Source organism: Actinobacillus genomosp. 1, from assembly GCF_029774175.1.
GTDB lineage: Bacteria > Pseudomonadota > Gammaproteobacteria > Enterobacterales > Pasteurellaceae > Actinobacillus.
Genome location: NZ_CP103834.1, coordinates 418529 through 476199, shown reverse-complemented (window position 1 = coordinate 476199; position 57671 = coordinate 418529). Strand labels below are relative to the sequence as shown.

Sequence of the window (57671 nt, the reverse complement as noted above, 5' to 3'; positions counted from 1 at the left end):
GCCGTGTGAAATTAAAATACGCTCATCCGGGTGGTTACAACCCGCCAATTATCGTCATTCACGGTAACCAAGTCGAAAAATTAGCGGATTCTTATAAACGTTATTTAAGTAATTACTTCCGTAAGAGCTTGAAAATTATCGGTTCGCCGATCCGTATTCAGTTCCAAGAAGGGAATAACCCGTTTGCCGGTAAGAAAAATAAACTGACACCGAACCAATTACGTAAACGTAAACGTTTAATGAAGTTTATTAAGAAAAGTAAGAAATAATTAGACAATCTCTCCCTTATATTAACGGGGGTTATGACTGAACAAGGTTTAAGGCACTCGGCTGTAACGAGTGCCATCATTTAATTGAGAAATTAACTATGATGATGCAATACTCTCCGAAATTTAATAACGCAAAAGTGCTTGTACTTGGCGATGTAATGTTAGACCGTTATTGGTTTGGTGCAACCAACCGCATTTCGCCGGAAGCACCGGTGCCGGTGGTAAAAGTACAAGATATCGAAGAACGTGCCGGTGGTGCGGCGAATGTAGCAATGAACATTGCCAGCCTTGGGGTACCGGTCGCTCTACACGGTTTAATCGGGCAAGATGATGCCGGTCGTGCTTTAGATAAATTACTTAATTCACACAATATCCAAAACCATTGTGTTGCATTGGATTCACACCCGACTATCACCAAATTACGTATTCTGTCACGTCATCAACAATTATTACGTTTAGATTTCGAAGAAGGCTTTCATCATGTTGCAAGCGATTCTCTGCTTGCAAAACTTGAACAAGAAATTACCGTTTACGGTGCATTAATTTTATCGGATTACGGCAAAGGTACGCTTGAATCGGTACAACAAATGATTCAAGTGGCACGCAAAGCCGGCGTACCGACACTCATTGACCCAAAAGGTACCGATTTTGAACGTTATCGCGGTGCAACGCTCTTAACACCGAATATGTCTGAATTCGAAGCGGTAGTCGGTCACTGCAAAAATGACGATGAAATTGTAGAGAAAGGCTTAAAACTGATTGCTGACTTCGAATTAACCGCACTATTAGTTACTCGCTCGGAAAAAGGAATGACATTACTACGTCCAAACCAAGTTCCGTTCCATTTACCAACCCAAGCGAAAGAAGTTTATGACGTAACCGGTGCCGGTGACACGGTTATCAGTGTACTTGCTACAGCAATTGCCGACGGTCGTCCTTACGAAGAAGCGTGTTATTTAGCAAATGCGGCGGCTGGCGTGGTTGTGGGTAAATTAGGTACTTCAACCGTGACACCAACCGAATTAGAAAATGCGATTCATCATCGCGAAGAAACCGGTTTCGGTATCTTAGCGGAAGACGAATTAAAACGTGCGGTAGAACAGGCAAAACAACGCGGTGAGAAAATTGTGATGACCAACGGCTGTTTCGATATTCTGCACCCGGGACACGTTTCTTACTTAGAAAATGCACGTAAACTAGGCGATCGTTTAATTGTGGCGGTAAATACCGATGAGTCGGTGAAACGCTTAAAAGGTGAATCTCGCCCGATTAACGATTTAAATGCACGAATGGCGGTACTTGCCGGTTTAGCTTCCGTGGATTGGGTCGTGCCTTTTGCAGAAGATACGCCGCAACGTCTTATCGGTGAAATCTTACCTAACTTATTAGTTAAAGGCGGAGATTATAAACCTGAAGAGATTGCCGGTAGCCAAGAAGTTTGGGCAAACGGCGGTGAAGTTAAAGTATTAAATTTTGAGAACGGTTGTTCAACAACAAACGTAATCAAGAAAATTCAGGCGTCAAAATAGATTCTTAACCCTATAATGGAAAAAATTATTATTGATTCCGAGCAATTTCAGCGCACGATATCCCGAATTTCTCATCAAATTATCGAAAAGCATTCTTCTTTAGAGAATTTAGTGCTTGTCGGAATAAAACGTCGCGGTGCTGAAATTGCAGAAATGTTACAAAGCAGAATTGCCGAGCTTGCCCAAACGCAATTGCCGTTAATGGCTTTAGATATTACGTTTTATCGTGATGATCTTAATTTAGCCAATCAGGATCCGATTTATACCGGGGTTGAATCTCAAATTGATATTACCGGAAAAAATGTTATTCTGATCGATGATGTATTATTTACCGGACGTACTATTCGAGCCGCGCTAGATGCCCTCCTCGATTTTGGTCGGGCAATGCGTATAGAACTGGTTATATTAGTAGATAGAGGTCATCGCGAGCTTCCGATTCGAGCCGATTATGTCGGAAAAAATATACCGACGGCAAGAACGGAGCAAGTACAAGTACAAACGCAATCTTATGACGGAATAAATCAGGTCGTACTTATTCGGGCTAAAGACGAGTAAGTAAAAATCAGGAACCTTTTTTAGAAATGTAGCTCTAACGGCATTAGGGCTTATCTTTAACCTTTTAGTAGGAAATAATAAATGAAATTAATCTCTGCAAAATCATTATTAGTCGCATTGGTTACTGCAATCGGTATTTCTCAAACGGCAATTGCCGTTGAAGAACGTGTTGTGGCACTAGTCGATGGCGTACCGGTAATGGAAAGTCAAGTACAACGCGCATTAGGTAAAAAAGCAAATTCGGAAGCAAATCACAAAGCGGCGGTAGAACAAATTATTGATGACCTGCTAGTACAAAAAGCGGTCAAAGAAGCCGGCGTAAAAGTGAATTATGCGAAAGTTGATCAAGTAATTGAAGATATTGCGGCACGAAATGGCATTACCTACGGTCAATTACTCGATGCGTTGGATTATCAGGGTATTACGCTAGATCAATATCGTCAGCAAATTGCACAACAAATGGCAATGGAACAAGTAAGAAATATTAGCATCGGTAAATCAATCCAAGTTGATCCGAAAGATGTTCATGCTTATGCTAAAGAATTACTTGAAAAGGATAAAGCGAACGGTAAATTAAAAAATGTGACCGGAACTCAACATAGAGTAAGTCATATTTTAATTAAAACCACACCGGTACTAAATGACGCTCAAGCAAAAGCTAAATTGGCTCAAATTATCGCGGATATTAAAGCGGGTAAAACCACTTTTGAAGAAGCGGCAAAAGTAAATTCGGTCGATTATCTTTCGGCTGCGGACGGTGGTGATTTAGGTTATAATTTCTTAGATATTTATGATCCTGCTTTTGCTAAAGCGGCAAGTACGGCAAAACAAGATCAAATTACCGCACCGTTTAAATCCCAATTCGGCTGGCATATTCTTAAAGTTACCGGTACACAGCAAGGTGACCGTACCGAAGATGCTTATAACCAACGTGCCTATGAACAGCTAGTAGATAAACAAGCGCAAGAAGCTGCAAAAGACTGGGTGAAAGCACTTAGAAAAACGGCTGATGTTCAGTACGTTGGTAAATAAACATAATGCTTTATCTGAGAACCTCGCTATTAGCGGGGTTCTTTGCTTATTTAAAAAGGATAACAATGAGTAATCAAAATTCAAAAAAACATTTAGGTCATACCGCTCGTAAACGTTTCGGTCAAAACTTTTTACACGATATGAATGTTATTCATAACATTGTAGCGGCAATTAATCCCAAAAACGGTCAATTTTTACTTGAAATCGGCCCGGGTTTAGGCGCATTAACCGAACCGGTTGCCGAGCAAGTGGATAAACTCACGGTGGTTGAATTAGATCGAGATCTTGCCGAACGTTTACGTCATCACCCGTTCTTAAATCATAAATTAACGATTATTGAACAAGATGCGCTGCGTTTTAATTTCCGCGAATATTTTGAAAGTCTTGAGTTAAAAGAAGGTGAAGGCGTACGTGTATTCGGTAACTTACCGTATAACATTTCAACACCGTTGATGTTCCACTTATTCAAATTCCACGATTTAATTCAAGATATGCACTTTATGTTGCAAAAAGAAGTGGTAAAACGTTTATGTGCGGCACCAAATAGTAAAGCATACGGCCGCTTAACCATTATGGCGCAATATTATTGCCAAGTGATGCCTGTATTGGAAGTACCGCCAACCGCATTTAAACCGGCACCAAAAGTAGATTCGGCCGTAGTGCGCTTGATGCCGCATAAAGTGTTACCGCATCCGGTAAAAGACGTATATTGGTTAAATCGAGTAACCACACAGGCATTCAATCAACGTCGTAAAACATTACGTAATGCACTATCAACTTTATTTAGTCCTGAGCAATTAGAAGCACTGAATATCGATTTAAATGCTCGTGCAGAAAATTTAAGTATTGCGGACTATACTCGCTTAGCTAACTGGCTATATGACAATCCTCTGGCAGTCGATAGCAAAGAAGAAATCATTGATGAAGATATTTAGCCTTAAGCAAGCGGTTTAATTTGTAAAAAATTCTGCAAATCAGACCGCTTGTTAAAAGATAAAAAACTTTATAGATATAAAAAAACCTAAGATATTTTCTTAGGTTTTTTCTCTTTTATTTGGAATTATTTAGTACCGAAAATCTTATCGCCTGCATCACCAAGTCCTGGGACAATATAACCGTGTTCATTTAAATGGCTGTCAATTGAAGCGGTAAACAATTCTACATCCGGATGCGCCGCTTCTAATGCTTTGATCCCTTCCGGAGCAGCAACAAGCACAAGTACTTTAATTTGTTTACAACCCGCTTTTTTCAATAAATCAATGGTTGCAATCATTGAGCCGCCGGTTGCTAACATTGGATCAACGATAATCGCTAAGCGTTCTTCTACATCATTCGCTAATTTAGTGAAGTAAGGTACCGGCTCTAAGGTTTCTTCATTACGATAAATACCGACGACACTGATACGTGCGCTTGGGATATGTTCCAACACACCGTCCATCATACCTAAACCCGCACGTAAAATAGGCACAACCGTTACTTTTTTACCTTTAATACGCTCAACTTCAACCTTACCGCACCAGCCGTCAATTTCAACCGACTCGGTTTCTAAATCGGTTGTTGCTTCATAAGTTAATAAACTACCGACTTCCGTCGCTAACGCACGGAAATCTTTCGTATTAATATCAGCCGCACGCATTAAACCTAGTTTATGTTTAACCAAAGGATGTTTTACTTCTACAATTTTCATACATTGCTCCTAAGCATTTTTATATTATTTTTAAATAAGAAACGAATATCGATTCTCTGTGTACTAATTAATTCTGTTGCTCTTTTATTTTCGCTAATTCTTCATCTCTTAATATGCGACGGAGAATTTTACCTACATTACTTTTCGGCAATTCGTCACGAAACTCTATTTCTCTAGGAATTTTATAACCGGTTAAATATTGGCGGCAATAATTTCGCAATTCTTCTCGTGTAAGGCTCTCGTCTTTTTTTGTCACAAAAATTTTAATCGCTTCACCGGATGATTTACTCGGAATACCGATTGCGACGACTTCATTTACTTTCGGATTATGCGCAATGACATCTTCGATTTCATTCGGATACACATTAAAACCGGAAACAATGATCATATCTTTTTTGCGATCAACAATACGTAAATTAAGATCTTCCCCCATCACAACGATGTCACCGGTTGCCATCCATCCGTCTTTCAATACATCAGCGGTATCTTGCGGACGTTGCCAATAACCTTGCATCACTTGAGGACCTTTTACCCAAAGCTCTCCCCTCTCGCCTATCGCAACATCATTACCTTCATCATCCACAATACGAATATCGGTATTCGGTACCGGTACGCCGATAGAACCGGTATGTTCGGTAGAATCTGAACGTGTCGCCGCAATCAGCGGAGAACATTCCGTCATACCATAACCTTCAATAATATGGCTACCGGTTAATGCATGCCAACGTTTTGCAACGGCAGATTGAATTGCCGCACCGCCGCCGACACTCAATTTTAAATTGGAGAAATCAACTTCTTTAAAATTCTCATTATTTAATAACGCATTAAATAACGTATTTACCCCTGTCAGAGCCACAAAAGGATATTTTTTCAACTCTTTGACGAAGCCGGGAATATCTCGGGGATTAGTAATTAATAAGCCTGTTACCCCAAGCTCAATAAACAGTAAGCAATTTACTGAAAGTGCAAAAACATGGTAAAGCGGTAAAGGAATCACTGCAATACGTTCACGAGAGCATTTAAGCAATGGTTCAGCCACCCATTTTGCTTGTGCGACATTTGCAATCACGCTACCGTGGGTCAGCATAGCACCTTTTGCTACACCGGTCGTACCGCCGGTATATTGTAAAAAGGCAAGATCATCTTTATAAATAGTCGGTTTCACGTACTGGCGCTGTTTACCAATACTAAGGGCTTCACGAAAACTTACTGCGTGAGGCAACTTATATTTAGGCACAAGCTTTTTAATATATTTCACCACAAAATTAACCAATGTACGCTTACCGAATGAAAGTTGATCACCCATTCGGGTCAGAATGACATGTTTTATACTCGTTTCAAATACGATCTTTTCAAGTGTTGCGGCAAAATTTGACACCACAACGATCGCTTTTGCTCCACTATCGTTTAATTGGTGTTCTAATTCTCGAGGAGTATAAAGCGGATTAACATTTACAACCACCAAACCGGCGCGCAAAGCCCCGAACAATGCAATCGGATACTGCAATAAATTCGGCATCATCAATGCGATTCGATCACCTTTCTCCAGACGAAGTTCATTCTGTAAATAAGCGGCAAATGCACGACTTCTTTCTTCCAATTTACGGAAAGTAAGCACTTTCCCCATATTAATATAAGCGGGAATATCCGGGTGTTTACGTACAGCGGATTCAAACATTTCCAATAATGAATCGTAAGGGGTCACATTTATCGTTTTTGGTGAGCCTTCAGGATAATTCTGTAACCAAATCTTTTCCATATTGTCTCCTATTAAAGTCTTCTTAAAAATACAGGAGTGAACTCGCTTTCCCGTTTTTTATTCATTATTCTTTTGATGTTCCAAAAAGTCATACTTACACTGATCAACATAAAAAATGCGATCAATAACTCGTTCGTAAATAATCGAGAAAAAATGACCGCAGAGATAACTAATACAAACAATGGAACACAATAAATTAAAAATACGCTCAGCAGTAACGTTTGCTCGGGCAAGCCGATTTGGACTTTATCTCCTACTGCTAAAGGCATATCTACGGATAATTTAAATTGCGGAGCAAATTTCTCTCCGGTCAGTGCCGATAAAGATTTTGTGCCGCAACTATTTTGTGCCGCACAACCTCCGCAAGCACTTTTTGCACTACATTTTACCGTTGCAATACCGGACTGATAATTCACAACGGTTGCAGTTTCAATCATCATTGTATTTTCCTCACATATTTCGCGCTAGGATTACTCAAAAATAAGTAATCTATATTTTCCTTTTCATAACCTTAACTGGTCGCATATGAAGACAAATAAAAAAACGGTAAGATTGTAGCAAATTTTCTTAAAAAATTCGCTAAATCTTACCGCTTTCTTTACTCGTCGATTTAATTTATTACAACAACAAACCTATTCGGTTATTTTATAAACTCATTAATTCTTTTCTAACTCTGATTTTTTATCAGTTGCAGATGTCTGAGCCTTTTCCTTTTGTTCTTTTGCTTTGGACATATCCATCGCTTCAACATCAAGTTTACTTTGTAGTTGTTGAGCTTGTAATAATGCATTAATTTTATGTTGCTGACTTTCTAACTTTTCGAGAGTCGCCACATCTTTACTCGGCGCATTATAACTTACCGGCTGAACCGAATCACTGAACGGCTGAGTCTGTAATACAGGTTGGTTTGACTGTGCCAGCTCGTTTTTTTCATTCACCATATTTACACCGAGTACTGCGACCAAACATACTGATGCGGCAATACCCGCCTGCATAATCGGCATTCCCCAACGTTTCAATTTTAGTAATTTACCTTGAGGCACTACAGTAGCCGCTTTATCGGATGATTGAGACTCAATCTCTTCATTTTCCAGTAATGCTTCCATTTTTGCTGAAAAATCATTTCCAAGAATGACCTCGTCACCATGTAAAATACTGCTGACCGCATGATATCTTGCCCATTTTTGCTTTAATTCAGGACTGTCGCATAAATCATCGATGAACGCATCATCAACTTTTTGCCCGTCCATAAAAGCGGAAAGGGTTTCATTTTGTTGCATAATAAACTCCGATTGAATCTTAAATCTGTTGCATTAGCGGATTGACTTTCGCATCAATCGCTTCTCTTGCTCTAAAGATACGCGAACGAACCGTACCGACGGGACATTGCATGACTTCCGCAATTTCTTCATAACTTAAACCTTCCAACTCACGCAATGTAATTGCCGTTTTAAGTTCTTCAGGCAAGTTTTCAATGGTGTCAAAAACGACACGTTTTAATTCTTCGGATAACACCACATTCTCAGGTGTATCACTCTCACGAAGTTGAACCCCAACATCAAAGCTTTCCGCATCTTCCGCTAAAATATCTTCTTTAGGAGGACGTCTTCCTAAAGCGGTTAAGTGATTTTTAGCAGTATTTACTGCAATACGATAAAGCCACGTATAAAAGGCACTTTCTCCACGGAAAGACTCTAATGAACGATACGCTTTAATAAAAGATTCCTGCACAATATCCGGAATATCATCACGCGAAACATAGCGAGTTAATAAACCTGCCACTCTGTTCTGATAACGTACGACGAGTAAATTAAATGCTTTTTTATCACCTTTCTGTGCACGCTCAACCAATTCTTGATCGGCTACCTGCTCACTCATCTATTTGCGTTCTCCTAATCTATTTACGCATATTCTTTATGTTCTCATTCCGTACATCCTTTAGTGTGTAACAAAAATGAAAAGTTCATATAAAGAATAAATTACTCTATTATTTACAAATACTTTAATAACAAGACTAAGAATGCTACAAATATTTATAATTTTACTAAACTATTTATGGCTAAAAATTCAATCAGTGTTATATAAAACAATCGGTTAAAATATCATCACATCAGAATTTATCTTATTTAATGACTGAAAGCGGTCAGATTTTACTGGATTTTTACAAAATTTCCATTAAATCTGACCGCTTACATCATTTTATTCGAATACTTTATTTTTTAGCTTTTAAATCCGCTACTCTATGCGCGCGATAAATCGCATTAATCGCATGAATTAAGGCGCGAGCCGATGACTCAACAATATCGGTTGCCAAACCGACACCGTGGAAGCGGCGACCTTCGTGTTCAACGACAATATCCACTTGACCTAATGCTTCCGCACCTTCACCTTTTGCGGTAAGGTTATAATGTAACATTTTAATATCCATCCCCGTAATGGCTAGAATCGCATTAAAGACCGCATCGACTGGCCCGTTACCGCCACTGGAAACTTGGCTTAATTTTTCACCGTCCAATTCGACTTGAACAAATGCCGAAGCCGGTAAATGGCTAATCATTTGCGAAGTAATCACGTCTAAATGTAATCTGTCCTCATCACCTGCCTGCATATCAATAAAGGCAAGCGCTTCTAAATCGTAATCAAACACTTGACCTTTTTTATCAGCTAATTTTAAGAATGCGTCATAAAGTTTATCCAAATCATAATCGCTTTCTTGGTATCCCATTTCAGCCATATGATTTTTCACTGCCGCACGCCCCGAACGAGCGGTCAGATTTAATTTCTCTTTCTTCAAGCCGATTGTTTCAGGCGACATAATTTCATAGGTGTTTTTATTTTTTACCATACCGTCTTGGTGAATACCTGATGAATGGGCAAATGCGTTTGAACCGACAATCGCTTTATTCGGCTGAATCGGCATATTACATAATTGGCTGACCATTTGACTGACACGATGAATTTCTTGAGTGTTAATGCGAGTGCCTTTACCGTTGAACATATCTTGGCGCGTTTTGATCGCCATGACCACTTCTTCCAACGCCGTATTGCCCGCACGCTCACCGATACCGTTAATCGTACATTCAATTTGTCTTGCGCCGTTTAATACCGCCGTAAGCGAGTTTGCCGTCGCCATACCTAAATCGTTGTGACAATGCACCGAAACCACCGCTTTATCAATATTTGGTACGCGGTTCATCACATTCGCAATAATATCACCATACTGATATGGTAAGCAGTAACCGACCGTATCCGGAATATTCACCGTAGTTGCACCGGCATCAATTGCCGCCTCTACAATACGACAAATATTGTCAATACCGGTACGTCCAGCATCTTCACACGAAAACTCCACATCATCGGTATAACTTCTTGCACGTTTTACCGCATGCACCGCCATATCAACCACGTCATCAAATGAACGTTTTAATTTAGACTCAACGTGAATTGCCGAACTCGCGATAAAGGTATGAATACGGAACGCTTCCGCCACTTTTAATGCTTCCGCTGCAACATCAATATCTTTATCTACTGCTCGTGATAACGCACAAACACGGCTATTTTTAATATGCTGCGCAATGGTTTTTACCGATTCGAAATCCCCGGCGGATGAAACGGGAAAACCGACTTCCATCACATCAACACCTAAACGCTCCAGTGCCAAAGCAATTTGTAGTTTTTCTTTTACGGTTAAACTTGCTTTTAATGCTTGTTCGCCATCACGTAATGTCGTATCAAAAATAATAATATTGTTATTGCTCATGGGGCTCTCCATTAGTGTTAAAACACCGATTTAATTAAATGAGAAAAATAGCTGCGATAAACACCCGTTTTTTTCTTTTTTATTATTTCTTTTAAAAAATGAAGAAAAAATAAAAAAAAAACCCGCATCAATGTGCGGGTAAAGTGTGGATAGTGAACTATTTTCGTCCAACCAACCTTTATCCTCGCACAAAATGCGATAACAGAAGAAGTCGGAGAGAAAGTAGTTTTTCCATTGTGTTGTGTGTGTTTATGTTTGCATAGTTATTTGAAATACGGATACATATTAACTTCAAATAGAGTGAAGTCAATAGTATTTTTCACTATGCGCAAACGGTTTCCAAATGAAATATAATATAAAAAAAGTGATTAATTCTTTATTCTATAAAATAATTAGCAAATAACGCTGATATAATCAAATTCTCCCAAATAAACATAATCCGTTTACATAAAATACAAGACCTCCGACCTTTTAATTCTTTTTCTGATTTTTTCAATAATTTTTGATTATGATAGTAGAAAGTTGCTATTTCCTTTGAAGTAAAAAGCCAAATTTGTTAGCCTTAAATTCAATTACACTCAGAACAAATTGCTAAGGATTTTGTATGACTAGTGCGTTTCGTGCCATTGTTTCCGATTTAGACGGAACACTTCTTAACTCCGACCATAAAATAGGTCAATATACGATAGAAACATTAAACAAACTTTCCCAAAAGGGCATTGATATTTTTTTTGCCACAGGACGAAATTATCCCGATGTAAAACATATTATTAGCAAAGTGAATGTTGATGAGGCAATGCTCATCACGTCTAACGGCGCGAGAGCCAATTTTCTTTCCGGTCAAACCGTATTAAATCATTACCTGCCCGAAGATATTGCCGTTCAACTGATGAATATTCCTTTTGACCGTAGTCGAGTTTGTCTTAACAGTTATCAAGGCGACGAATGGTTTATCAATGTCGATATTGAACACTTAAAAAAATATCACAAAGATTCCGGTTATTCATATCAAGTCGTTGATTTTAGTCGACATCACGGACGTCAAACCGAGAAAATTTTCTTTATTGGTAAAGCTCCGGAAGATCTCGTACCTATCGAGCAATATATTAAAGCGCACTTTGGCGACCGAATTTATATGACGTATTCCGCACTACTCTGCTTAGAGGTAATGAATAAATCCGTTTCAAAAGGTAATGCGCTTGAAGAATTGGTTAAATTACGCGGTTATACGCTAAAAGATTGTTTAGCATTCGGTGACGGAATGAATGATATAGAAATGCTTTCCAAAGTAGGAAAAGGTTGTATTATGCGAAATGCGGATAAACGTTTAATCCAAGCATTACCTCAGCACGAAATTATCGGTTGTAATGCGCATGAATCCGTTGCTAGTTATATAAGGGCTACTTTCGGTATCATTTAACCGCTATGTATTAACAAGCGGTCTGATTATCGAACAATATTACAAATTTTTGGTCTGAACGGATCGCATATTCTCTATACATTTTTATCGGGAAACAAATGAAATTAAAATCGCTAATCACGGGATTGACCCTTGCCGGTATCATTACCGCCGGTTACTTATATTTCTTTAATCATAGTGATAACCAACAAGTGCATTACATTACCGAACCTGTCGTACGAGGTACGATTGATAAGCATGTATTGGCGACCGGTTCGGTACGTGCGAGCAAACGAACCGAAGTCGGTGCGCAGGTATCCGGTAAAATCATTAATCTTTATGTTACGTTGGGGCAACAAGTCAAAAAAGGCGATTTACTTGCCGAAATCGACTCCAGCAATCAAAGTAACAGTTTAAGTACTGCGGAAGCGACGCTTAGTTCTTACCAAGCGCAGTTAAAATCGGTGCAAGTCGCTTTTGAAGTCGCACAATCCAATTTCAATCGTTTAAATAAACTTTACAAACAGCAAAGTGCTTCCCAAAGCGATTTTGAAACGGCAAAAAACACTTTGGCTTCCGCCAGAGCGACGGTAGATAACGTAAAAGCGCAAATTAAATCGGCACAAATATCGGTAAACGATGCAAAAACCAATTTAAATTATACGCAAATTGTTTCTCCGATGGACGGCACTATTGTGTCCATACCGGTTTCAGTAGGGCAAACGGTAAATGCGAATCAAACCTCGCCGACTATTGTTCATGTAGCGGATTTAAGCAAGATGTTAGTAAAACTGGAGATTTCCGAAGGCGATATAGCCCAAGTGAAAGCGGGGCAACCTATTCGATTTACCACTCTAGCGGAACCTAATCATACGCATAACAGCCAGATTGACAGCGTAGATCCTGCGCTAACCACATTAAGTGACGATAACGCTTCAAATAAATATGCGGAGAAGTCAGGTAATACCGAAGCGATTTACTACTATGCCAATTCTTTGGTCGAAAATCCGGAACAGCGATTACGTATCGGTATGACGGTGCAAGGACAAGTGGATATTGTTAAACGGGAAAACGTATTAATCGTACCGACCTCGGCTTTAAAGAAAAAAATCATGCCGTATATATCAATGTATTAGAAAATAATCAATCGACTGAGAAAAAAGTCGAAATCGGATTGGCTGACAGCCAATATACTGAAATTTTAAGCGGTTTAAACGAAGGCGAACAAGTAATTACCGCCCAGCGAGCCGATGATGAGAAAGTCAGTGCGGAAATGCGCCGCAGACCCGGCGGTTTCTAATTTAACTTAAAAGCAAGCGGTTGAAATTTGTAAAAATATTGCAAATTTCAACCGCTTATTTTTTATGCTTAACAATAAAACGAATTATTTCTCATTTTTCATAGAGGCGAAAATCATCGCTAATACCGGACCGGAAATATTATGCCAGAAACTAAATACCGCACTCGGAACGGCAACTACCGGATTAGCTTTAAAATGCAATGCGGCTAACGCTGCACCTAAACCGGAATTTTGCATACCGACTTCAATCGAAATCGCTTTACTGTCGGCAATCGGTAATTTTAATACTCTCCCCACTACATAACCGATTAAATAACCCAATCCGTTATGCAATACCACCACTAAGAAAATCAATAAGCCCGATTCAATAATACGATCTTTACTGACGGAAACTACTGCAGTGACAATTAGAATGATTGACGCCACCGAAATTAACGGCATCGTTTGGCTGAATTGTTCAATTTTTTGTTTAAAGAGAGAACGAATCACTACTCCGACAAAAATTGGCAATAACACCATTTTTAATACGGAAACAAACATTGCACCCGCATCTATCTCTAGCCATTCGCTGGCAAACAGATAGAAAATCGCCGGCGTTAATACCGGAGCCAATAAGGTCGAAACCGTAGTACACGCGACGGATAACGCCGTATTTCCTCTTGCCAAATAAGTCATCACATTCGATGAGGTTCCGCCCGGACAAGATCCGACAAGAATCACCCCTATGGCTAAATCCGGCGGTAGCTGAAATGCTTTAGCCAATAAAAAAGCAATACTTGGCATCACGACAAATTGTGCGATTACACCAATAATCGCCGCTTTAGGATTTTTTGTCACCTCGGCAAAGTCTTTAAAGGTTAAAGTTAATCCCATGCCTAACATCACAATGCCGAGTAAATACGGAATCCATGGTACAAATTGCTTAAATGTTTCCGGATATTGCGCGGAAATAAACGCAAAAACGACCACCCAGATGGCAAAAGTTTTACTCACAAATAGCGTAAGTTTTAATAAAAGATTCATGTTGTGTCCTTATTTATTATTAACGTATATTGATTTAAATTAAAGGAATTACAGGCTACCTGAATTTTTAAAAAATGTGAATAGACAAATATTCACATTCTTTGTACCCTTGACAAACTTTTAACTCATTACGTTAAAAGTAACCTAAAGCAACAAAAACGAAGGAGAAAACAATGAAATTGTTTAAATTAACCGGTGTAGCCGTCGCTTCCGCATTTATTTTAACCGCTTGCGCTCATCACGATACAACCAATCATGATGAAATGATCTTACAAGAACAAGCGGCATTAGGTCTTAACTGGGTACAACAATCCGGTGAATACCAAGCACTTGCATACCAAGCGTTCAACACGGCTAAAGTCGCATTTGATCAAGCAAAAGTCGCAAAAGGTAAGAAAAAAGCGGTTGTGGTCGATTTAGACGAAACGATGGTGGATAACAGTGCCTATGCCGGCTGGCAAGTAAAAAATCATAAAGCCTTCGACGGCGAGAGCTGGACTCGCTGGGTGAATGCCCGTCAAACGCAAGCGATTGCCGGTGCGGTGGAATTTAACAATTACGTAAACAGCCATAAAGGTACGATGTTCTACGTTTCCAACCGTAAAGACAGCGGTGAAAAAGCCGGTACGTTAGACGATATGAAAAAATTAGGCTTCAGCGGTGTCAGCGAACAAACTCTTTTCCTGAAAAAAGACAAATCGAACAAAACCCCTCGCTTTGAAGAAATTGAAAAACAAGGTTATGAAATCGTACTTTACCTTGGCGATAACTTAAATGATTTCGGCGATGCGACTTATAAAAAATCCAATGCGGAACGTCGTGATTTCGTTACGGCAAATAAAGATAAATTCGGTAACAAATTTATCGTACTTCCTAACCCGAATTACGGCGACTGGGAAGGCGGTTTAGATAAAAACTACTATAAAGGTGATGCGAAAAGTCGTTTAGATATTCGTCACGGCGCAATTAAGGCTTGGGACGGCAAATAATTTATTATAAGTTCTTATTCCAAAGACCGCTGCAAGCGGTCTTTTTTCTATCACTCTTTACAAAATTTTGCTAGGATTGAACCGCTTATTTTAACCTAACAAGGAAATAATGATGGTTACGATGAATATTACGCTTTCACAAAATACCGCTCCCGAACAATGGGGCAAAAATGCAATTCTGTCTGCCAATCAACAAGGTATGACAATTCACTTACAAAAAAATCCGCTAGACACTATTCAACGTGCCGCTCGTAAAATTAAAAATCAAGGTATATTAAATGTCGCACTTAGCGGTTCAGATTGGGGCTTAGAAGAATGCTGGGCATTCCATCAAGGTTTTGTAAGCGTACGTAATGCAGGAACGGTGAGTTACCCCGACTTAGCCGAACAACAAGCGGAATTTGACGCACGTGTACACTGCTCCGGCTTTACCCGTTCTCTGATTAACGAATCTTCCGAAACGCTTACCCCTGAGCGTTTAGCGCAAAAAGCGGCAGAGTTTATTACCAAACAGTCTGAGCAATATCTCGGTAAAAATGCGGTATCCGCAGAAATTATTAGCGGTGAAGAACTGAAAAAACAGGGTTATCACGGCATTTGGACGGTAGGCAAAGGTTCGGCAAATAAACCGGCATTGCTCAAATTGGATTTCAATCCAAGCGGTGATATTAATGCACCGGTGCTTGCTTGTTTAGTCGGAAAAGGCATTACCTTCGATACCGGCGGTTATAGCATTAAACCGAGTGACTCAATGAGTACCATGCGTACTGATATGGGCGGTGCAGCCTTATTAACCGGTGCATTAGGCTTTGCGATCAGTCGCGGCTTAACACAACGAGTAAAACTCTACCTATGCTGTGCGGAAAATATGGTAAGCAGTACCGCATTTAAATTAGGCGATATTATTGAATATCGCAATGGCGTAACAGCAGAAGTGCTGAATACCGATGCGGAAGGTCGTTTAGTATTAGCGGACGGTCTAATTGAAGCGAGCGAACAAAATGCACAATTTATCATTGATGCGGCAACCTTAACCGGGGCGGCAAAAGTGGCTGTCGGTAATGACTACCATTCGGTACTTTCAATGGATGATGAATTAACCGCTCACTTATTTAATGCGGCAAAAGCGGAAAACGAACCGTTCTGGCGTTTACCGTTTGAAGAATTTCATCGTTCACAAATTTCATCTTCATTTGCCGATATTGCCAATATCGGTTCGGTACCGGTTGGCGCCGGTGCAAGTACCGCGACTGCATTTTTATCCTATTTTGTTAAAGATTATGCGCAAAATTGGTTACATATTGATGCTTCTGCGACTTTCCGTAAAACGGCAAGTGATTTATGGGCAGCCGGTGCAACCGGTTTAGGGATGAAAACCCTAGCGAATCTGCTTTTATCTCAATAAGCTTTTTGTAAAATTTCCGGAAAATTTAACCGCTTGTTCCGCCAAAGTAGGCGTAAGACAAGCGGTTTTCTGTTGCTTTGTGTATAATATTGTTAATTTTATCTACTTTGCCAGTTAGGGACTTATATGAATTACTTAGAGAGTGCAAAAGAAACCCTCAGTTTTTATAGCCAAGCAATAAACCAGCTAAATCAGCGTTTAGACAGTAGTTTCAATCAAGCGGTCGAAATGATTTTAAACTGCGAAGGACGTGTCGTGGTTGCCGGTATCGGTAAATCAGGTTTAGTCGGGCAAAAAATGGTAGCGACGTTTGCTTCAACCGGTACGCCAAGTTTTTATTTACATCCGACCGAAGCGTTCCACGGCGATTTAGGAATGTTAAAACCGATTGATGTGGTGATTCTGATTTCCAACAGCGGAGAAACCGATGATGTGATTAAATTATTACCAAGTCTAAAAAGCTTTGGGAATCAAATTATTGCGATGACCGGCAATCCGAATTCAACGCTTGCTCAACACGCTAATTTAATTCTTAATATTAGTGTTGAGCGAGAAGCTTGTCCGAATAATCTTGCCCCTACTACATCAACATTGGTGACTATGGCGCTAGGCGATGCGCTGGCGATTGCATTGATTAATGCTCGTGGTTTTAAAGCGGAAGATTTCGCCCGCTTCCACCCGGGTGGCAGTTTAGGACGTAAATTGCTCAATCGAGTAAAAGACGTAATGCAAACCAAGTTGCCGATTACACAGCCGAATGCGGATTTCAGTACGATTCTGAGTGTAATCAACGAAGGCAGAATGGGAGTTGCGCTGATTATGCAAGATGAGCAATTAAAAGGCATTATTACCGACGGCGATATACGTCGTACTCTCGCTAAATTCGGTGCGGAAAGTCTCACGAAAACCGCTGAGCAAATTATGTCAAAACAGCCAAAAACCATTTCGGACACCACTTATTTGGCGAAAGCGGAAGAAATGATGAAAGAGTTACATATTCATTCGTTGATTGCGCTGAATGATGAAGGCAAAGTATCCGGTATTATGGAATTCTCAAGTTAAGGATATTTTGTGGCGAAATCAAATTATATTACGCGCGGCGGGTGGCAAACCTTAGATCAAGAGCTTAAATTTTTATGGAAAGATGAGCGTCCGAAAGTAACACAAGCGGTTTCGGAAGCCGCCGCTTTAGGTGATCGCAGCGAGAATGCCGAATATATTTACGGTAAACGTCGTTTACGTGAAATTGATCGCCGAGTTCGTTTTTTATCCAAACGTTTAGAAGTGTTACAAATCGTGGATTATCATCCGAAACAAGAAGGTAAAGTGTTTTTCGGTGCGTGGGTTGAACTGGAAAATGAACAAGGCGAAACCAAGCAATATCGGATAGTCGGTTGTGATGAATTTGATCCGGCTAAGAATTGGATTTCGATTGATTCGCCGGTTGCCCGAGCGTTAATCGGCAAAGAAGTGGATGATGAAATTAAGGTGGATACGCCACTTGGCAAAAGCTTACTATATATCAACAAAATCTGGTACGAGAAAGAAGGTCTTTACTAGACATAAAATATAAGCGGTCGTTTTTAACGGGAAATTTGCAAAATTCCAGTCAAAAACGACCGCTTGTTTTTACACGTCAAACGAAAATTAGATCGCTTTTAATACGTTTACCATTTCAATTGCGCCTAATGCACATTCCGAACCTTTGTTACCCGCTTTAGTACCTGCACGCTCGATTGCTTGTTCGATATTTTCTGTGGTTAATACACCGAAAATCACCGGTACACCGGTTTCTAATGCAACTGCACCAATACCTTTTGCCGCTTCATTACATACGTAGTCATAGTGAGTTGTTGAACCGCGAATTACTGTCCCTAAACAAATTACCGCATCATATTTACCGCTGGTTGCCATTTTTTTCGCCACTAACGGAATTTCAAATGCACCCGGCACCCACGCCGTATCAATATCGTTTTCATCGGCACCGTGACGCACTAAGGTATCAACTGCACCGCTTAATAATTTATCGTTGATAAAATCGTTGAAACGTGCGGTTACAATACCGAATTTTAAACCTGTCGCAACTAAGTTACCTGTAATCTTTGCCATTTTTTTGTCCTCTTGAAATATGCAAAATTTTATAAAAAAGTGACCGCTTGTATCATTTTATAGTAGGGACGCAACGCTTGCATCCCTAACACTACATACGGTTGTTAAAGTTAGAAGTTAAACATATGCCCCATTTTTACCTGTTTTACTTTTAGGTAATCAATGTCATTTTTGTTCGGTTCTACAATAATCGGCTCACGCGCAACGATATTTAACCCTTGCTCTTTTAAGCCTTCAATTTTTGCCGGATTATTGGTCAATAAACGGATCGATTTCACGCCTAACTGCTGGAACATTTGCGCACCGATATAATACTCACGTTCGTCCTCTTTAAAACCTAAAGCCACGTTCGCTTCAACCGTATCCATCCCTTTATCTTGTAGTTCGTAAGCACGTAGCTTATTAATTAAACCGATGCCACGTCCTTCTTGACGTAAATAGAGAATAACACCTCTGCCCTCTTTTTCGATTTGTGTCATTGCTGCGGCAAATTGCTGACCACAATCACAACGTTGAGAGCCGAAAGCGTCACCGGTTAAACATTCCGAATGAATACGTGCCAATACTTGCTCACCATCCGTTAAATCGCCTTTGACTAACGCTACGTGTTCTTTACCTGAAATCACTTCAACAAAACTATGTGCCATAAATTCGCCGTATTTAGTCGGCATTTTTACCACAGAAATTTGTTTCACTAAGCTATCATGTTTACGGCGATATTCTTGTAATTGTTGAATCGTGATAAACGGCATATTGTGTTCTACGGCAAATTTTTGTAGATCCGGCATGGTCATCATTGTGCCGTCATCCGCCATAATTTCACAACATAAACCGGCGTGTTTTAATCCGGCTAAACGAGCTAAATCCACAGTTGCTTCGGTATGACCATTGCGTACTAACACACCGCCGTCTTTGGCGATTAATGGGAACATATGCCCCGGGCGACGGAAATCACTTGCTTTAGCATTATCATCTACAATTTTCATTGCGGTAATTGAACGCTCAAATGCAGAAATACCTGTTCCCGTATCAATATGATCGACTGAAACGGTAAATGCGGTTTCGTGATTGTCCTGATTAACCGGAACCATCGGATGGAAATTAAGTTTATTTGCGATCTCTTGAGAAACAGGTGTGCAAATTAAGCCTTTACCGTAAGTTGCCATAAAGTTGATATTTTCCGGTGTGGCAAATTCTGCCGCACAGATAAAATCACCTTCGTTTTCGCGATCTTCGTCATCGGTCACTAAAATGATTTTGCCTTGGCGAATCGCTTCAATCGCTTCTTCTACTTTTGAAAATTGGAAATCTGTCATCTTCTTTTCCTATACATTTTTTGTCGATAGAAACATACTATGTGGTGTTTCTATGAATCTTAAAATCCTGCCTGCTTTAAAAAGTCTAAACTAAGATTACTTTTCGGCTCATCCGCCGGCTTTTTTAGCAAAAACTGTTCGATATATTTGCCGACAATGTCGTTTTCTAAATTGACAGTACTGCCGATTTTTTTCGAACCTAAATTGGTTTCTTTAATCGTATGCGGAATAATCGACACGCGGAAACTTTCATCATCGGTATCCACTACGGTCAGGCTAATACCATCAATGGTAATCGAACCTTTCTCGATAATATAACGCATTAACTTCGGAGAGGTTTTAATGCGATACCACGTTGAATTATGTGCCGGTATGATTTCCGCAATTTCTCCGGTGCCGTCAATATGGCCCGAAACAATATGTCCGCCAAAACGTCCGTTTGCCGCCATCGCTCGTTCCAAATTAACCGGACTATTCGGTTTTAATTCACCTAATGAAGTACGTTTTAACGTTTCAGACATCACATCGGCGGTAAATTGATTGCTTGAAAAAGACGTTACGGTTAAACATACACCGTTTACAGCAATGCTGTCGCCTAAATGAACATCTTGTAATACCTTTGCCGCATTAATTGTCACGACCGCAAATTCGCCTTGTTTATGAATTTGAGCAATTTTGCCGACTTCTTCAATAATACCCGTGAACATTTTTTCCTCCGCTGTTTATATCTACTCGCTCTTAACCAGAGAGAGCATCATAAAACTTCATAATCCAACAAAATATCTTCGCCAATAAGCTCGGTCGATTTCAATTTTAATTTAACCGCTTGGTCGATTTGTTGAATTCCCTTACCGCCGATTGGGGTTTTCGCTTGTTTACCCCCGACTAATTTCGGTGCGATATAGCAATGTACTCGATTCACGATACCACTTTCTAACGCACTGAAATTTAAACTTGAACCGCCTTCTAATAACAGGCTGTCGATCTGCATTTCGCCAAGCTTTTGCAAAAGATCTTGCAAATCCACCCGCTTGTTTCGAGCTTTACACACTAAGACTTCTACGCCAAGCGGTCTAAATTGCTCAATTTTTTGCAAATCGTCACTAACGGTTGCAATCACGGTGCGATATTCTTTCGCTGTTTGCACTAACTGGCAATCCAACGGTGTACGTAATTGGCTATCGCAGACAATCCGAACAGGTTGTTTCGCATTCGGCATTCGGCTATTTAGCATCGGATTATCGGCAAGCACTGTATCCACTCCCACCATAATCGCACTATATTGATGGCGAGTTTGTTGTACTCTTGCTCTTGCCGATTCACCGGTAATCCATTTGGATTCGCCGGTACTCGTTGCAATTTTTCCGTCTGCCGTCATCGCATATTTCATCAACACATACGGGCGTTTAGTTTGAATATAGTGGAAAAAAATCGGGTTTAGTGCATCGCATTCGTCTTTGAGTAAACCTTCCACTACCTCAACACCGGCTTGGCGTAACTGGCTTGCTCCTCGCCCCGCCACTAAAGGATTCGGATCACTTGAACCGATAAACACTTTTTTAATGCCCCGTTCAATTAATAAATCCGAACAAGGTGGCGTGCGTCCGTGATGACAACAAGGCTCAAGTGTTACATAAGCAGTCGCCCCGAAAAGATCTTCCTTACAATGTAAAACGGCATTACGTTCCGCATGCCAACCACCGATCTTTTCATGGTAACCTTCGGCAACGATTTCACCGTTTTTGACGATTACACAACCGACAAGCGGATTGGGATTCGTCCAGCCTAAACCTTGTTTTGCCAGTGCAATGGCACGGCGCATATAGTCTAAATCAGTCATTGTTTTGAAACTATTTGAGGGCAGAGGAAAACACATTACAGGCGTGTTTACCCTAATGATGAAAAAAGCCTTGAAATCTTTCGATCTCAAGGCTTGTAAAAAAGATAGGAAAAACCACCGCTTACACGGTTATTTCATCTTCTTCCATCCAGACTATACTGTCGGTACCGGAATCTCACCGGTTCCTGCCAAACCTTTTTCGTTCGGCTCGCGGACTTTACCGCCGATCGGGAATTTCACCCTGCCCTGAAGATTATTAAAAAATTGTTGCAAATTTTGCGACTTTTGATTGTCAATGTCAAGCAAGAATTAGCGTTTATCCAATGCCATTGATAATAAAGTGATTGGATGTAAGCAAGTGACATTGCTCGACATATCAATCTGCCATTTACAGGTTTCACACTCTGAAATCACATAATCAAAACCGCCTTCATTGATATGTTCAAACAACGTGCGGCCGATCGCTTGTGATGTTTCATAGTTTTCCGCTTTAAAACCGTAAGTTCCTGCAATACCACAACATTGCGATGGCAACATGACTACTTCTAACTCCGGAATTTGTTTTAACAATTCCAACGTATAAGGTGCCCAACCTGCTTTTTCCACGTGACAAGCCGTATGATAAGCAACACGTAAACGCATCGGTTTAAGCGGTAATTTTCTGCCTGCTTTTTGCAATTTATACAAATGGCGTGTCACGATATCAATATGCGATTTCACTTTGGTATTCGGCATACCGAGGACGTGGCTGTATTCTTCTTTAATATTTGCCGTACAGCTTGAAGACGTACCGATCACTTCTAACTGCTTATCAACGGTTTTTTCAAGATATTTAAGGTTGAATTCTGCCTGTTTTTTCGCTCTTTCCGGAAAACCGTTCACCATTAACGGTAAACCGCAACATTTTTCTTTCTCAAGCAAAACCACACCGATATCCAACGCATTCATTACGTCAATCACTTCTTTCCCTAACTGCGGATTATTATAGTTCACATAACAACCGTGGTAATAAGCGACTTGCTCTTTGAATTGCGCCTGGCGTTTCGCTTCTTTTTTCATATACCAATTACGGAACGAACCGAATGAATATCTCGGTAAGGTACGGTGTTGGCTGACTTTTAAAGTTTTCTCTAACAAGAAACGGGTCGCTTTTAAACCGGTAATCGTATTCACAATCGGCGCAAACGGCGTATTCATCGTACCCATAATATCGGTATTACTTAATACCGCATCACGTAATTTGTGAATCAACGGTTTATTTTGACGCTCAACGTGACGATTTCTCGCACGTACGATAATGTCACCGATTTTTACATCTGACGGGCAAGCAATTTCACAACGTTTACAGTTAGTACAATATTTCAAGGCTTCATCGTAGAAGTCAGGGCTTTTCAGACGTAAACGCTCGCCATCCGGGCCTGATTGTTTCGGCCCCGGATAAAACGGATTATTACGCGAAACCGGACACACCGCCGTACAAGCGGTGCATTTCAAACAGCTTTCAAAACTTGGGTCAAAATGTTGATGAACAACCGGAGATTGTGCACCTTGACGTGCATTTTCAATCAATTGTTGGATATTCATTTTGTACCTCCGATTTGTTCTGCAACGGTTAACGCCGTTACCACTGCAACACCCGAACCACAACCTTGCTCAATACCTTGGAAGCCTCCGATGACATTTCCCACCGCATATAAATTCGGTACAACCACACCATTTTTTTGTACTTGGCAAGCCGAGTTAATCACCACACCGGCAGATTGGTAAGGTTGAGGTGCCGCAAAGCGGTTATTTGTCCAAGTAAAGCGGTCGGAATCATTAAAATTTTTGCAACCGCAAATATCCAAATCAAATACCGGCTCTTTCACACGTTCAAATTCCGCCACAAGTCCGTTGCTAAAAAAGCTACCAGCAGCCAACACAAAATGATTTGCACTAATTGGTTCTTCTTGGTGTGATGTGGTAAAAATACGTACGACCTTATCGCCCTCAAATTCCGCTTTAACCGCTCGGTCACCGTTCATCATCATGCCGCCTAATTGCTCAAAACGTGAACGTAGCTGACGATGTTGGCGAATGCCTAATAAAGACGGCGGTAACGTCGGTAATTCAAATAATGCCAAACCGGTTGCTTGCTGTAAGCTATTGAAGAAATCTTGGTTATCTAAGCCGAAACAAGCCGGTAAAAATACTGCTTTTGCACTCCCTGCCGCTTGTTTAATTTCTTGTACTAAATCTTGGAAAGACAATTTATGTTCTAATAATTGCGCAATATTTACACTACGAAACTCACGAGAGTTTTGGCGTAAATAGTCCAACTCGGGAATATTCAAATAACCGATGATAAATTCATAATCGGCAAACTTGCTATGCTGTTTTAAATTGTCCGCCAATAATTGCGGCTGAAAATCGTGATAGCCTTCAATTCCTAAAATGGCGACCTGTTTCTCCGCTAAGGTAGTTAAATGTTTTACTGTCGGTACGCTATTCGGCGATAACCAAGTCGCACGAAGTCCGCCTAACGGGGTAACTCGTTCGTGATTTTCTGCTGTTGAACCCTCTAAATGTAAGTTTAACGCTCTCGCTAATTGTTCGAATTGTTGTGCTTTTGCCAATACTTGATCTTTGCCAAGAATACTGTACGGATGTTCCGGTGCTTGAAGTTTTAACTCATCAAGCGATTGGTAAACATTTTCGACTTTTTGACCGCTTGGTAAACGAGAAAGTAAATCCATTGAACCGGAAGAAAAATCCATTGCCGCCTGTCCGTTGTTGATAATCGCACAACGTTTTCCTTGTTCTTGAAGGGCAATCCCGCAGGTTAAACCGGCGAGTCCGCCACCGATAATCACTACATCAAAATTCATTGCTATTCACTCCCTGCTCTTTGTCCATCGGCACATCATTCAGTCCGAGTAGGCTATAGTAAATCCAGCTGGTAAATTCCGCTTCCCGCATTGCATCTCCCCATGCAATCGGTTGAATTCCACGCCAGCGCTCTTCCATAAATGAGGCTAATTGTGTGGTTGATTCTTTTGGTGTCGCCACTTTAAAACGACTCATCAGTCCTGCCGCACGGCAAGCACACAGTTCCGCTTGGCAAGTTCCCATACCGACACGAGTACGGCGGCGTAAATCCACTAAATTATTCACATTCAACTCATCCACCGCATAGCGAACTTCACCGGCAGTTACCGCTTCACATTCACACACTAAAGTTTTATCTAAACGCTCGGTTTCAAGTAAACGCAATGCTCTGGAACCATGACGATAAACCGCAGAATGACGAATCGTATTCGGCAATGAAATGATTTTTTTACTGGTTTCTTCGCGGCTTTCATTTGAACCCGGAAGCGGACGTTCCGCCGTGCTACACAAGCGGTCGGATTTATTCAATTTTTTGCAAACTAAATCGGTTGCCCATTCCGCCATCAAGCGATAAGTCATTAATTTACCACCGGTAATCGTAATAAAGCCGTCTAAACCGTCTCGTTCTGCGTGATCAAGTAATACGATACCGCGGCTCACATTACGACCGGACGGATCATCGTCCGTTGCTACTAATGGGCGAACCCCCGCATAAGCACGTAATACACGGGTATGACGCAAACTCGGTGCTAATTTTTCCCCTTCACGGAATAACACGTCCACTTCTTCCGGTGTTACCACCATATTGTCAATTTGATCATAAGGAATACGGTCGGAAGTCGTACCGATAACGCAAATGGTATCGCCCGGCACCAAAATATCGGCATTTGCCGGTTTACGACAACGGTTGATCACCATATTGTTAATACGGTGTCCCATTACCAGTAACGAACCTTTCGCCGGGAACATTTTAATTTTAAGATCAGCGTATTCTGCAATACCCTGCCCCCAGATTCCGCCGGCATTCACAACAATCGGCGCAAAAAATTGACGTTTTACTTGGTTTCTATGATCGAACACATTAACGCCGATAACGGTGCCGCCTTCACGAATCAACCCTATCACTTCGCAATAAGTAAATATTTTTGCGCCGTTTTCCGTTGCATCCAACATATTGGAAGCGGTTAAACGGAACGGATCGATAGAACCGTCCGGCACGACTACCGCCCCGACTAATGATGGGTTTACCGACGGCTCCATATATTTTGCAAGATCCGGCTCGATTTCAACCGCTTCTATACCCGAATCGGTACAGGCTTGGATAAAGTTTTTCTGATAATTGAGATCGTCTTCCGGCAGGGTAATGAAAAGCCCTTTCGTATCATCTACGCAATGACGGGCGATTTGTTTAAGAATTAGATTTTCTTTAATGCACTCTTCAGCAGATTCCCTATCATTCACCGCATAACGTGCGCCGCTATGTAGTAAACCGTGATTACGACCGGTCGCACCAGTTGCAATGTCTCTACGTTCAAGTAATACGCATTTTAAACCGCGTAATGCGCAATCTCTGGCAATACCGGCTCCCGTTGCTCCGCCACCGATAATAATCACATCTGTATTAACCGGCGAAAAATCTGCAACATTTTGATACATCTGAGGTGAAATGTTCATACTCAACCTCTCCCACACTTAAATGAAATGAAACGAACAAATTAAAATAACTGCATTGTATTAAAATGAGCGTTTTTGAACAAGTAAATGAGCAAAAAAGAAATCAGAAGTGTGAATAACATCACAAATTCTTTCGATTTACGAAATTGTTTGTGGCATAGATCACAAATTTACATAAATCATCTTTTATATTTGTGCTTTTCGGCTAACCTTTTAGCCGGCTTTTTAAGCAATTATCACAAGGAGAAATCTATGAAAACAATCAAGGCATTAGCCTTCAGTCTTATTACTACTACGGTATTAGCCGGCTGTTCTAATACTCAGCCTGTCGAAACGGTTAAATCCGATAAGTTAATTATCGCTCACCGTGGTGCCAGCGGTTATCTACCGGAACATACATTAGAATCTAAAGCTCTCGCATTCGCTCAACAAGCGGATTATTTAGAACAAGACCTTGCAATGACCAAAGATAACCGTTTAATCGTTATTCATGACCATTTCTTAGACGGCTTAACCGATGTGGCGAAGAAATTCCCGAAACGTGCGCGTAAAGACGGACGTTTCTATGTAGCGGATTTCACCTTAAAAGAAATCCAAACGCTTGAAATGACGGAAAACTTTAAAACCGAGAACGGGCAACAAACGCAGGTTTATCCGAACCGTTTCCCAATGTGGAAATCGCATTTCAGAATTCATACTTTCGAAGATGAAATCGAATTTATTCAAGGTTTAGAAAAATCAACCGGTAAACAAATCGGCATTTATCCGGAAATTAAAGCCCCTTGGTTACACCACCAAGAAGGTAAAGATATTGCGTTGGAAACTTTAAAAGTATTGAAAAAATACGGTTACGATCAAAAATCGGATAAAGTTTATTTGCAAACCTTCGATTTTAACGAGCTAAAACGTATCAAAACCGAATTATTGCCGAAAATGGGCATGGATGTGAAGCTCGTTCAATTAGTCGCTTATACCGATTGGCATGAAACCGAAGAAAAAGACGCTTCGGGCAAATGGGTGAACTATAACTACGACTGGATGTTCAAAGACGGCGCCATGGCTGAAGTGGCTAAATACGCCGACGGCGTAGGCCCTGGTTGGTATATGTTGGTTGATGACAAAAACTCAAAATTAGGCGATATCAAATACACGCCGATGGTGAAAGATATTGCGAAAACTAAAATGGAACTACATCCGTACACAGTACGTAAAGATGCCCTTCCGGAATTCTTTACCGATGTAAATCAAATGTACGATGCGTTATTAAATAAAGCGGGAGCAACCGGCGTGTTTACCGACTTCCCGGATACAGGCGTACAATTTATTAAAGGAGTAAAATAGTTTCACTTTTGAGCGAAAATGAAGAATAAATTTGTGAATCGCCCATATTTTGATTAAATATGTTGAAATACTCTCATAAAAATGTGAGTAGATTCACAAATTTAAATAATTTTTATGGAGTATTACTCTTTTTTCGATAGAATAATAATGATTTTTCGTAATCGAACTTTTTATCAATAAATATAAAATATGGAGTGTTTCTATGTTTGGTCCATTTAAACCGGCACCGCATATTGCGGAATTACCGGCAGATAAAATAGATGCCAGATACAAATTCTTACGTTGGCAAGTTTTTGCAGGTATCTTTTTCGGCTATGCCGCATATTATTTTGTGCGTGCGAACTTCGACCTTGCGCAAAAAGGTTTAATTGAAGCGGGTTTATATAATAAAGCGGAACTCGGTATTATCGGTACCGGTGCGGGTTTGGCTTACGGTTTATCTAAATTCGTGATGGCGGGTATGTCAGACCGTTCAAACCCGAAAGTATTTTTACCGTTCGGTTTATTACTTTCCGGTCTTTGTATGACGATGATGGGGCTAATGCCGTGGGCAACTTCAGGCATTGCGGTAATGTTTGTGATGATCTTCTTAAACGGTTGGTTCCAAGGTATGGGTTGGCCTCCGTGCGGTCGTACGATGGTTCACTGGTGGTCTAAATCCGAACGCGGTACTATCGTTTCTATTTGGAACTGTGCACATAACGTGGGCGGTATGGTGCCGGGTGCAATGGTGTTGTTAGCAAGTGCGATTTACTTCAGTAATACCGGTGAACACGCAACCGCTAAAGACGTATGGCAACAAGCTCTTTACTATCCGGGCATTGCCGCAATGATCGCTGCGATTCCGGTTTATTTCATCATGAAAGATACCCCTCAATCTTGCGGTTTACCGCCGGTAGAAAAATGGCGTAACGATTACCCTGATGACTATAATGAAGAAACAGCGGAAAAAGACTTAAGTACCAAAGAAATCTTTGTGACTTACGTACTTAAAAACAAATTATTATGGTACATCGCAATCGCTAACGTATTTGTATATTTAATTCGTTACGGTGTTTTAAAATGGTCTCCGGTTTATCTTGGCGAAGTAAAACACTTCAACATTAAAGGTACTGCATGGGCTTATACCATTTATGAATTAGCCGCTATTCCGGGTACATTATTATGCGGTTGGGTATCGGATAAATTATTCAAAGGTAAACGTGGCTTAACCGGCTTTATCTTCATGATCTTAACAACTATCGCCGTTGTTGCATTATGGAAAAACCCGGCGACACCTGAAGCGGAATTAGCGTTATATGCAGGTAAACCGTTCTATGAAAACCCATATCAATTAATGGACTTCGTGTTAATGACCACAGTCGGTTTCTTAATCTACGGTCCGGTAATGTTAATCGGTTTACACGCCCTTGAACTTGCGCCTAAAAAAGCGGCGGGTACTTCAGCAGGCTTTACCGGTTTATTCGGTTACCTAGGTGGTACGGTTTCCGCTTCAGCAGTTGTAGGTTGGGCGGCAGAATATTACGGTTGGGACGGCGGTTTCTACGTAATGATTACCGGTGGCGTATTAGCCGTGTTATTAATGTTTATCGTGATGATTGAAGAAGGTAAACATAAAGCGAAATTAGGTGATCACTACGGTAAATAATCCTACCGTACATCGTTAAAACTTAAGAGAGGAAATACTATTCGGTATTTCCTCTCTTTTTAATTTTAATCAAATTTTCGCTTGTTTTTCCAAAAATCAGCCCCATAATGGGCTAATCATTGATAGAAAAATAAGAGAGATATATATGGCACCAAGAAAAAAGAAAGCAATTGAATTGCCACTTCTTCCATTACGTGATGTAGTGGTCTTTCCTTATATGGTTATGCCGTTATTCGTAGGCCGTGAAAAATCCATTCAGGCTTTACGTGCGGCGATGGATTCAAATAAACAATTATTTCTTGTTACACAACAAGATCCTAATAAAGAAGAACCGACAACAGAAGACGTGTATTCCGTTGGCGTGATCGCTAATATTATCCAAATGCTCAATCTGCCGGATGGTACGGTCAAAGTGCTGGTGGAAGGTCAGCAACGCGCTAAAATCGAGCATATTCATGATGATGAAAACGGCTTCTGGGCGGGCGTACAACCTTTAATTTCTGAATACGAAGATGAAAACGATGAATTAAAAACAATTGCAAGAGCCGCATTAAATGAATTTGAAGGTTATGTAAAAAATAACAAGAAAATTCCGGCGGAAATTCTACCTAAGTTACAAAAAATTTCATTGGAAGACCGTCTTGCAGACACAATGGCTTCAAACTTAATCGCATCCGTACAGAAAAAACAAGCATTATTAGAAGAAACTAACTTAATTGCTCGCTTTGAAGCATTATTAGTTGCAATGGCAACCGAGTTGGATTCGCTAGAAACCGAAACGCGTATTCGTAATCGTGTGAAACAGCAAATGGAAAAAAACCAACGCGATTATTACTTAAACGAGCAAATTAAAGCGATTCAAAAAGAGCTTGGTAACGGTGAAGATGCCGAACAAACCGAACTGGATAAATTAAAAGAAAAAATCGAAGAAGCCAAACTACCGCTTGAAGTAAAAGAAAAAATTGACAGTGAGTTTAAAAAACTAAAAGCGATGCCGCAAAGTTCTTCCGAAGCGACCGTTGTACGCGGCTATATTGATTGGATCTTAAAAATGCCATGGAACAAAAAATCAACGGTAAAAAAAGACTTAGCGAAAGCGCAAGAAATTTTAGATAAAGATCACTATGGTTTAGAGCGAGTCAAAGAACGTATTGTCGAATATCTTGCGGTACAAAGTCGTTTAAATAAACTTAAAGGTCCGATTCTTTGCTTAGTCGGCCCGCCGGGAGTCGGTAAAACCTCGCTTGGTCAATCTATCGCTAATGCGACCGGACGTAAATATGTCCGTATGGCATTAGGCGGTGTGCGTGATGAAGCGGAAATTCGCGGTCATCGTCGTACTTATATCGGTTCTATGCCGGGTTCATTGATGATGAAAATGGCAAAAGTCGGTGTAAAAAATCCGCTATTCTTGCTCGATGAAATCGACAAAATGGCACAAGATATGCGCGGTGACCCGGCTTCGGCATTACTTGAGGTATTAGATCCGGAACAAAATAAAGCGTTTAACGATCACTATTTAGAAGTCGATTACGATCTTTCCGACGTAATGTTCGTTGCAACTTCAAACTCAATGAATATTCCGCCGGCATTACTCGACCGTATGGAAGTTATTCGTCTTTCCGGTTATACCGAAGATGAAAAAATGCACATTGCCCGTGATCACCTAATTGCGAAACAGCAAGAAAATAACGGCTTAAAAGCGGGTGAATTAACGATTGAAGATAGTGCGATTTTAAGCATTATTCGTTATTACACCCGTGAAGCCGGTGTGCGTAGTCTTGAACGTGAAATTGCTAAAATCTGCCGTAAAGCGGTAAAAACCTTAGTATTAGATAAAAAGGTTAAATCCATTACCGTAACCGAAGACAATATCGCCGATTATTTGGGTGTAAAACGTTTTGATTACGGTAAAATGGACAGCCAAAACCGTGTCGGCGAAGTAACCGGTTTAGCTTGGACGGAAGTCGGCGGCGATTTACTCACCATCGAAACCACTTCGGTCAGCGGTAAGGGTAAATTCTCATTTACCGGCTCATTAGGCGATGTAATGAAAGAATCGATTCAAGCGGCAATGATGGTGGTACGTGCAAGATCCGCACAATTAGGCATTGCGGATGACTTCTATGAAAAACGAGATATTCACGTACACGTACCGGATGGTGCAACACCGAAAGACGGTCCGAGCGCAGGTATCGCGATGTGTACCGCATTAATTTCAAGTTTAACCGGCAATCCTGTTCGCAAAGAAGTGGCGATGACCGGTGAAATTAGCTTACGTGGTAAAGTATTACCGATCGGCGGCTTAAAAGAGAAATTATTGGCGGCACACCGTGGCGGCATTACTACCGTGATTATTCCGAAAGACAACGAAAAAGATTTGGAAGAAATCCCGGAAAATGCCAAAGCGGCATTGGCTATTTATCCGGTGGAAACGATTGACGAAGTGTTAGCGATTGCACTAGAAAATCCGCCGATGGGAATTGAGGTGATCTCGCCTAAATCACAAACGATTAAAGTGAAAAAAACTCGCTCAAAAGCGGCGATTCAGTAATCGTAAACATAAAAAGGGCTTCAAATAATTTGAAGCCCTTTGTTTTTCTATGATTAGCGGTCATATTTTCTGTAAACTTTGCCAAAAATCAGACCGCTTACGATAAGCTCACTATTCTTCTGCGTCTTCTTTCGCCCATTCTAATGCACGTTTCACCGCTTTTTTCCAGCCTTTATAACGTCTGGTACGTTTTGCTTCGTCGCCATCAGGTACAAAGGTACGTTCAATCGACGCTTTACCGCGTAATTCTTGTAAATCTTTCCAGAATCCGACAGCAAGTCCGGCGAGATATGCCGCGCCTAAAGCGGTAACTTCACGCACAACCGGACGCTCTACATTCGCATTGAGAATATCCGCTTGGAATTGCATTAAGAAGTTATTGGCAACCGCACCTCCGTCCACACGTAAAGTCGCAAGGTGTTTACCGCTATCCGACTGCATTGCATCCAATACGTCACGAGTTTGATATGCAATAGACTCTAATGTCGCACGTACGATATGGTTACGGTTTGCACCGCGAGAAAGTCCTAAAATCGCGCCTCGCGCATACGGATCCCAATAAGGAGCACCTAAACCGGTAAATGCCGGCACAACATAAACGCCATTTGTGCTTTCTTCTTTCATGGCAAAATATTCGGAATCTTTACTATCGTGAACAATTTTTAGTTCGTCACGTAACCATTGGATTGATGCTCCGCCCATAAAGATCGAACCTTCTAACGCATAGCATGGCTCACCTTTTGCATTACACGCAATCGTTGTGACTAAACCGTTTTTAGATTCTACCGCTTCATCACCAGTATTCATCAACATAAAACAACCGGTTCCGTAGGTATTTTTAGCTTGACCGGCTTCTACACATAAGTGTCCGTAAAGAGCGGCTTGTTGGTCGCCCGCCATACCTGCTACCGGAATACGTACGCCGCCTTTACCACCGATATTGGTTTCACCGTAAATTTCCGATGAGTTTTTTACTTCCGGTAACATAGAACGTGGAATATCCAGTAATTCCAACATTTTATCGTCCCATTGTTTGGTGTGAATATTAAACATCATAGTACGAGAAGCATTGGTATAATCGGTTACATGCACACGACCTTGGGTTAATTTCCAAACCAACCAAGTATCTACCGTACCGAATAACAATTCACCGCGTTCAGCTTTTTCTCTTGCCCCTTCAACATTATCTAAAATCCATTTTACTTTTGTACCGGAGAAATATGGGTCCACCACCAAACCTGTCGTTTTACGAATATAAGCTTCATGCCCGTCTGCTTTCAATTTCGCACAAATATCCGCCGTACGACGACATTGCCATACAATCGCATTATAAACCGGCTTACCGGTTTCTTTTTCCCAAACAATAGTGGTTTCACGCTGGTTGGTAATACCGATTGCCGCAATTTTATCGGAAGTAATACCCGCTTTTGCCACCACTTCATTTAATGTCGAACTTTGCGTTGCCCAAATTTCCATCGGATTATGTTCCACCCAACCGACTTGCGGATAAATTTGAGTAAATTCACGTTGCGAAACCTCTACGATATTGGCATTTTTATCGAGTAATACCGCACGAGAACTTGTCGTACCTTGGTCTAACGCAATTATGTATTCTTTAGTCATAGTAATCACCTTCTCTATTAAATGAATGACGCAATTATTTACAATTACATGGTAAGTTTTTACCGATAAAACGGCGATAGCCCCAAGCACCGACGAGCCCACCGACCATCGGCGCAATTAACGGTACAAGGAAATACGGAATATCACGCGCACCGGTAAAAGCCACTTCACCCCAGCCGGCTAAGAAAGCAAAAGCTTTCGGACCGAAATCACGCGCCGGATTCATTGCAAAGCCGGTTAAAGGACCGAAAGCACCGCCGATTGCCGCGATTAATAAACCGATTAATAACGGAGCCATCGGACCTCTCGGTACGCCGTTGCCGTCATCGGTTAAAGCGAGAATCAATGCGACTAATGCCATAGTAATGACCGCTTCTACACAAAAGGCTTGTAATACGCTGATATTTGGATGAGGATAAGTAGAAAATACTCCGGCAAGTCCTACGCCTTCGCCTCGTACAATATTTTTGGCTGCTTCGGTTGCCGCAAAGAGATCTTTATAAAGGAAATACACTAATGCCGCTGCGGCGAAAGCCCCTAAAAATTGGGAAATAATATAAGGAAGTACTTTTTTACCGTCAAAACACGCAAACTTCCAAAGTGCGACCGTTACCGCCGGATTTAAATGAGCACCGGATACGCCTGCGGTAGTATATACCGCTAAAGCGACCCCCACGCCCCACATAATGGAAATTTCCCATAAACCGAATGTCGCACCGGCTAATTGTGCTGCCGCCACACAGCCGACCCCAAAGAAAATAATCAAACCCGTACCGATAAATTCTGCGATACAAGCCCCTTTTAACGATCTTTCCATATAGTCCTCCCACGGATCACGAAAAGTAAATTACGCTATTGAATGTTGAAAAACGCAAACGTTTTCGGAGTGAACTATATAAAAACGAACATTTTTCGCAAATGGGAAAATGTAAATTTGTGATATTACGCACATTTCTGATGCTGAAAATGTGACGTATTTCAAATTTTATGTAACTAAACAAACAAAAAACCTCAACCGAAGTTGAGGTTTTCACTAAATTTAAAGCGAATATGATTACTGTTTTTTAGCCCATTCTAAGAAACGTTTCTGAGTTTCTTTGTCCGCTTTTTTAAATAAGACTTGCAACTGCTCTTCTTTAACGTTATTGGTTTCAATCACCATTTGTCCTTTAGACTCTAATGCCGCATTTGTAAAAGCCGGAACGGAAGCGACCGCTTTACTTGCGTTATATTTGGCAAGATTGTCTTCAACACGAGAATTCGGGGCAAAACCTTCACCTTTTAAGAAATCGCGTTTATAAGTAATTTCTTTGCCTGATGCGGTTTCGATTTTAAAATTCAGTTCTTTCTTAAACTTATCTACCGTAAAATTCGACGTGAATTTCGGTGTAATAATTTTGGCATCTTCATCCGTACCGTTAAAGGTAAGAATAATCGGATCAATTGAGAAATAGCTTCCGTCCACAATATCACTTACACTAACTACGACTTGGTGTACTTTACCGTCAATCGATAATCCTGCCGTACCTCTTGCCACTTTTTGTCCGTCAAAAGCCAATAATTCTACGCTATCCGATGCGGTTAATGTTCCTGCCATAGAAAAAGAACTGACAGCTAATGTTGCAACCGCAACCGCTATTTTCGCTAATTTCATTAAGATGCTCCTTAAATTGAGTCAATATAAAAAATATTGAGCTTATGCTATGCTAATTTGCCAAAAATAGAAATAAATTTATTACCAAAGCGATGAATTTGTGATAATTTTCTTTTGTATCCGATAGACACATAAAATCGGATAAAAAATTATTTTTAAGAGTATATACAATGAGTGACGAACAACAGAGCGTAAATACGCAACAAGATAAGAAATCATTTTTACAATCTATTTTCGGCGGACTATTCCAATCCGAGCCGAAAAATAGAGAAGATTTGGTTGAAGTGATTCGAGATTCTCTCGACAACGAACTGATCGATAGCGACACCAAAGATATGATTGAAGGCGTGATGGAAATTTCCGAACTTCGCGTACGTGATATTATGATCCCTCGCCCGCAAATCGTCTATATTGATGCCAATCTTGATTTAGCCGCTTGTGTTGATTCAATTATTGAATCCGCCCACTCTCGTTTTCCGGTTATTTTAGATGACGGCAAAGATACCGTATTAGGTATTTTACATGCGAAAGATTTATTGAAATTTCTCAGAACCGATTCCGAAGAGTTTGAAATGACGACCATTCTACGCCCTGCGGTGATCGTACCGGAAAGTAAACGGGTTGATCGAATGTTAAAAGAGTTTCGCTCGGAACGTTTCCATATGGCGATTGTGGTGGATGAGTTCGGTGCGGTATCCGGTTTAGTTACGATTGAAGATATTCTCGAACAAATTGTCGGTGATATTGAAGACGAATTTGATGAAGAAGAAATTGAACCGATTCGCCAGCTTTCTCGTCATACTTATGCAGTATCGGCACTTACGGATATTGAGAAATTCAACGAAACTTTTGCAACCGAATTTACCGATGAAGAAGTGGATACGATCGGCGGTTTAGTCATGCAGGCATTTGGTCATTTAGCAAAACGAGGCGAACAAATTCAATTAGAAGGCATTGATTTTAAAGTTACTTCTGCCGATAGCCGCCGTCTGATTCAATTACGCGTTACCGTACCGGATGAACAGCTGGAAAAAATGGAACAGCTGATCACCAACGAAGAATAATAAATAAAGCATAAGATATAGGTGAGGTTTTATCCTCACCTTTTATTTGCGTTATTTCAAAGAATATTCCCTATTACTTAATTAGCTATCTCAAATGAAATTTGTAAAAAATCCATCAATTTTAACCGCTTGTTTGCTTGCCGGTGTCCTAGGAGGTATCGGTACGCTTGCTTATTCCCCTTTTGATTTTTGGGGAATCATCTACCTTTCCTCCGCCGGTTTAATTTGGGCGGCAACACTTCCGCAGCGTAAAACCGCACTTTGGGCAACTTTTGCTTGGTCTCTCGGTTGTTTTTGTGTCGGGGTAAATTGGGTGCATGTCAGTATGACCCAATTCGGCGGTGTACCGCTTGTGGTAAGCTATATTGCGGTGTTTTTATTGGCTTGCTATCTTGCGATTTATAATTTGCTATTCGGTTATGTTGCCCAACGTTTCCAAATCCGCAATCCTTTTGCGCTTGCGGCGATTTTTACCTTTACCGAATATCTGCGTGGCGTAGTCTTTACCGGTTTCCCTTGGCTGCAATTCGGTTATACGCAAATTGACAGCCCATTTGCCGGCGTTGCACCATTGTTAGGTGTTGAGGGATTAACATTCTTTGTGATGGTTGTGAGCGGTTATTTGGTGTTATTGGTAAAAAAATCTGTAAAAACGACCGCTTCTCTTGTCACTTTAGCCATACTATGCGGATTAGCATTTGCCGCAAAATTTATTCCGTTTGTGCAAATTGACGAACAAAAACAACCGCTTAGCGTAAGCCTTGTACAAGGTAATATCGAGCAAAAAATGAAATGGGATCCGGCGCATTTCGATTATACGTTACAAACCTATCAGCGTTTAATTAGTCCGCTATTGGGTGAAAGTGATGTGATTGTGCTACCCGAATCAGCCATTCCGGCATTAGAAACGCAAATTTATCCGCTACTTAGCCAACTTCAGCAAGTTGCTGCAGAAAAAGGCAGTGAAGTGATCATCGGTACGCTTTACCAAAACGAAAACGAGCAATTATTTAATAGTGCGGTGGTATTAGGCAATCAATCACAACCTTATGATTTACATCATTCCACACGCTACAACAAACACCATTTAGTGCCGTTCGGCGAATATGTGCCTTTCGGCTCGATATTGGATTGGATGCGTGATGTGTTTATTCTGCCGATTAACTTATCGCAAGGCGAATTTGTACAACAGCCGCTTTTCGCTAAAAATCGTAAATTTAATATGGCAATTTGCTATGAAGTGATTTTCGGCGATCAAATGCAGCAAAATCAACAAGCGCAACAATCGGATTATTTATTGACGATTACCAATGATGCTTGGTTTGGTGCCTCTATCGGACCTTGGCAGCATTTCCAAATGGCAAGAATGCGTGCGCTTGAATTGGGTAAACCATTACTCCGTGCCGCAAATACCGGCATTACTGCCATTATCGGCGCAAAAGGTGAAGTCATTGAACAAATTCCACAATTTGAAGCGAATGTACTGACCGCACAAATTCAACCGACCAAAGGCGAGACCCTATTCTCTAAAACAGGTAGCTGGCTGATTTATGCGATAAGTCTAGTCTGCTTTACCTTTGCCTTTGTAAGAAATCGAAAAAAATAAACCGCTTGTTTAATGAATAAAGCACTAAAACTCGTTATTTTAGTGCTTTATGTTTTTCTATGTGATTTTATAACAAGTATTAGCCGAACAGCTCATCCATTCCTTCGATCAATTCTTTGCAAGGTTTTTCGAAAAATACACCGCTATTCGGTGTGCCGTTCATGCCTCGTAAGAATAAATATGCCACGCCGCCAAAATCACGCTCATACTCGTACTGCTCACCTAAACGCGCCCGTAAATAGCGATGTAACGCCAATGTATAAAGCAGATATTGCAGATCATAGCGATATTGTCCGATCGTTTTTTCCAGATTCTGTCGGCTATAATCTTGCGCTAAATAGCCTAAGAAATTCGACTTATAGTCTATCAAGTAAAATTTATCATTTACTTGTACGATACAATCGACAAAACCGCGTAAATAACCTTCCAACTGCGGTAAATTCAAATCCGGCAATTTGGCTGACACCACACTATACTGCTTTAATAATTGATTTAGCCTGCGTAATCCGTCAGAATTTTTTAAACGTAAATAAAACTGCCATTCGTTCAAACGCTTTGTCATCGGAACGTCTTTTAGCGCAAATTCCGCTTCGCTAAACGGCGTTTCAAGCACCTTTTCAAACCATTGTTGTAACGGTTCATACCAATTTTCATCTAAATTTAACTGCTCACAAATAGTACGAATTTGCGCAAAATCGACCGCTTGTTGGAAGTCACTGTGTTCAAAAAAGCGGTGCAAAACACTACCGACTTTTGCACTGTGCGGAAATTGATAAGCGGAATATGCGGTATTTTCCGCGAACCAATCCGGCTCGTCTAAAACGGACGTTTCGATTTGTCGGTCATAATCTTGCACTTTTTCGCTCACTACCGTCTGTCCTACACCGAATTGTTCATTCCATTCATGATAAGCGTGTAATGCAGTAAAACTACTGATTTGTCCGTCTTGAGTCATTTCACGCTGAAAAGATCTCACTTGTAATTCACTCGGTAAAGAGGGGGTAGGTCGCCAATCGTCTTCTATAGGCTGCGAATTTAACTCAACCGCATGATATTTAATGCCTTTTCTATCCAAATAATCCGATGTAGGCACCTCGGTCACAAAAGAGGTCGTTCCGCCTAATTCACCGTTACTCAACAAATAGTGCATCGCATTCCAACCTTTAGTGAAGGTTGTCGGTAAAATCAGATTTAATTGCGATTCGGCACGGGTCAGCGCAACATATAATAGACGTAAATCTTCGGCAAATTCCGCCTTATCCATCAATTCCTGTGTTTTATCATCTCTACTGCCTAAATGCCAACTAACCTCGTCTTCCGTATTACGGTAAACAGAAACTTTCGGAGTTTCGACTCCCGGTAACACACGATCACCGCGATTATTCTTACCGATAAACGGTAACCATACGATGGGATACTGTAAGCCTTTGGCACCGTGAATCGTGATAATTTTGATTAGCTCGTCTTCACTTTCCAAACGGAGTTGTTGATCCTCTTTCTCTTGCGGATTCTCTAATTGACGTTCATACCAACGCACTAACGCCGATTCGTTTTCTAAACTCGGCATTGCATTTTGTAGTAATTCCGCCAAATGCAATAAATCGGTTAGACGGCGATCACTGTCGGCTCCGGCACGCAAACGATGAATAATTCCCTCTTGCATAAATAATTGGTGCAACATCGGTAAAATCCCTTGCTGCTGCCAGATTTGTTGGTAATGAATAAAGGCTGAAACTTGTCTATCCCAAGCATTTTCATCATTTTTAAGGCGATAAATCTCTGCTGCCGAAAGCCCCCATAAACTTGAACCGATAGCAGTTAGCACGTTAGCTTGATGAGACGGATTCAAACACGCATATAACACCCATTTTAATTCCTGAGCAATATCCGAAGCATATACGCTACGTCTGTCCGAAAGGAAGACCGAACGAATGCCTCGTGTTGCCAAAGCCTCTTTAAGTAATATTGCCTGATTTTTACCTCGTACTAAGATCGCAATATCTTTTGCTTGGAAAGCAGTAAACACCTTATCCTTAGCAAAATTCAAACCGAAATCACCCACTTCCATTACTTTTAATTGTTGCTGAATTTGATAAGCGCAATGTTCCGCCGCTTCTTGCTCATTAAATTCCGCTTGTAAATAACAATTAAAATGCTCGGCTCCGACTAATTGCGCATCCGTCTGCTTGTGTTCCACCGCTTGAAAACGGATACCGTCATATAAAAACGGGCTATGTTCGACACTTTCGGGAAATTCAAACAAACGGTTAGTGGCGGTAACAATTTCAGGTAACGAACGCCAGTTTTTCGGTAAGGTTCGCTTTTCTTGTGCTTGTTGCGAAGCGGTCAGATAGGTAAAAATATCCGCTCCACGGAATTTATAAATCGACTGTTTCGGATCGCCGATCATAATAAACCCACGATTTCTCCGATCTCCTTGCATAAAGATTTTATGGAAAATTTCATATTGTTCTTTGTCAGTATCTTGGAACTCGTCAATCATCGCAAACGGAAATAAGCGACGAATCTGTTCGGCTAATATCTCTCCTCTTTCGCTTTTCAGAGCTTGATTTAGGAATGCTCGCAGATCATCAAAACTCTTTTCACTATGTGTCGCTTTATAGTCCGCCATTTTTTGGCGAATAGCGGATAAGTATTGATAAACTAATAGCGCCTTTTGTTTATCTGGCGTAAATTGAATATGGTAAGCGGTCCAAATTTGCTGATTTTTTACAAAAAGCGGATCAGATAACGGCTCCGCACCGGCTTCCGCTTTAGATTGCATAAAATCTTGGCAAAAACGTTCAAATTCTTTCGGTAAAAACGTGTCTTCGCTATTTGCCCAACGGTTTACTTTTTCAATCCAATCCGAGATCAGATTACTTTTATATGAAGCTCGGCTTAATGACTTTTTTATCCCTTTAGCATAGGTTTTAGCTAATTCCGCTTGTACTAACCCGACAATTTTCTCGCCATTATTCAACCAATGTTGCTTGGCTTGGCTAAAAAAATCATTCGATTGTTGGGCATAATGAGCAAAATCAGCCTGTATCCAACCTTGTTCAGCAGAAAGTTCCGGCAAATCTTTACCGATAAATTGTTTGATTTCACCTAAAGCCTTTTCCGGCGTACCTAAAAATTGCACAACTAAAGCCGTTTCATTTAGCGTCATCGGATAGAACATTTCACGCCAAACTTCTTCGCTGATGCGGCGTAAAAGATCATTTTCGTCCGGTTGTAAATCACTATCGAAGCGAACGCCCGAATCGAAAGCAAATTGAAACAACATTTTTTGGCAGAAACTGTCAATCGTAAAAATACTGGCTAAATCGATCTCTCGTTCGGCAATGCGTAAGCGTAAAATCGCCTCTTCCACACCTTCAATCCGCTGAGCTAATTGGAAGAAGAAATCATTGGCATCATAGGCTTTTTCCGCATCGTACTCTTGTAAAAACATACGACAGGCTTTGATATTTTTACGAATACGATCACGTAATTCTTCGGTTGCCGCTTTAGTAAAAGTTACCACCAAAATTTGTTCAACCGTTAAAGGCGCACAACCAACTCCTAGTAGCAAACGCAAATATAAATTCGCCATGGTAAAGGTTTTACCGGTACCGGCAGACGCTTCAATTAATGCGGTACAATTTAACGGCAGTTCAATCGGAGAAAGGGTTTTCATTATTTCACTCAATATTCAATCATTATTTAATGCGTTCTAATTTTGCTAACAGTTGATCAGCTGGTACTTGTTGGATTTTGTGCATCTGGTAAATTAATAATCCGGCGGCGATACTTAAACTGACACAGAATATAAACCAAAAGCCTGCCGCCGCCATCGGTTCAACAATCCAATCCGTTCTCGCTAAAATATAGCCGAACGGCATACCAATCACCCAATAACAGAACATCGTGACATATAAAATCGGTTTGGTATGTTTATAGCCACGCAGAATACCGTTTGCCACCGCTTGTAATGAATCCGGAATTTGATATACCGCTGCAAACAACAATAAATGCGCCGCAATTGCAATCGACACCGGGTCGCTGGTAAATGCCAGTGGAATTATTTCATCTAAAATCACAATCACGACCGCTGCCGCTAACGCAAACAGCGCACCGGTAATCAGCGCGTGATAGCTAATAATTTTTGCCTGTTCGACTTGTTTCTGCCCCAAGGTTTTTCCTACCACAATTGTGGTCGCAATACTAAAAGACATTGGGATCATAAATAACAACGAGCTGGTTTGCAGAGCCGCCTGATGACTTGCCACCACTTGCGAGCCGAGCGGTGAAAGCAGTAAAGCAGATGTGGAGAACAACATCACTTCGGTAAACGTTGCAAAGCCGATCGGTAAACCCAATTTGCAAATTTTCAACAAAGTTTGACCGCTTGGCATTTCAAACCAACGGTTAAATAAGCCGATATCTTTTTGGGATTTGTTTGTATAACTGTAATGAAATAGTAATAAGAACATTATCCAGTTCACTATCGCAGTCGCCACACCGCAACCGACCGCTCCCAGTTCCGGCAGTCCGAATTTACCGAAAATAAAAATATAATTAAGCGGAATATTCAGCAATAACCCGAAGAACATAATACGCATTGCCGGCTTCGGATTGGATAAGCCGTCATTCATACAACGTAAATTAATGCCTAATAATGCCGGCACTACCCCAATCGCTATAATCGCCAAATATTGCTGCGATTTAGTCGAAAAGGCTTGCGGCGTATTCATATAGTCTAAAATCCAATGGCTATTTAGAAAGACGATAATCAACGGAACTGAACATACTAAAACCAACCAAAAGCCTTGGCGAATTTGATGGGCAATTAAATGACGTTGGTTCGAGCCGTTTAAGTAAGAAACGGTTGGCGTAATAGCATTAAGCAAACCTAATACAAATAAAAAGAGGGGAAAATAGATGGAATTACTCACCGCAATCGCAGACACATCATCATCACTCACCAGCCCCGCCATCACAATGTCAGCCAGCCCCATTCCCGCCACCGAAAGCTGAGAAATAAAAATCGGTAGCGTGAGTTTAAATAGTTTACGTGTGTTTTCCGGATATTTTTGCCATTGCAGATTCATAATTACCTCTTTCAAAATACGGAGGTTATTATACGGCAACAAGCGGTCGTTTTTCGCAAAATTTTTGCAAAATTAGACCGCTTGTAAAAATGAAAAAACCCTCGAAAATCGCTTCTCGAGGGCTTTATCCGTTAAGCTAACGAATTATTTCGCCGCTTTTAACTCTTGGTAATATTTTTCGTAAAGTTCGATTGCATTGCCTACATCGTCTTGCCATTGTGCCGCTTTTAACACATCAGCTGTCGGATAGATTGCCGGATCTTCGGTAATCTCTTTCGGTAATGTTTTTAACGCTTCTACGTTTGAAGTCGGGTAACCGATTTCTAAAGTTAATTTTTCCGCAACCGGTGCGCTTAATAAGTAGTTGATTAACTTATGCGCATTTTCTTTGTTTTTCGCATTCGCCGGAATGGCTAACGTATCAACCCAAAGCACAGGACCTTCTTTCGGGAACACCATGTTTACCGGCGCTTGTTCTTTTTTAGCAATACGTACGGAACCGTTCCATAATTGACCTACAGATACTTCGCCTGCGATAAATGAGTTCGCCGGGTTGTCTGAAGTGAAAGAAAGTACGTTCGGACGTAATTTTTTCAATTCTTCGTAAGCCGCTTTAATCTCTTCCGGATTGGTTGTGTTAGGATTTTTACCTAATTTTAATAATGCAATGTTAAATACTTCACGTGCGTCATCTAATAATTGTACTTTATTCGCAAACTCAGGTTTCCATAAATCGCCCCAAGAAGTGAACGCATCGCCCTTATAGTCATTTGAGTTAAATGCGATACCCGGCGCACCTAATAATTGCGGTAAAGAGTATTTGTTACCTTGGTCATAAGGTTTGTTTAACCAATCTTGGTTTAACTCTTTGATTACAGGAAGTTTTGCGTGATCTAATTCCGCTAACATACCTTCTTTCGCCATTTTTGAAACGAAATAGTTAGAAGGTGCGATAACATCGTAACCGCCGTCTTTACCTTGTAATTTTAATTTCGCATACATGGTTTCGTTAGATTCAAGGCTTGAAACCTCTACTTTGATACCGGTTTGCTTTGTGAATTCATCTAACAAGCCTTCAGGCACATATTCAGTCCAAGTATAAAGGTGAACTGTTCCCGCTGCTGCCGGTTGAGCCGCTGCTTCAGCCGCTTTTGGCTTTTCTTCATTACACGCTGTTAATGCAACTGTCGCTAAACCTGCTGCAAATAAACCCGCTAATTTTTTCATTTAAGTTTTCTCCGTTAAAGAAAAGATGAGTAAAAAATATAGCCTTGCCTAAGGGCTTAAAAGACGAGGGCGATTTTAAGCCACCCCCTAGATTTTGCAAGGATTTTCTAATCAAAACGGCAATTTTTTGCAAATTATTTTTAATAATTTATTCACATTACCGCTTTTACCTTGAAATCAGCAAATTTAACGCTATATTAGTAACGATTTTTCATTTATATATTTGAAACGAAGAGGATTTAAAATGACAGCTCAAAACGAAAATGCACAAGCTCAAGCCGAACAAGTTGAAGTTGCAAACGAAGCGCAATTAGAGCAAACAGCCGAAGTACAACAAGAACAACCTGTCGAAGCTGAACTGGCAGCCGCTTATGCACGTATTAATGAGTTAGAAACTTATATTGCGGAAGCGGATAACCGTGAAAAAGATATTCAATTACGTGCGCAAGCGGAAATCCAAAATATCCGTCGCCGTGCCGAACAAGATGTTGAAAAAGCACATAAATTCGCACTTGAAAAATTCTCCAAGGAATTATTAACCGTAGTAGATAACCTTGAACGCGGTTTAAATGCGCTCGATACGGCAGTCACCGATGAAACGACACAAGCATTGGTTGATGGCGTAGAAATGACCCATAAAGAATTTATTTCTACTTTAGCTAAATTCGGTGTGGAAGCGGTTGGTGTTGTCGGCGAAGCCTTCAATCCGGAACTTCACCAAGCGATTTCAATGCAACCGGCGGAAGGTATCGAAGCAAACCATATCAGCGTAGTTTTACAAAAAGGTTACACCTTACAAGGTCGCGTACTTCGCCCGGCAATGGTAATGGTTGCCGGCTAAATTTTACTCTCGCCCGCTTGCGGAAGAGAGGCAGCCGGTGAAGCGTTCAGCGGATCGGCAGAGAGAGGGATAGCGGTCTAAATTCGATAAAATCAGCAAATCCCTCTCTATCTGAAAATTACTGATTTTCGGTTTCCTCACTTACTCACTTTTGCGAGAAACGAGGATAATATTTTAATCTCATTCATATCAAACTATGTCCCTACAATTCAACCCCATTTCACTATTCCTTGTCGTACTGATTTTTCTCGGTGTGGTCGGAAACAACAATTCAATTACTATTGCCGCGACAGTGCTGTTACTGGTGCAACAAACTTTTCTCAGCAAATATCTGCCCTTTTTAGATAAGCACGGTTTAAGCATCGGGATTATCATTTTAACTATCGGCGTATTAAGCCCGATTGTTTCCGGCAAAATTTCCCTCCCCTCCTTCTCTGAATTTTTAAATTGGAAGATGTTGCTTGCCGTGGTTGCAGGAATTGCGGTGGCTTGGTTAGGCGGCAGAGGGGTAAGTTTAATGGGCGGTCAGCCGCTGTTAGTTACCGGATTACTAGTCGGTACTATTATCGGCGTAGCATTACTTGGTGGCGTGCCGGTTGGCCCGTTAATTGCTGCAGGTATTCTTTCGCTATTAATCGGTAAAGGCTAATTGGTAAAATTTATTCAAAATTAGACCGCTTGTTCCCCTCTCTTATTAAGTGAGCGTTGCAAGCGGTCTCTTCTACCTACTGTTTCCCCTCAATTTAGGCTATAATTTTCCTCAAAATATCTCGCATAATGCCGAATATCGTTAAGGCAATACATAGTTAAGACAAGACAATGAAACCTTCGCAAAAAAATTTCAAAAATAGACCGCTTGATGAGAGTCAGAAAGCATTAATCGCAAATTTAAAAGAACTCACCAATACCGATTACCGCCGTTTACGTACTCGTATTCACGGTATTTCTGCCATCAAAAAACAAGAAGCCAAAAACAATGTGATTGCGGAAATTGAACGTGAAATTCTCTCGGCACAAGCAGCTTTCCAAGCCAGAAAAGCACAACATTCCAGCCTTGAAATCACTTATCCCGATTTACCGGTTTCCGCTCGTCGTGAAGAAATCTTAAAACTGATTGCAGAAAATCAGGTGGTGGTGATTGCCGGTGAAACCGGTTCGGGTAAAACCACTCAGCTACCGAAAATGTGCTTGGAACTCGGACGTGGCGTAAAAGGCTTGATTGGACATACTCAGCCTCGCCGTTTGGCGGCACGTTCGGTGGCAAACCGTATTGCCGAAGAATTAAAAAGCGAAATGGGTGTAACAGTCGGCTACAAAGTACGCTTTAATGATCAAGTGGGCGAAAATACCCTTGTGAAATTAATGACGGACGGTATTTTGCTTGCCGAAATCCAAAACGACCGCTATCTCAATCAGTACGATACGTTAATTATTGATGAAGCACACGAACGCTCACTCAACAACGATTTTATTCTTGGCTATCTGAAACAAATTCTGCATAAACGTCCCGATCTAAAAGTGATCATTACCTCGGCAACCATTGATGTGGAACGTTTTTCTCGCCACTTTAATAATGCACCGATTATTGAGGTTTCCGGACGAACCTTCCCGGTGGAAGTGCGTTATCGTCCAATTGTGGAAGAAGATGACCAAGACCAACTACAAGGTATTATCAACGCTGTTGATGAACTTCAAGCCGAAGGTCGCGGCGATATTTTGATTTTTATGAGCGGTGAACGAGAAATTCGTGATACTGCCGAAGTGCTACAAAAACAAGAGCTAAGATTCACTGAAATTCTACCGCTTTACGCTCGCCTCTCGGCTGCCGAACAGCAACGCATTTTCCAGCCAAGCGGTCTAAATCGTGTGATTTTAGCCACCAACGTAGCGGAAACCTCACTCACCATTCCGAATATCAAATATGTGATTGATACCGGTACGGCGCGTATTTCTCGCTATAGTTACCGCACTAAAGTACAACGTTTGCCGATTGAGCCGATTTCTCAAGCCTCTGCGAACCAGCGAAAAGGCCGTTGCGGACGAACCAGCGAAGGGATTTGTATCCGCCTCTATTCAGAGGAGGATTTTAACGCTCGTCCGGAATTTACCGATCCGGAAATTCTGCGTACTAATCTTGCCTCAGTCATTTTGCAGATGACCTCGCTCGGTTTGTCGGATATTGAAGCGTTTCCATTTGTTGATCGTCCGGATACTAGACAGGTACAGGACGGTATTCGTTTGCTAGAAGAATTAGGTGCGATTAATGGTAATAAATTAACCGCAATCGGTCGTCAACTTGCCCAACTCCCCATCGATCCTCGCTTAGGTCGTATGGTCATTGCCGCGGCACAAAACGGTTCATTACACGAAGTGATGATGATTGTCTCTGCGCTTTCGATTCAAGATCCGCGTGAACGTCCGCAAGAACGCCAACAGGCTGCAGACGAAAAACATCGCCGTTTTGCTGACAAAGACTCCGATTTCTTGGCGTTTGTGAATTTGTGGCATTACATTCAAACTCAGCAAAAAGAACTGACCAAAAACCAGTTCCGCAAGCAATGTCAAAAAGATTTTCTCAACTATTTGCGTGTGCGTGAATGGCAGGATATTTATCATCAACTACGTCTTTCTGTACGAGAAATGGGCTTGCCGATTAATAGCGAAGATGCAAATTATCAACAAATTCACACCGCTTTACTGACCGGTTTGCTGTCACATATCGGGCTGAAAGACAGCGAAAAAATGCACTACCTCGGGGCGAGAAATGCGCATTTTTATGTGTTCCCAACCTCGGCGCTTTTCAAAAAGCAGCCGAAGTGGCTTGCTGCGTCCGAACTGGTAGAAACCACCAAGTTGTGGGCAAGAACTGTGGCAAAAATCGAACCGGAGTGGATTGAGCCACTCGCCGGACATTTACTTAAACGCAGTTACAGCGAACCGCATTGGTCAAAATCTAAAGGTGCGGTGATGGCGTATGAAAAAGTCTCGCTCTACGGTATTCCGGTGGTAGCGAATCGTCTTGTCAATTACGGTTCAATTGATCCGACTGTTAGCCGCGAAATATTTATCCGCTCGGCAATGGTTGAGGGCGATTGGCATAATAATTACAAATTTTTCAAAGAAAATAACCGCTTGATCAAAGAAGTGGAAGACCTCGAACACAAATCTCGCCGCCGAGATATTTTAGTGGACGAACAAACCCTGTTCGACTTCTACGATCAACGAATCGGAACAGAAGTGGTATCCAGCCGCCATTTTGATACATGGTGGAAAAAAGCGGGTCAAAAAGATCCTGAATTGCTCAACTTTGAAAAATCATTCTTAATGAATGAAAACGCCAACACGGTCAGCGATTTGGATTTCCCGAATTTTTGGTATCAAGGGCAGCTTAAACTGAAATTAAGTTACCAATTTGAAATCGGTAAAGATCACGATGGTGTCACCGTGCATATTCCGTTACCTTTACTTAATCAAGTAGAGCCGGAAGGCTTCGACTGGCAAATTCCAGGGCTTCGCCATGAGCTAGTGGTGGCGTTAATTAAATCATTACCGAAAGCAACTCGCCGTAATTTTGTACCGGCACCGAACTATGCAGATGCGTTCTTAGGCAGAGCCGAGCCGTATCAAAAACCATTGCTAGAAAGTCTGGCTTACGAGCTTCGCCGTATGACCGGTGTAACTATTGATCCGGAGCTGTGGGATCTGTCGCAACTTGCGCCGCATTTGCGTATGACATTCCGTGTGATGGATGAAAAAGGTAAAAAACTACAAGAAAGCGAAAACTTGGACGAACTGAAATTTGCGCTCAAAGATCAAGTGCAAGAAAGCCTTTCAACAATTGCTGATGACGGTATCGAGCAAAGCGGCGTACATTTGTGGAATTTCGCTAACTTACCGCAATTCTACGAACAGAAAAAAGCCAATTTCAGCGTGAAAGCTTACCCGGCAATTGTCGATGAGCAAACCGCAGTGGGCGTAAAATTATTCGAAACCGAATTCGAGCAAGCCCGTGCAATGCGAGCCGGTTTACGCCGTTTGTTATTACTCAATGTGCCTTCGCCAATCAAATACTTACACGAAAAATTGCCGAACAAAGCAAAACTTGGACTTTACTTTGCCCCATTCGGTAAAGTGTTGGAATTGATCGATGACTGTATCTCTTGTGCCGTGGATAAATTAGTAGATGAATTCGGCGGTTTTGTTTGGACCGAAGAAAAATTCAATGAATTGCATGAATTTGTGCGAGGTAACTTAAACGACACTACCGCAGAAATTGCATTACAAGTGGAGAAAATCCTCACACTTGCCTTCGAGTTAAACAAACGAATGAAAGGCAAAATGGACTTCACAATGGCGTTTGCTCTGTCGGATATTAAAGCACAATTAAGCGGTTTGGTTTATCCGGATTTTGTGACCAAAACCGGCTACCAACGTCTTGCCGATTTACACCGTTATTTAACTGCTATCGACAAACGATTAGACAAACTCGGCACGGACACAAACACTGACCGAGCGAAGATGTTACGGGTGGAACAAGTAGAAAATGCTTATAAGCAATTACTCACCAAACTGCCGAAATCTAAAGCAATCCCTGACGAAGTGCTAGAAATTCGTTATATGATTGAAGAGTTACGTGTCAGTCTGTTCGCCCAACAACTTGGCACTAAATACCCGATTTCAGATAAACGTATTTTGAATGCGATTGGGGAGATAAAATAATGTGTATGGTAGGTAGTCTTATCCACCGAATCCCCCCTCTCCCTGATTTTTCTTCTACACGAAGAAAAATCTTTCCCTCTCCCACAAGGGGCGAGGGTAACTAGCGGTTAAATTTGCAAAATTTTTTGCAATTCTGACCGCTTGTGACTTATTAAAACCATATATAACAATGACAAATCCACACAGGAGATTACTCTATGCAAACACTTTTCCCGAAAGGCGAACCTCGTTCACCTGAATTTTTCACCGGCAGTACCTTTTTAATCGAGGTATTGGAAGCGGATCACAATAATGAATTTTCTATCGGCAGCGTGACCTTTGAAAAAGGAGCGAGAACCAATTGGCATACACATCCAAAAGGACAAGTCTTGATTGTGACCAGCGGCAAAGGCTGGTATCAAGAACGAGGAAAACCGGCACAAGTGATTCAAACCGGCGATGTGATTAATATTCCTGAGAATATTGAACATTGGCACGGTGCAAGTGCCGATAGTGATTTAGTGCATTTAGCTATCACAAATTATAAAGATGGTAAAAAAGTTACTTGGCTATCACCGGTCACTGACGAAGAATACGCACAAGTGCATTCCGCTTGATAAAATACTTATAAGACAAGCGGTTAAAATTGCAAAAAAATCTACAAATTTAACCGCTTGGTCAAATTAAATTTAAGCCAATCGACTTAAGCTCTTATACCTTCCAAGAAATTAATGCCCATTTTGGTTGCCCTTGATAAATCGGCTGATGTGAATCTTGCGTCATTTGATAAAATTCGGCTAATTTAGCTTTTTCTTCTTCGGTTAATTCGCCTAATGTGGCTTGCATAATCTCTTGTAACATTTCGCTACTTTCTATCTCGATTTCAGAACGAGCCCCCTCTATAAATTGTAATTCGGCTTGAATACCGCGCTGATATAGTCGGTTAAGTAAATAGATATAAGTCGGTGCACCGATATTACTACGTCCGATTGCCGCAAAAATGCGCTCATCAATAAAATGAGGTTGGGTGATAGCCGTTAAATATACGCTTTTCTTCGCTTTCGCAATGAGTTTATCAATCGCTTCGTCCAAATTACCCACTAATGTTGCTCTTGATGCAATCACTACGTCAGCGCAAGGAACATCACTCCAATCATCACTCCAAGACTTTTGAATGGTTTGAATATTTGGTAATTGCGCTTGAACGGCATAATTATCTAATAGCGACAACATTCCTTGGCTAAAATCCAGCGCGAATAACTGGCAACCACGTTGGGCAAGCGGAATAGCAAGCGTACCCGGCCCGCAACCGATATCCAGTACCGAATCTTTAGCCTCTATCATTGTTTTCGCTAAAAATTGTGTGACGTAATCGCTCTCTTTCTCAACAAACTTTTCGGCAAATTTAACCGCATTCTTATCCCATTCTTTCGGAGACTCGTGATTGCGGCTTTGTTCAAAATGTTGTCGGTATAATTTAGCAAAATCAATATCATAAAATGTGTTCATCATAACTCTCCTTTTTATATAAAGTTTTATTGTTTTACTTATATTTTATGAAATACAAGCGGCTAAAATTGTAAGAAAATCCGCAAATTTGACCGCTTATAATCTTTAAACATTCATCGGTAACTGCCAACGAATTTCTTGAATGCCTTTTTCTCTTAAATAAGCATTTGCTTTTGAAAAATGACGGCAGCCTAAAAATCCTCGATGAGCGGATAACGGTGAGGGATGTGGAGCGGTCAGCACGCAATGGCGAGAACGGTCGATAAACTGCCCTTTTTTCTGCGCATGGCTGCCCCACAATAAAAAGACTAAATTTTCACGGTGTTGATTGAGCTGAGCAATCACTTTATCGGTGAAAATTTCCCAACCTAAATTGGCATGCGAATGCGCTTGTCCTTGGCGTACCGTTAGAGCGGTATTAAGCAGTAATACTCCTTGTTTTGCCCAATCAACTAAATAGCCGTGATTCGGAATTTGAAAACCTTCAATATCCTGCGCCAGTTCTTTATACATATTAACTAAAGAAGGTGGCGGTGCGACCGGCGGTTTTACCGAAAATGCCAAGCCGTGCGCTTGGTTTGGTCCATGATAAGGATCTTGCCCTAATATCACTACCTTCACATCTTTAAATTCGGTTAAGGCAAAGGCACTAAACACTTCTTTTTGCGGTGGGAAAACCGTTACACCATTCATTCTTTCTTGATGTACTTGTTGTAAGATATGCTGAAAATAAGGTTGTTGTTTTTCTTCGCCCAGTGCTTCTGTCCAATTATTCATAGTTTTTCCTGTTAAAGAGTGTTAAGAATTTTAAATTTACCTATATATTAGATTATTTTTTATCCAATTAATAATATTTAAACTATATTCATTCAACTTTTAGTAGAATTCTTCAAAAAAAGTGATAAAATTCACCACATCAACAAAATTTGAATTTATCAAAAAATTTTATAATTACCCAGCCCATACTTAGGAGTATCAAAATGATCAAAGGCGTACAAATTACAGAATCTTCAAACAGCAACTTAGTAAACTCTTTCTGGTTATTAGATGAAGAAAAAAACGAAGCGCGTTGTATCGCAGCTAAAGGCGACGTTTATAAAGAAGACCAAGTTGTTGCAATTAGCGAATTAGGTCAAATCGCATACCGTGAAGTGCCGGTAAACGTTGCTCCAACTATTAAAGTTGAAGGTGGCCAACACTTAAACGTTAATGTTTTACGTCGTGAAACATTAGAAGATGCGGTTAAAAACCCGGAAAAATACCCACAATTAACTATCCGCGTTTCTGGTTATGCAGTGCGTTTCAACTCATTAACACCGGAACAACAACGCGATGTAATCACTCGTACTTTTACAGAAAGCTTATAATAACAGCTTTACTGTCTATTTTCTTAAAAAAGCACCTTCGGGTGCTTTTTTATTGCTCCTCTTTTGCAAATCCTCACTAAAATTTCACCGCTTGCTAAATACCGTCTTCTCAATACTCTCGCAAAAACACTGGATATTTTTACAAAAAATTAAACAAACAGGATTGACACTGTTTTTTTAATCAGTAAAATAACCTGTATAAACACACAGTTTAGATAGAGGATACAAAAATGGCTTCAATTCGACCGCTTACTCGTGAGTTACCATACCAACCGCTACCGATGTATCGAGATATGAATAGCGAACGCTCAATTAAATTAGATCTAAATTCACTCTGCATTAAACGCCCGACCGAGACTTTTTTTATTCAAGTGAAAAATCCGAATTTAATTGCTTGGGGAATTGAATCGGACGATCTGCTTATTGTTGAGCAATCCGCACAATATTTAGTCAATGATTTACTTGTGATTGAAAAAAACGGAGAATATAAGTTTTATCAGTTTTTCAAGGAAATTGAGAATAGTGAAGGAATACAGGAAATTATTCTTTTCTCGCTGGATATAAGAGAACCTAATTTACGCATTAGCAGCTGGCAAGAAATTGAGATTTCGGGAGTGATTACTAATGTAGTACACCAAATGCGTCATAAATCTACACAAATAGCGACAAGAAAATATGCAGCATAACAAAAAAGTCGTCAAATAATCTTTTTTGACGACTTATTGTATGAATTCATTATAAAACGCGACGGGATTGCGTATAATTTCTTGCCCAATAGCGTTCCGAAAGAGAGCTGGTGGTTACGCCCTGGCTAGTACTGGCATGTACAAATTTACCGGCTCCGATATAAACGCCGACATGATTATTGCGGCGGAAAAAGACTAAATCACCGGGACGTAAATCCGATTTCGAAATTGAACGACCTAGATGACGTTGTTCTGCCGTAGAACGAGGCAAATCAAGATTAAAAGCACCGCTCATTGTTTTTTGAACGAAAGCCGAACAATCAATACCGCCTCGCCCTTCGCCACCTAAACGATAGCGAGTCCCCGCCCATTTACGATAAATACTATGTACTTTTTTAGCGGCATTACCGCCTTCGGTGGAAAGTTCTTCACGGTGAGATACGCGGGCTTTAATCCCTTGTTTATACAAGATTTGAGCTTCAATTTGCTCGGCTGTTGCGGCTTTGGCAACGATTTTAATTTGACTTGGAGTGGCTGGATTACTACTTAAACTAGCGGAAGCAATTGAAGAATAACTACCGAACATTGCAAACAGTGATGTAATAAATAATGGCTTTAGCCTTGTTAAAGTAGAGTATTTTTTCATAATAATTTGTCTCGCCAGAACAACTACAGCGGTTGATTCCTATTAAAAATCTTAAAGTTAGTAAATTCGGCGACCTGTTTTTTTACAGGTCGCGACAATAAAGCTTCGGCAGTATAACGGATTATTCTGCTAATGTCCTCAAAAATTTTATTTCTTCCGCCCAAATTTCAGGCTGAATTGTTTCTAAAATAAGCGGAATATCGTCAAAACGGTCGTCTTGCATAATAAATTTGCAGAAATCCGTACCGATTGTACCTTCTTTTAACGTATGGTGACGATCTACTCGGCTACCTAATGCTGTTTTTGAGCCGTTGAGGTGCATTCCACGTAAATACTGAAAACCGACCGTTTGTTCAAACTCAGAAAATGTTCGTTCGCAAGCCGTCAAAGAACTGATGTCATATCCCGCTGAAAAGAGATGACAAGTATCTAAACAGACACCTACTCGGCTTTTGTCCTCCACTTGGTCAATAATTTCGGCTAAATGTTCAAAACGATAACCAAGATTAGAACCCTGACCGGCAGTATTCTCAATCACCGCAATCACATTCGGAACGCTTTCCACCGCAATATTAATTGATTCGGCAATACGTGCTAAACAATCGCTTTCCGAAATTTTATTTAAATGTGCACCGGGGTGGAAATTCAGTAGTTTTAGCCCTAACTGATTTGCTCTATCCATTTCATCAATAAAAGCCTCTCGTGATTTTGCTAAATTTTCCGCTTCCGGATTACCTAAGTTAATTAGGTAACTATCGTGCGGTAAAATATGATCCGGTGAGAACTGATGCGCCTTACAAAAACGCTTGAATTTCTCAATCGTATCCGCTTTTAAAGCGGGGGCTTTCCATTGGCGTTGGTTTTTAGTAAATAAAGCGAAAGCATTTGCGCCGATTTCAACCGCTCTTAATACAGCGTTCTCGACACCGCCTGAAGCACTTACGTGCGCACCAATATATTTCATCTTCTTATCCTATTCGTGTAAAATGGCTAACTTCTTAACCTTTATAACCGATTACTTATGAGCGAAACAACCATTAACGATTTTTCACTACTTTGCCGTTTATTCGGCAATTTATTCTACCGTTCTCCGACTGATCCGATTCTTGCCGGTACTTTTACTTGGCTCGCACAAGGTGGCTTACGCCGACAATGGGCGTTATCGACCGATGCGCAAAGTGAATTAGCCTTAACAGTGTTAGAGAAAAACGCTAACCCTACGCAATTACAAGCAAGCTATCAAGCACTTTTTGGTGAGGCTGGAGCTATTGCTACAACAATTTCCGCCTATAAAATTTCGGTTGAGGACTTCATCAACTTCCGTCAAACACGCGCAATGCCAGTGTTAGAACAACCTGATCATGTTGCACTTTTACTTCTTACCGCATCATGGATTGAAGACAATTTAGATTCAAATGCCGCACAACAAGCCTTTTTTGAGCAGTTTTTGCTACCTTGTGCAGCGAAATTCTTAGGGCAAATCGAAGCGCATGATAACGGGTTTTATAAAGCATTAGCACAACTTTGTCGTGATGCGCTCAGTGCCATGGCGGATGAGTTAGAAGAAGGATCTGAAACGGAAATTGAATAATGCTATTGATCTAAACTCTTTGAGTGATAAACTCAGAGAGCTTAATTTTTGAGCATAACAGGAGGCTTAAATGAAAAAAGCAACATGGACGATCGCAATTACGATTTCATTACTACTTTCCGCTTGTGCCGTCACGCCACAACAACAGGCTGAACGGCAGGCTAGGCAAATCAAAGCGCAGCAGGATTTATCGGTAGCACTTGCTAAGCAATGTGACGTAGAAACGGCTGAGATGATGGCGCAATTGTATAATCCGCCAATATCTCAAACCGAAAAAGAAAAAGCCGAATTTACTCAGCGTTATCAGAAAAAAGTTAATGACCCGCTTTTTCAGGCGTGCCATAAACTTGCTTGGGAAAACTATAAACACCAAGAAGAACTGGAACAAATACAGCGTTACTACGATCTAGAACGCCCTCGCTTCCACCCTTGGCATTATTGTTATGCCTGTTGGTAAAAAAAGTGGACACTTAGGTGTCCACTTTTCTATTTTCATATAAAATCAAACCGCTTGCTCCGTCCTATTTCTACATAATACGTAATAAATTGTCGAAGCGGTTATCGTACAAATCGCCATTGCATATAACATTGGTCGTTCGCTTGTGACGGCAATATGAGAAAGCGTCGCACCGACTAAGGAGGCGATACCGAAACGGGCGGTACCGGCAACGCCGTTTGCCGTCCCTGCCATCTGCGGGTAACGATCCAAAATAGCCGCAGTCGCATTGCTACCGATAGTCGAAAGCATACCGACATAAAACGGAATCCCAATCGCCATCGCCCAAAAACCTAATTTAAAGATAGCAACACACGCCAACCAAATACCGGCTAACAGTTGAACAAGCAATCCGATTTTCAACATTTTCTCCGAGCCGACTTTGACTACGATTTTTCCGTTTAATGCCGTCATAGACACCATTACAATCATATTTAAGCCGAAGAAATAGCCGAAATACTCTTGGGAAACCCCATAAATGCCGATATACACCAACGAACCGGAAGTTAAGAAACAAAACATCCCGGCAAAGGTCAAGCCGCCGACTAAAACATAACCTAAGGTTGCTTTATCCGATAAAAGCGTCCAAAAATTTTTAAAGACAATACCGAATCTAAGCGGTTGGCGTTTTTCGGTAGCAAGTGTTTCGGGGATCTTCCAACTAATGAGCAACACACAACTGATGCCCATAAAAACTAAGGTATAAAAAATCGAATGCCAGTGAAAATATTTGGCAATATAACCGCCTAAAATCGGGGCTAACAACGGCGCAAGCATTGAAATAATCATAATGACCGACATCATTTGCGCAAACATATTACGATCAAACAAATCTCGGACTAAGGCTCCTAATACTACCGCCGGTGCTGCCGCACAAAGTCCTTGAATCAGCCTAAGTAAATAAAAGTTTTCAATGGTCATAACTTGCGTCAAGAAATATGCCGCTAACGCGGAACCTGCTAAACCGAACAAAATAATCGGCTTACGTCCGAAACTATCCGCCATCGGTCCCCAAAATAGCTGCCCAACAGCGAAGCCGAAAGTAAATACCGCTAATGTGGTTTGTACTTTTTCTTGGGATACTTGTAAATCTCGTGCAATATCAAGGAATGAAGGCAGATACATATCAATCGCCAAAGGCGGCAGCATTGCCATCATTCCTAAGATGATAAAAAAGCACGGATGCGGTCTTGCTATTACCATTAAAAGCTCCCTATTTCTTGCTCGGTAAGCGGACGATATTCCCCTTCTTCGAGGCTTTCATCTAACACCACATCACCGATACGCCAGCGATGTAACGCCTCTACTTTATTGCCTAAAGCGGCAAACATACGTTTGACTTGATGATAGCGTCCTTCGCTAATGGTTAAATTCACATTGTAATCGTCAATAATTTCCATTTGTGCCGGTAAACAAGGCTCGCGTTCACCGCGTAATAAAATACCTTCCGCAAGTTTTTCCGCATAAAAATCTTCCACCGGATCGGCAAGTGTCACCAAATAGGTCTTTT

At 41.0% G+C, this 57671-nt stretch carries 49 protein-coding genes, 1 pseudogene and 1 riboswitch (2 of these 51 running past the window's edge); of the genes and pseudogenes, 24 read left to right on the top strand and 26 right to left on the bottom strand.

Annotation, left to right across the window (positions count from 1 at the left end; genetic code table 11):
* The 5 genes from der to rsmA all read left to right on the top strand — a co-directional run.
* Positions 1–269, top strand: the final stretch of a protein-coding gene (gene der, locus NYR63_RS02195) for a ribosome biogenesis GTPase Der (protein WP_279457980.1). The gene continues 1252 nt to the left of window position 1, outside the view; only the last 269 of its 1521 coding nucleotides appear in the window; its start codon lies beyond the left edge, outside the window; the stop codon is at positions 267–269.
* A gap of 98 nt (positions 270–367) precedes the next feature.
* Positions 368–1798, top strand: coding sequence for a bifunctional D-glycero-beta-D-manno-heptose-7-phosphate kinase/D-glycero-beta-D-manno-heptose 1-phosphate adenylyltransferase HldE (hldE, locus tag NYR63_RS02190; RefSeq protein WP_279457979.1), 1431 nt, complete (start codon positions 368–370; stop codon positions 1796–1798).
* 15 nt (positions 1799–1813) lie between these two features.
* Complete coding sequence (pyrR, locus tag NYR63_RS02185) at positions 1814–2353, top strand: bifunctional pyr operon transcriptional regulator/uracil phosphoribosyltransferase PyrR (protein ID WP_279457978.1); 540 nt, start codon at positions 1814–1816, stop codon at positions 2351–2353.
* Positions 2354–2434: 81 nt separating this feature from the next.
* Entirely contained in the window at positions 2435–3385 is a 951-nt protein-coding gene (locus NYR63_RS02180) for a peptidylprolyl isomerase (protein ID WP_279457977.1), read from the top strand.
* A gap of 65 nt (positions 3386–3450) precedes the next feature.
* Positions 3451–4320, top strand: a complete 870-nt coding sequence (rsmA, locus tag NYR63_RS02175; protein ID WP_279457976.1) for a 16S rRNA (adenine(1518)-N(6)/adenine(1519)-N(6))-dimethyltransferase RsmA — start codon at positions 3451–3453, stop codon at positions 4318–4320.
* A gap of 125 nt (positions 4321–4445) precedes the next feature.
* On the opposite strand, the gene upp is transcribed toward rsmA, so the two are convergent.
* From upp to leuA, 6 genes are all read right to left on the bottom strand, one after another.
* Entirely contained in the window at positions 4446–5072 is a 627-nt protein-coding gene (upp, locus tag NYR63_RS02170) for a uracil phosphoribosyltransferase (RefSeq protein ID WP_279457975.1), read from the bottom strand.
* 67 nt (positions 5073–5139) lie between these two features.
* Positions 5140–6831, bottom strand: coding sequence for a long-chain-fatty-acid--CoA ligase FadD (gene fadD / locus NYR63_RS02165; protein WP_279457974.1), 1692 nt, complete (start codon positions 6829–6831; stop codon positions 5140–5142).
* A gap of 11 nt (positions 6832–6842) precedes the next feature.
* Positions 6843–7271 (bottom strand): SoxR reducing system RseC family protein, encoded by a 429-nt coding sequence (locus NYR63_RS02160; protein WP_279457973.1) that lies wholly within the window; start codon positions 7269–7271, stop codon positions 6843–6845.
* Positions 7272–7487: 216 nt separating this feature from the next.
* Positions 7488–8111, bottom strand: a complete 624-nt coding sequence (locus tag NYR63_RS02155; protein WP_279457972.1) for a sigma-E factor negative regulatory protein — start codon at positions 8109–8111, stop codon at positions 7488–7490.
* Positions 8112–8130: 19 nt separating this feature from the next.
* Positions 8131–8709 carry an RNA polymerase sigma factor RpoE gene (rpoE, locus tag NYR63_RS02150; RefSeq protein WP_279457971.1) on the bottom strand — a complete coding sequence of 193 codons (579 nt, stop codon included), beginning with the start codon at positions 8707–8709 and terminating at the stop codon, positions 8131–8133.
* A gap of 334 nt (positions 8710–9043) precedes the next feature.
* Entirely contained in the window at positions 9044–10591 is a 1548-nt protein-coding gene (gene leuA / locus NYR63_RS02145; RefSeq protein ID WP_279457970.1) for a 2-isopropylmalate synthase, read from the bottom strand.
* A gap of 604 nt (positions 10592–11195) precedes the next feature.
* Here leuA and NYR63_RS02140 point away from each other — a divergent pair.
* Together NYR63_RS02140 and NYR63_RS02135 are read left to right on the top strand one after the other, a co-directional pair.
* Positions 11196–12011, top strand: coding sequence for a Cof-type HAD-IIB family hydrolase (locus NYR63_RS02140; RefSeq protein ID WP_279457969.1), 816 nt, complete (start codon positions 11196–11198; stop codon positions 12009–12011).
* Between the two features lie 98 nt (positions 12012–12109).
* Positions 12110–13290, top strand: a pseudogene (locus NYR63_RS02135) (efflux RND transporter periplasmic adaptor subunit).
* A gap of 84 nt (positions 13291–13374) precedes the next feature.
* On the opposite strand, the gene NYR63_RS02130 reads toward NYR63_RS02135, so the two are convergent.
* Positions 13375–14313: a bile acid:sodium symporter family protein gene (locus NYR63_RS02130; protein ID WP_279457968.1), complete on the bottom strand. Its 939-nt coding sequence runs from the start codon at positions 14311–14313 to the stop codon at positions 13375–13377.
* 173 nt (positions 14314–14486) lie between these two features.
* Between NYR63_RS02130 and NYR63_RS02125 the strand changes: the two genes are divergently transcribed.
* The 4 genes from NYR63_RS02125 to greB all read left to right on the top strand — a co-directional run bounded on the left by NYR63_RS02125 (position 14487) and on the right by greB (position 18267).
* Entirely contained in the window at positions 14487–15302 is an 816-nt protein-coding gene (locus NYR63_RS02125) for a 5'-nucleotidase, lipoprotein e(P4) family (RefSeq protein ID WP_279457967.1), read from the top strand.
* A 121-nt stretch (positions 15303–15423) separates the two neighbouring features.
* Complete coding sequence (pepB, locus tag NYR63_RS02120; RefSeq protein ID WP_279458523.1) at positions 15424–16707, top strand: aminopeptidase PepB; 1284 nt, start codon at positions 15424–15426, stop codon at positions 16705–16707.
* 126 nt (positions 16708–16833) lie between these two features.
* The gene (locus tag NYR63_RS02115) at positions 16834–17769 is read left to right on the top strand and encodes a KpsF/GutQ family sugar-phosphate isomerase (protein WP_005600494.1); all 936 of its coding nucleotides are present in this window, start codon (positions 16834–16836) and stop codon (positions 17767–17769) included.
* Positions 17770–17778: 9 nt separating this feature from the next.
* Positions 17779–18267, top strand: a complete 489-nt coding sequence (gene greB / locus NYR63_RS02110) for a transcription elongation factor GreB (RefSeq protein WP_279457966.1) — start codon at positions 17779–17781, stop codon at positions 18265–18267.
* 87 nt (positions 18268–18354) lie between these two features.
* Here the strand turns inward: greB and ribH are convergent, their stop codons facing one another.
* From ribH to glpA, 7 genes are all read right to left on the bottom strand, one after another.
* Positions 18355–18816, bottom strand: a complete 462-nt coding sequence (gene ribH, locus NYR63_RS02105; RefSeq protein ID WP_279457965.1) for a 6,7-dimethyl-8-ribityllumazine synthase — start codon at positions 18814–18816, stop codon at positions 18355–18357.
* A gap of 110 nt (positions 18817–18926) precedes the next feature.
* On the bottom strand, positions 18927–20132 hold the full coding sequence (locus NYR63_RS02100) for a bifunctional 3,4-dihydroxy-2-butanone-4-phosphate synthase/GTP cyclohydrolase II (protein ID WP_279457964.1): 1206 nt from the start codon (positions 20130–20132) through the stop codon (positions 18927–18929).
* Positions 20133–20191: 59 nt separating this feature from the next.
* On the bottom strand, positions 20192–20839 hold the full coding sequence (ribE, locus tag NYR63_RS02095) for a riboflavin synthase (RefSeq protein ID WP_279457963.1): 648 nt from the start codon (positions 20837–20839) through the stop codon (positions 20192–20194).
* A gap of 47 nt (positions 20840–20886) precedes the next feature.
* Positions 20887–21972, bottom strand: a complete 1086-nt coding sequence (gene ribD / locus NYR63_RS02090; protein WP_279457962.1) for a bifunctional diaminohydroxyphosphoribosylaminopyrimidine deaminase/5-amino-6-(5-phosphoribosylamino)uracil reductase RibD — start codon at positions 21970–21972, stop codon at positions 20887–20889.
* A 132-nt stretch (positions 21973–22104) separates the two neighbouring features.
* Positions 22105–22230, bottom strand: a riboswitch (FMN riboswitch).
* Between the two features lie 51 nt (positions 22231–22281).
* Entirely contained in the window at positions 22282–23556 is a 1275-nt protein-coding gene (gene glpC / locus NYR63_RS02085; protein ID WP_279457961.1) for an anaerobic glycerol-3-phosphate dehydrogenase subunit GlpC, read from the bottom strand.
* Positions 23553–24839: a glycerol-3-phosphate dehydrogenase subunit GlpB gene (glpB, locus tag NYR63_RS02080; protein ID WP_279457960.1), complete on the bottom strand. Its 1287-nt coding sequence runs from the start codon at positions 24837–24839 to the stop codon at positions 23553–23555. The genes glpC and glpB overlap by 4 nt, the downstream gene beginning before the upstream one ends.
* Complete coding sequence (gene glpA, locus NYR63_RS02075; RefSeq protein ID WP_279457959.1) at positions 24829–26514, bottom strand: anaerobic glycerol-3-phosphate dehydrogenase subunit A; 1686 nt, start codon at positions 26512–26514, stop codon at positions 24829–24831. Before glpA ends, glpB begins: the two co-directional genes overlap by 11 nt.
* Before the next feature lie 252 nt (positions 26515–26766).
* Between glpA and glpQ the strand changes: the two genes are divergently transcribed.
* From glpQ to lon, 3 genes are all read left to right on the top strand, one after another.
* The gene (gene glpQ / locus NYR63_RS02070; RefSeq protein WP_279457958.1) at positions 26767–27855 is read left to right on the top strand and encodes a glycerophosphodiester phosphodiesterase; all 1089 of its coding nucleotides are present in this window, start codon (positions 26767–26769) and stop codon (positions 27853–27855) included.
* Between the two features lie 202 nt (positions 27856–28057).
* Positions 28058–29503 carry a glycerol-3-phosphate transporter gene (gene glpT, locus NYR63_RS02065; protein ID WP_279457957.1) on the top strand — a complete coding sequence of 482 codons (1446 nt, stop codon included), beginning with the start codon at positions 28058–28060 and terminating at the stop codon, positions 29501–29503.
* A 145-nt stretch (positions 29504–29648) separates the two neighbouring features.
* Positions 29649–32057 carry an endopeptidase La gene (gene lon, locus NYR63_RS02060; RefSeq protein ID WP_279457956.1) on the top strand — a complete coding sequence of 803 codons (2409 nt, stop codon included), beginning with the start codon at positions 29649–29651 and terminating at the stop codon, positions 32055–32057.
* A 111-nt stretch (positions 32058–32168) separates the two neighbouring features.
* Here the strand turns inward: lon and glpK are convergent, their stop codons facing one another.
* The 3 genes from glpK to NYR63_RS02045 form a co-directional block, all read right to left on the bottom strand.
* Positions 32169–33680: a glycerol kinase GlpK gene (gene glpK / locus NYR63_RS02055; RefSeq protein WP_279457955.1), complete on the bottom strand. Its 1512-nt coding sequence runs from the start codon at positions 33678–33680 to the stop codon at positions 32169–32171.
* Positions 33681–33714: 34 nt separating this feature from the next.
* Positions 33715–34497, bottom strand: a complete 783-nt coding sequence (locus NYR63_RS02050; RefSeq protein WP_279457954.1) for an MIP/aquaporin family protein — start codon at positions 34495–34497, stop codon at positions 33715–33717.
* Between the two features lie 237 nt (positions 34498–34734).
* A complete protein-coding gene (locus NYR63_RS02045; protein ID WP_279457953.1) occupies positions 34735–35334 on the bottom strand; it encodes a curli polymerization inhibitor CsgI-related protein in 600 nt (199 codons plus the stop codon).
* Positions 35335–35504: 170 nt separating this feature from the next.
* Here NYR63_RS02045 and corC point away from each other — a divergent pair, with 170 nt between their 5' ends.
* Entirely contained in the window at positions 35505–36398 is an 894-nt protein-coding gene (gene corC / locus NYR63_RS02040; RefSeq protein WP_279457952.1) for a CNNM family magnesium/cobalt transport protein CorC, read from the top strand.
* 94 nt (positions 36399–36492) lie between these two features.
* On the top strand, positions 36493–38004 hold the full coding sequence (gene lnt, locus NYR63_RS02035) for an apolipoprotein N-acyltransferase (RefSeq protein ID WP_279457951.1): 1512 nt from the start codon (positions 36493–36495) through the stop codon (positions 38002–38004).
* A gap of 79 nt (positions 38005–38083) precedes the next feature.
* On the opposite strand, the gene recB is transcribed toward lnt, so the two are convergent.
* The 3 genes from recB to NYR63_RS02020 all read right to left on the bottom strand — a co-directional run bounded on the left by recB (position 38084) and on the right by NYR63_RS02020 (position 44327).
* Complete coding sequence (recB, locus tag NYR63_RS02030) at positions 38084–41686, bottom strand: exodeoxyribonuclease V subunit beta (protein WP_279457950.1); 3603 nt, start codon at positions 41684–41686, stop codon at positions 38084–38086.
* 22 nt (positions 41687–41708) lie between these two features.
* Positions 41709–43100, bottom strand: a complete 1392-nt coding sequence (locus NYR63_RS02025; protein WP_279457949.1) for an MATE family efflux transporter — start codon at positions 43098–43100, stop codon at positions 41709–41711.
* Between the two features lie 144 nt (positions 43101–43244).
* On the bottom strand, positions 43245–44327 hold the full coding sequence (locus NYR63_RS02020) for an extracellular solute-binding protein (RefSeq protein WP_279457948.1): 1083 nt from the start codon (positions 44325–44327) through the stop codon (positions 43245–43247).
* Between the two features lie 244 nt (positions 44328–44571).
* Between NYR63_RS02020 and grpE the strand changes: the two genes are divergently transcribed.
* The 4 genes from grpE (at position 44572) to NYR63_RS02000 (ending at position 50483) form a co-directional block, all read left to right on the top strand.
* A complete protein-coding gene (gene grpE / locus NYR63_RS02015; protein WP_279457947.1) occupies positions 44572–45168 on the top strand; it encodes a nucleotide exchange factor GrpE in 597 nt (198 codons plus the stop codon).
* Between the two features lie 196 nt (positions 45169–45364).
* Positions 45365–45817 (top strand): DUF441 domain-containing protein, encoded by a 453-nt coding sequence (locus tag NYR63_RS02010; RefSeq protein WP_005600468.1) that lies wholly within the window; start codon positions 45365–45367, stop codon positions 45815–45817.
* A gap of 170 nt (positions 45818–45987) precedes the next feature.
* Complete coding sequence (hrpA, locus tag NYR63_RS02005; RefSeq protein ID WP_279457946.1) at positions 45988–49887, top strand: ATP-dependent RNA helicase HrpA; 3900 nt, start codon at positions 45988–45990, stop codon at positions 49885–49887.
* Positions 49888–50084: 197 nt separating this feature from the next.
* Complete coding sequence (locus tag NYR63_RS02000) at positions 50085–50483, top strand: (R)-mandelonitrile lyase (protein ID WP_279457945.1); 399 nt, start codon at positions 50085–50087, stop codon at positions 50481–50483.
* Between the two features lie 94 nt (positions 50484–50577).
* Here the strand turns inward: NYR63_RS02000 and NYR63_RS01995 are convergent, their stop codons facing one another.
* Positions 50578–51378 (bottom strand): class I SAM-dependent methyltransferase, encoded by an 801-nt coding sequence (locus NYR63_RS01995; RefSeq protein ID WP_279457944.1) that lies wholly within the window; start codon positions 51376–51378, stop codon positions 50578–50580.
* Positions 51379–51480: 102 nt separating this feature from the next.
* Positions 51481–52152 (bottom strand): uracil-DNA glycosylase, encoded by a 672-nt coding sequence (gene ung, locus NYR63_RS01990; RefSeq protein ID WP_279457943.1) that lies wholly within the window; start codon positions 52150–52152, stop codon positions 51481–51483.
* A gap of 203 nt (positions 52153–52355) precedes the next feature.
* On the opposite strand from ung, the gene grcA reads away from it, so the two are divergent.
* Both grcA and NYR63_RS01980 read left to right on the top strand, forming a co-directional pair.
* Entirely contained in the window at positions 52356–52742 is a 387-nt protein-coding gene (gene grcA, locus NYR63_RS01985) for an autonomous glycyl radical cofactor GrcA (RefSeq protein ID WP_279457942.1), read from the top strand.
* A 230-nt stretch (positions 52743–52972) separates the two neighbouring features.
* Positions 52973–53428: a LexA family protein gene (locus tag NYR63_RS01980; protein ID WP_279457941.1), complete on the top strand. Its 456-nt coding sequence runs from the start codon at positions 52973–52975 to the stop codon at positions 53426–53428.
* Between the two features lie 49 nt (positions 53429–53477).
* Here NYR63_RS01980 and NYR63_RS01975 read toward each other — a convergent pair whose 3' ends face one another.
* Both NYR63_RS01975 and nfo read right to left on the bottom strand, forming a co-directional pair.
* Entirely contained in the window at positions 53478–54074 is a 597-nt protein-coding gene (locus tag NYR63_RS01975; RefSeq protein ID WP_279457940.1) for an NlpC/P60 family protein, read from the bottom strand.
* Between the two features lie 121 nt (positions 54075–54195).
* Positions 54196–55038, bottom strand: a complete 843-nt coding sequence (gene nfo, locus NYR63_RS01970; protein ID WP_279457939.1) for a deoxyribonuclease IV — start codon at positions 55036–55038, stop codon at positions 54196–54198.
* A 57-nt stretch (positions 55039–55095) separates the two neighbouring features.
* Here nfo and NYR63_RS01965 point away from each other — a divergent pair, with 57 nt between their 5' ends.
* Positions 55096–55665 (top strand): TorD/DmsD family molecular chaperone, encoded by a 570-nt coding sequence (locus NYR63_RS01965; protein ID WP_279457938.1) that lies wholly within the window; start codon positions 55096–55098, stop codon positions 55663–55665.
* A 70-nt stretch (positions 55666–55735) separates the two neighbouring features.
* Positions 55736–56122 carry a hypothetical protein gene (locus NYR63_RS01960; protein WP_279457936.1) on the top strand — a complete coding sequence of 129 codons (387 nt, stop codon included), beginning with the start codon at positions 55736–55738 and terminating at the stop codon, positions 56120–56122.
* Between the two features lie 45 nt (positions 56123–56167).
* Here the strand turns inward: NYR63_RS01960 and NYR63_RS01955 are convergent, their stop codons facing one another.
* Both NYR63_RS01955 and rsuA read right to left on the bottom strand, forming a co-directional pair.
* Positions 56168–57364, bottom strand: a complete 1197-nt coding sequence (locus NYR63_RS01955) for a Bcr/CflA family multidrug efflux MFS transporter (RefSeq protein ID WP_279457935.1) — start codon at positions 57362–57364, stop codon at positions 56168–56170.
* A protein-coding gene (gene rsuA / locus NYR63_RS01950; protein WP_279457934.1) for a 16S rRNA pseudouridine(516) synthase RsuA crosses the window boundary here: on the bottom strand, positions 57364–57671 show its 3' portion. 385 nt of this gene lie beyond the right edge of the window; the window shows 308 of its 693 coding nt (coding positions 386–693); the start codon falls outside the window, past its right edge — the gene reads right to left on this strand; its stop codon occupies positions 57364–57366. The genes NYR63_RS01955 and rsuA overlap by 1 nt, the downstream gene beginning before the upstream one ends.

Bases quoted from the DNA above. Each gene is read 5' to 3' on its own strand.
- NYR63_RS01980 (WP_279457941.1), top strand. From the start codon at position 52,973: ATGGCTTCAATTCGACCGCTTACTCGTGAGTTACCATACCAACCGCTA.
- NYR63_RS02115 (WP_005600494.1), top strand. From the start codon at position 16,834: ATGAATTACTTAGAGAGTGCAAAAGAAACCCTCAGTTTTTATAGCCAA.
- glpK (WP_279457955.1), bottom strand. From the start codon at position 33,680: ATGACTAAAGAATACATAATTGCGTTAGACCAAGGTACGACAAGTTCT.
- glpT (WP_279457957.1), top strand. From the start codon at position 28,058: ATGTTTGGTCCATTTAAACCGGCACCGCATATTGCGGAATTACCGGCA.
- nfo (WP_279457939.1), bottom strand. From the start codon at position 55,038: ATGAAATATATTGGTGCGCACGTAAGTGCTTCAGGCGGTGTCGAGAAC.
- NYR63_RS02025 (WP_279457949.1), bottom strand. From the start codon at position 43,100: ATGAATCTGCAATGGCAAAAATATCCGGAAAACACACGTAAACTATTT.
- lon (WP_279457956.1), top strand. From the start codon at position 29,649: ATGGCACCAAGAAAAAAGAAAGCAATTGAATTGCCACTTCTTCCATTA.
- ribE (WP_279457963.1), bottom strand. From the start codon at position 20,839: ATGTTCACGGGTATTATTGAAGAAGTCGGCAAAATTGCTCAAATTCAT.
- leuA (WP_279457970.1), bottom strand. From the start codon at position 10,591: ATGAGCAATAACAATATTATTATTTTTGATACGACATTACGTGATGGC.
- NYR63_RS02155 (WP_279457972.1), bottom strand. From the start codon at position 8,111: ATGCAACAAAATGAAACCCTTTCCGCTTTTATGGACGGGCAAAAAGTT.
- NYR63_RS01955 (WP_279457935.1), bottom strand. From the start codon at position 57,364: ATGGTAATAGCAAGACCGCATCCGTGCTTTTTTATCATCTTAGGAATG.
- NYR63_RS02020 (WP_279457948.1), bottom strand. From the start codon at position 44,327: ATGAAAAAATTAGCGGGTTTATTTGCAGCAGGTTTAGCGACAGTTGCA.
- ribH (WP_279457965.1), bottom strand. From the start codon at position 18,816: ATGGCAAAGATTACAGGTAACTTAGTTGCGACAGGTTTAAAATTCGGT.
- NYR63_RS02000 (WP_279457945.1), top strand. From the start codon at position 50,085: ATGCAAACACTTTTCCCGAAAGGCGAACCTCGTTCACCTGAATTTTTC.
- glpB (WP_279457960.1), bottom strand. From the start codon at position 24,839: ATGAATTTTGATGTAGTGATTATCGGTGGCGGACTCGCCGGTTTAACC.
- glpC (WP_279457961.1), bottom strand. From the start codon at position 23,556: ATGAATATCCAACAATTGATTGAAAATGCACGTCAAGGTGCACAATCT.
- recB (WP_279457950.1), bottom strand. From the start codon at position 41,686: ATGAAAACCCTTTCTCCGATTGAACTGCCGTTAAATTGTACCGCATTA.
- glpA (WP_279457959.1), bottom strand. From the start codon at position 26,514: ATGAACATTTCACCTCAGATGTATCAAAATGTTGCAGATTTTTCGCCG.
- NYR63_RS02010 (WP_005600468.1), top strand. From the start codon at position 45,365: ATGTCCCTACAATTCAACCCCATTTCACTATTCCTTGTCGTACTGATT.
- NYR63_RS02045 (WP_279457953.1), bottom strand. From the start codon at position 35,334: ATGAAATTAGCGAAAATAGCGGTTGCGGTTGCAACATTAGCTGTCAGT.
- NYR63_RS02100 (WP_279457964.1), bottom strand. From the start codon at position 20,132: ATGACAGATTTCCAATTTTCAAAAGTAGAAGAAGCGATTGAAGCGATT.
- grcA (WP_279457942.1), top strand. From the start codon at position 52,356: ATGATCAAAGGCGTACAAATTACAGAATCTTCAAACAGCAACTTAGTA.
- NYR63_RS02125 (WP_279457967.1), top strand. From the start codon at position 14,487: ATGAAATTGTTTAAATTAACCGGTGTAGCCGTCGCTTCCGCATTTATT.
- pyrR (WP_279457978.1), top strand. From the start codon at position 1,814: ATGGAAAAAATTATTATTGATTCCGAGCAATTTCAGCGCACGATATCC.
- lnt (WP_279457951.1), top strand. From the start codon at position 36,493: ATGAAATTTGTAAAAAATCCATCAATTTTAACCGCTTGTTTGCTTGCC.
- glpQ (WP_279457958.1), top strand. From the start codon at position 26,767: ATGAAAACAATCAAGGCATTAGCCTTCAGTCTTATTACTACTACGGTA.
- hrpA (WP_279457946.1), top strand. From the start codon at position 45,988: ATGAAACCTTCGCAAAAAAATTTCAAAAATAGACCGCTTGATGAGAGT.
- NYR63_RS02130 (WP_279457968.1), bottom strand. From the start codon at position 14,313: ATGAATCTTTTATTAAAACTTACGCTATTTGTGAGTAAAACTTTTGCC.
- hldE (WP_279457979.1), top strand. From the start codon at position 368: ATGATGATGCAATACTCTCCGAAATTTAATAACGCAAAAGTGCTTGTA.
- NYR63_RS01960 (WP_279457936.1), top strand. From the start codon at position 55,736: ATGAAAAAAGCAACATGGACGATCGCAATTACGATTTCATTACTACTT.
- pepB (WP_279458523.1), top strand. From the start codon at position 15,424: ATGAATATTACGCTTTCACAAAATACCGCTCCCGAACAATGGGGCAAA.
- ribD (WP_279457962.1), bottom strand. From the start codon at position 21,972: ATGACTGATTTAGACTATATGCGCCGTGCCATTGCACTGGCAAAACAA.
- NYR63_RS01995 (WP_279457944.1), bottom strand. From the start codon at position 51,378: ATGATGAACACATTTTATGATATTGATTTTGCTAAATTATACCGACAA.
- upp (WP_279457975.1), bottom strand. From the start codon at position 5,072: ATGAAAATTGTAGAAGTAAAACATCCTTTGGTTAAACATAAACTAGGT.
- ung (WP_279457943.1), bottom strand. From the start codon at position 52,152: ATGAATAATTGGACAGAAGCACTGGGCGAAGAAAAACAACAACCTTAT.
- fadD (WP_279457974.1), bottom strand. From the start codon at position 6,831: ATGGAAAAGATTTGGTTACAGAATTATCCTGAAGGCTCACCAAAAACG.
- rpoE (WP_279457971.1), bottom strand. From the start codon at position 8,709: ATGAGTGAGCAGGTAGCCGATCAAGAATTGGTTGAGCGTGCACAGAAA.
- NYR63_RS02180 (WP_279457977.1), top strand. From the start codon at position 2,435: ATGAAATTAATCTCTGCAAAATCATTATTAGTCGCATTGGTTACTGCA.
- NYR63_RS02140 (WP_279457969.1), top strand. From the start codon at position 11,196: ATGACTAGTGCGTTTCGTGCCATTGTTTCCGATTTAGACGGAACACTT.
- NYR63_RS01975 (WP_279457940.1), bottom strand. From the start codon at position 54,074: ATGAAAAAATACTCTACTTTAACAAGGCTAAAGCCATTATTTATTACA.
- grpE (WP_279457947.1), top strand. From the start codon at position 44,572: ATGACAGCTCAAAACGAAAATGCACAAGCTCAAGCCGAACAAGTTGAA.
- corC (WP_279457952.1), top strand. From the start codon at position 35,505: ATGAGTGACGAACAACAGAGCGTAAATACGCAACAAGATAAGAAATCA.
- rsmA (WP_279457976.1), top strand. From the start codon at position 3,451: ATGAGTAATCAAAATTCAAAAAAACATTTAGGTCATACCGCTCGTAAA.
- NYR63_RS02160 (WP_279457973.1), bottom strand. From the start codon at position 7,271: ATGATGATTGAAACTGCAACCGTTGTGAATTATCAGTCCGGTATTGCA.
- NYR63_RS01965 (WP_279457938.1), top strand. From the start codon at position 55,096: ATGAGCGAAACAACCATTAACGATTTTTCACTACTTTGCCGTTTATTC.
- NYR63_RS02050 (WP_279457954.1), bottom strand. From the start codon at position 34,497: ATGGAAAGATCGTTAAAAGGGGCTTGTATCGCAGAATTTATCGGTACG.